Source organism: Halarchaeum nitratireducens (assembly GCF_017874695.1).
Taxonomy (GTDB): domain Archaea; phylum Halobacteriota; class Halobacteria; order Halobacteriales; family Halobacteriaceae; genus Halarchaeum; species Halarchaeum nitratireducens.
This window is the reverse complement of the sequence record NZ_JAGIKY010000006.1, coordinates 54858-110315: the sequence shown is the minus strand read 5'-3', so window position 1 is coordinate 110315 and position 55458 is coordinate 54858. Positions and strand designations below refer to the sequence as shown.

At 68.1% G+C, this 55458-nt stretch carries 57 protein-coding genes and 1 tRNA gene (2 of these 58 running past the window's edge); 16 read left to right on the top strand and 42 right to left on the bottom strand.

Going from position 1 to position 55458, the window contains the following annotated elements; translation table 11 throughout:
- Both J2754_RS07670 and J2754_RS07665 read left to right on the top strand, forming a co-directional pair.
- A protein-coding gene (locus J2754_RS07670; protein ID WP_211087087.1) for a hypothetical protein crosses the window boundary here: on the top strand, positions 1–494 show its 3' portion. The gene continues 28 nt to the left of window position 1, outside the view; 494 of the gene's 522 nt are visible here — the last part of the coding sequence; the start codon falls outside the window, past its left edge; it ends in the stop codon at positions 492–494.
- Between the two features lie 98 nt (positions 495–592).
- Positions 593–976 carry a PD-(D/E)XK family putative nuclease gene (locus J2754_RS07665; protein ID WP_211087086.1) on the top strand — a complete coding sequence of 128 codons (384 nt, stop codon included), beginning with the start codon at positions 593–595 and terminating at the stop codon, positions 974–976.
- A 172-nt stretch (positions 977–1148) separates the two neighbouring features.
- On the opposite strand, the gene J2754_RS07660 is transcribed toward J2754_RS07665, so the two are convergent.
- From J2754_RS07660 to J2754_RS07605, 12 genes are all read right to left on the bottom strand, one after another.
- Complete coding sequence (locus tag J2754_RS07660; RefSeq protein ID WP_211087085.1) at positions 1149–2525, bottom strand: DUF5763 domain-containing protein; 1377 nt, start codon at positions 2523–2525, stop codon at positions 1149–1151.
- Positions 2522–3313: a hypothetical protein gene (locus J2754_RS07655; protein ID WP_211087084.1), complete on the bottom strand. Its 792-nt coding sequence runs from the start codon at positions 3311–3313 to the stop codon at positions 2522–2524. Before J2754_RS07655 ends, J2754_RS07660 begins: the two co-directional genes overlap by 4 nt.
- Before the next feature lies 1 nt (position 3314).
- Complete coding sequence (locus J2754_RS07650; RefSeq protein ID WP_211087083.1) at positions 3315–3953, bottom strand: DUF8063 family protein; 639 nt, start codon at positions 3951–3953, stop codon at positions 3315–3317.
- A gap of 50 nt (positions 3954–4003) precedes the next feature.
- Positions 4004–4228, bottom strand: a complete 225-nt coding sequence (locus tag J2754_RS07645; protein WP_211087082.1) for a hypothetical protein — start codon at positions 4226–4228, stop codon at positions 4004–4006.
- Positions 4229–4232: 4 nt separating this feature from the next.
- Positions 4233–6425, bottom strand: coding sequence for an Env/VP5 family phage fusion protein (locus J2754_RS07640; RefSeq protein ID WP_211087081.1), 2193 nt, complete (start codon positions 6423–6425; stop codon positions 4233–4235).
- Positions 6426–6453: 28 nt separating this feature from the next.
- Positions 6454–6657, bottom strand: coding sequence for a hypothetical protein (locus J2754_RS07635; RefSeq protein WP_211087080.1), 204 nt, complete (start codon positions 6655–6657; stop codon positions 6454–6456).
- 153 nt (positions 6658–6810) lie between these two features.
- The gene (locus J2754_RS07630) at positions 6811–9024 is read right to left on the bottom strand and encodes a carboxypeptidase regulatory-like domain-containing protein (RefSeq protein WP_211087079.1); all 2214 of its coding nucleotides are present in this window, start codon (positions 9022–9024) and stop codon (positions 6811–6813) included.
- 48 nt (positions 9025–9072) lie between these two features.
- Positions 9073–9552 (bottom strand): S24/S26 family peptidase, encoded by a 480-nt coding sequence (locus J2754_RS07625; RefSeq protein ID WP_211087078.1) that lies wholly within the window; start codon positions 9550–9552, stop codon positions 9073–9075.
- Positions 9553–9607: 55 nt separating this feature from the next.
- Positions 9608–10420, bottom strand: a complete 813-nt coding sequence (locus J2754_RS07620; RefSeq protein ID WP_211087077.1) for a hypothetical protein — start codon at positions 10418–10420, stop codon at positions 9608–9610.
- 230 nt (positions 10421–10650) lie between these two features.
- A tRNA-Pro gene (locus J2754_RS07615) sits at positions 10651–10723 on the bottom strand.
- 50 nt (positions 10724–10773) lie between these two features.
- Positions 10774–11370: a tRNA (pseudouridine(54)-N(1))-methyltransferase TrmY gene (trmY, locus tag J2754_RS07610; RefSeq protein WP_211087076.1), complete on the bottom strand. Its 597-nt coding sequence runs from the start codon at positions 11368–11370 to the stop codon at positions 10774–10776.
- 45 nt (positions 11371–11415) lie between these two features.
- A complete protein-coding gene (locus J2754_RS07605; RefSeq protein ID WP_211087075.1) occupies positions 11416–12390 on the bottom strand; it encodes a DUF7544 domain-containing protein in 975 nt (324 codons plus the stop codon).
- 96 nt (positions 12391–12486) lie between these two features.
- Here J2754_RS07605 and J2754_RS07600 point away from each other — a divergent pair, with 96 nt between their 5' ends.
- The 3 genes from J2754_RS07600 to nucS are packed head-to-tail and all read left to right on the top strand — an operon-like array spanning position 12487 to position 15243.
- Positions 12487–13794, top strand: coding sequence for a tRNA pseudouridine(54/55) synthase Pus10 (locus J2754_RS07600; RefSeq protein WP_211087074.1), 1308 nt, complete (start codon positions 12487–12489; stop codon positions 13792–13794).
- Positions 13791–14429: a ribonuclease HII gene (gene rnhB, locus J2754_RS07595; protein ID WP_211087073.1), complete on the top strand. Its 639-nt coding sequence runs from the start codon at positions 13791–13793 to the stop codon at positions 14427–14429. Before J2754_RS07600 ends, rnhB begins: the two co-directional genes overlap by 4 nt.
- A 34-nt stretch (positions 14430–14463) precedes the next feature.
- On the top strand, positions 14464–15243 hold the full coding sequence (gene nucS / locus J2754_RS07590; protein WP_211087072.1) for an endonuclease NucS: 780 nt from the start codon (positions 14464–14466) through the stop codon (positions 15241–15243).
- A gap of 100 nt (positions 15244–15343) precedes the next feature.
- Here the strand turns inward: nucS and J2754_RS07585 are convergent, their stop codons facing one another.
- From J2754_RS07585 to J2754_RS07570, 4 genes are all read right to left on the bottom strand, one after another.
- On the bottom strand, positions 15344–16933 hold the full coding sequence (locus tag J2754_RS07585; RefSeq protein ID WP_211087071.1) for a preprotein translocase subunit SecD: 1590 nt from the start codon (positions 16931–16933) through the stop codon (positions 15344–15346).
- Complete coding sequence (gene secF / locus J2754_RS07580; protein ID WP_211087070.1) at positions 16934–17809, bottom strand: protein translocase subunit SecF; 876 nt, start codon at positions 17807–17809, stop codon at positions 16934–16936.
- A 76-nt stretch (positions 17810–17885) separates the two neighbouring features.
- Entirely contained in the window at positions 17886–18497 is a 612-nt protein-coding gene (locus J2754_RS07575) for a metal-dependent hydrolase (RefSeq protein WP_188876599.1), read from the bottom strand.
- Positions 18498–18541: 44 nt separating this feature from the next.
- Positions 18542–19012, bottom strand: a complete 471-nt coding sequence (locus J2754_RS07570; RefSeq protein WP_211087069.1) for a DUF5812 family protein — start codon at positions 19010–19012, stop codon at positions 18542–18544.
- A gap of 101 nt (positions 19013–19113) precedes the next feature.
- Between J2754_RS07570 and J2754_RS07565 the strand changes: the two genes are divergently transcribed.
- Positions 19114–20397 (top strand): glucose-6-phosphate isomerase, encoded by a 1284-nt coding sequence (locus J2754_RS07565; RefSeq protein WP_211087068.1) that lies wholly within the window; start codon positions 19114–19116, stop codon positions 20395–20397.
- Positions 20394–21125: a CPBP family intramembrane glutamic endopeptidase gene (locus tag J2754_RS16580; RefSeq protein ID WP_211087067.1), complete on the top strand. Its 732-nt coding sequence runs from the start codon at positions 20394–20396 to the stop codon at positions 21123–21125. The genes J2754_RS07565 and J2754_RS16580 overlap by 4 nt, the downstream gene beginning before the upstream one ends.
- A 1-nt stretch (position 21126) precedes the next feature.
- Here the strand turns inward: J2754_RS16580 and J2754_RS07555 are convergent, their stop codons facing one another.
- From J2754_RS07555 to J2754_RS07545, 3 genes are all read right to left on the bottom strand, one after another.
- A complete protein-coding gene (locus J2754_RS07555; protein WP_211087066.1) occupies positions 21127–22998 on the bottom strand; it encodes a CocE/NonD family hydrolase in 1872 nt (623 codons plus the stop codon).
- 177 nt (positions 22999–23175) lie between these two features.
- Positions 23176–23634 carry an NOB1 family endonuclease gene (locus J2754_RS07550; RefSeq protein WP_188876589.1) on the bottom strand — a complete coding sequence of 153 codons (459 nt, stop codon included), beginning with the start codon at positions 23632–23634 and terminating at the stop codon, positions 23176–23178.
- Entirely contained in the window at positions 23634–23879 is a 246-nt protein-coding gene (locus tag J2754_RS07545) for a PRC-barrel domain-containing protein (protein ID WP_188876586.1), read from the bottom strand. Before J2754_RS07545 ends, J2754_RS07550 begins: the two co-directional genes overlap by 1 nt.
- A gap of 175 nt (positions 23880–24054) precedes the next feature.
- Here J2754_RS07545 and J2754_RS07540 point away from each other — a divergent pair, with 175 nt between their 5' ends.
- The 3 genes from J2754_RS07540 to J2754_RS07530 all read left to right on the top strand — a co-directional run bounded on the left by J2754_RS07540 (position 24055) and on the right by J2754_RS07530 (position 27112).
- Positions 24055–24939, top strand: coding sequence for an EamA family transporter (locus tag J2754_RS07540; protein ID WP_211087065.1), 885 nt, complete (start codon positions 24055–24057; stop codon positions 24937–24939).
- Between the two features lie 72 nt (positions 24940–25011).
- Complete coding sequence (gene infB / locus J2754_RS07535; RefSeq protein ID WP_211087064.1) at positions 25012–26808, top strand: translation initiation factor IF-2; 1797 nt, start codon at positions 25012–25014, stop codon at positions 26806–26808.
- A 61-nt stretch (positions 26809–26869) separates the two neighbouring features.
- Complete coding sequence (locus J2754_RS07530) at positions 26870–27112, top strand: DUF8015 family protein (protein ID WP_188876580.1); 243 nt, start codon at positions 26870–26872, stop codon at positions 27110–27112.
- Here J2754_RS07530 and J2754_RS07525 read toward each other — a convergent pair whose 3' ends face one another.
- From J2754_RS07525 to J2754_RS07480, 10 genes are all read right to left on the bottom strand, one after another.
- Positions 27113–27493, bottom strand: a complete 381-nt coding sequence (locus tag J2754_RS07525; protein ID WP_188876578.1) for a DUF5811 family protein — start codon at positions 27491–27493, stop codon at positions 27113–27115. It lies immediately after the preceding gene.
- Between the two features lie 41 nt (positions 27494–27534).
- A complete protein-coding gene (locus J2754_RS07520) occupies positions 27535–28011 on the bottom strand; it encodes a pyruvoyl-dependent arginine decarboxylase (protein WP_188876576.1) in 477 nt (158 codons plus the stop codon).
- A gap of 50 nt (positions 28012–28061) precedes the next feature.
- Entirely contained in the window at positions 28062–29288 is a 1227-nt protein-coding gene (gene pan2, locus J2754_RS07515; RefSeq protein ID WP_188876575.1) for a proteasome-activating nucleotidase Pan2, read from the bottom strand.
- A 72-nt stretch (positions 29289–29360) separates the two neighbouring features.
- On the bottom strand, positions 29361–31154 hold the full coding sequence (gene pepF, locus J2754_RS07510; RefSeq protein WP_188876573.1) for an oligoendopeptidase F: 1794 nt from the start codon (positions 31152–31154) through the stop codon (positions 29361–29363).
- Between the two features lie 37 nt (positions 31155–31191).
- A complete protein-coding gene (gene truA, locus J2754_RS07505) occupies positions 31192–32004 on the bottom strand; it encodes a tRNA pseudouridine(38-40) synthase TruA (RefSeq protein WP_188876571.1) in 813 nt (270 codons plus the stop codon).
- Between the two features lie 2 nt (positions 32005–32006).
- Complete coding sequence (hisS, locus tag J2754_RS07500) at positions 32007–33305, bottom strand: histidine--tRNA ligase (RefSeq protein WP_188876569.1); 1299 nt, start codon at positions 33303–33305, stop codon at positions 32007–32009.
- Between the two features lie 48 nt (positions 33306–33353).
- Complete coding sequence (locus J2754_RS07495) at positions 33354–34226, bottom strand: EamA family transporter (protein WP_188876567.1); 873 nt, start codon at positions 34224–34226, stop codon at positions 33354–33356.
- Positions 34227–34266: 40 nt separating this feature from the next.
- Positions 34267–34632, bottom strand: coding sequence for a DNA-binding protein (locus J2754_RS07490; protein WP_188876565.1), 366 nt, complete (start codon positions 34630–34632; stop codon positions 34267–34269).
- Positions 34633–35144: 512 nt separating this feature from the next.
- Positions 35145–35600: a 30S ribosomal protein S19e gene (locus J2754_RS07485; protein ID WP_188876563.1), complete on the bottom strand. Its 456-nt coding sequence runs from the start codon at positions 35598–35600 to the stop codon at positions 35145–35147.
- Positions 35601–35638: 38 nt separating this feature from the next.
- Complete coding sequence (locus J2754_RS07480; RefSeq protein ID WP_188876561.1) at positions 35639–36664, bottom strand: lysylphosphatidylglycerol synthase transmembrane domain-containing protein; 1026 nt, start codon at positions 36662–36664, stop codon at positions 35639–35641.
- A gap of 96 nt (positions 36665–36760) precedes the next feature.
- Between J2754_RS07480 and thiL the strand changes: the two genes are divergently transcribed.
- Positions 36761–37621: a thiamine-phosphate kinase gene (gene thiL / locus J2754_RS07475; protein WP_188876559.1), complete on the top strand. Its 861-nt coding sequence runs from the start codon at positions 36761–36763 to the stop codon at positions 37619–37621.
- Between the two features lie 39 nt (positions 37622–37660).
- Here thiL and J2754_RS07470 read toward each other — a convergent pair whose 3' ends face one another.
- From J2754_RS07470 to J2754_RS07460, 3 genes are all read right to left on the bottom strand, one after another.
- Positions 37661–38773, bottom strand: a complete 1113-nt coding sequence (locus J2754_RS07470) for a site-2 protease family protein (protein WP_188876557.1) — start codon at positions 38771–38773, stop codon at positions 37661–37663.
- A gap of 338 nt (positions 38774–39111) precedes the next feature.
- Complete coding sequence (locus J2754_RS07465) at positions 39112–39363, bottom strand: DUF7123 family protein (RefSeq protein ID WP_188876555.1); 252 nt, start codon at positions 39361–39363, stop codon at positions 39112–39114.
- Between the two features lie 262 nt (positions 39364–39625).
- On the bottom strand, positions 39626–40420 hold the full coding sequence (locus tag J2754_RS07460) for a molybdopterin synthase (RefSeq protein ID WP_188876553.1): 795 nt from the start codon (positions 40418–40420) through the stop codon (positions 39626–39628).
- A 99-nt stretch (positions 40421–40519) separates the two neighbouring features.
- Between J2754_RS07460 and pyrH the strand changes: the two genes are divergently transcribed.
- Together pyrH and lysS are read left to right on the top strand one after the other, a co-directional pair.
- Positions 40520–41242, top strand: a complete 723-nt coding sequence (gene pyrH / locus J2754_RS07455; protein ID WP_188876550.1) for a UMP kinase — start codon at positions 40520–40522, stop codon at positions 41240–41242.
- The gene (gene lysS / locus J2754_RS07450) at positions 41239–42891 is read left to right on the top strand and encodes a lysine--tRNA ligase (protein WP_188876549.1); all 1653 of its coding nucleotides are present in this window, start codon (positions 41239–41241) and stop codon (positions 42889–42891) included. Before pyrH ends, lysS begins: the two co-directional genes overlap by 4 nt.
- 427 nt (positions 42892–43318) lie before the next feature.
- On the opposite strand, the gene J2754_RS07445 is transcribed toward lysS, so the two are convergent.
- Genes J2754_RS07445 through twy1 form a run of 4 tightly spaced genes read right to left on the bottom strand, consistent with a single transcriptional unit; the run spans position 43319 to position 46727 of the window.
- Positions 43319–44263, bottom strand: a complete 945-nt coding sequence (locus J2754_RS07445) for a branched-chain amino acid transaminase (RefSeq protein ID WP_211087063.1) — start codon at positions 44261–44263, stop codon at positions 43319–43321.
- A 39-nt stretch (positions 44264–44302) separates the two neighbouring features.
- Positions 44303–45046: a 3,4-dihydroxy-2-butanone-4-phosphate synthase gene (gene ribB, locus J2754_RS07440; protein WP_188876547.1), complete on the bottom strand. Its 744-nt coding sequence runs from the start codon at positions 45044–45046 to the stop codon at positions 44303–44305.
- A complete protein-coding gene (locus J2754_RS07435) occupies positions 45033–45728 on the bottom strand; it encodes a DUF120 domain-containing protein (protein ID WP_188876545.1) in 696 nt (231 codons plus the stop codon). Before J2754_RS07435 ends, ribB begins: the two co-directional genes overlap by 14 nt.
- Before the next feature lie 57 nt (positions 45729–45785).
- A complete protein-coding gene (gene twy1 / locus J2754_RS07430; protein ID WP_188876543.1) occupies positions 45786–46727 on the bottom strand; it encodes a 4-demethylwyosine synthase TYW1 in 942 nt (313 codons plus the stop codon).
- A gap of 108 nt (positions 46728–46835) precedes the next feature.
- On the opposite strand from twy1, the gene J2754_RS07425 reads away from it, so the two are divergent.
- Entirely contained in the window at positions 46836–47549 is a 714-nt protein-coding gene (locus tag J2754_RS07425; RefSeq protein ID WP_211087062.1) for an MBL fold metallo-hydrolase, read from the top strand.
- A gap of 58 nt (positions 47550–47607) precedes the next feature.
- Positions 47608–49359 (top strand): arginine--tRNA ligase, encoded by a 1752-nt coding sequence (argS, locus tag J2754_RS07420; RefSeq protein ID WP_211087061.1) that lies wholly within the window; start codon positions 47608–47610, stop codon positions 49357–49359.
- Between the two features lie 476 nt (positions 49360–49835).
- Here the strand turns inward: argS and prf1 are convergent, their stop codons facing one another.
- The 5 genes from prf1 to J2754_RS07395 form a co-directional block, all read right to left on the bottom strand.
- Entirely contained in the window at positions 49836–51092 is a 1257-nt protein-coding gene (prf1, locus tag J2754_RS07415) for a peptide chain release factor aRF-1 (protein WP_211087060.1), read from the bottom strand.
- 94 nt (positions 51093–51186) lie between these two features.
- On the bottom strand, positions 51187–51567 hold the full coding sequence (locus J2754_RS07410) for a NifU family protein (protein WP_188876535.1): 381 nt from the start codon (positions 51565–51567) through the stop codon (positions 51187–51189).
- A 116-nt stretch (positions 51568–51683) separates the two neighbouring features.
- Positions 51684–52058, bottom strand: a complete 375-nt coding sequence (locus tag J2754_RS07405; RefSeq protein ID WP_229772763.1) for an AAA family ATPase — start codon at positions 52056–52058, stop codon at positions 51684–51686.
- 505 nt (positions 52059–52563) lie between these two features.
- Positions 52564–53535 (bottom strand): ROK family protein, encoded by a 972-nt coding sequence (locus tag J2754_RS07400; RefSeq protein ID WP_188876533.1) that lies wholly within the window; start codon positions 53533–53535, stop codon positions 52564–52566.
- Between the two features lie 145 nt (positions 53536–53680).
- A complete protein-coding gene (locus tag J2754_RS07395) occupies positions 53681–54130 on the bottom strand; it encodes a universal stress protein (protein WP_188876531.1) in 450 nt (149 codons plus the stop codon).
- Positions 54131–54191: 61 nt separating this feature from the next.
- Between J2754_RS07395 and J2754_RS07390 the strand changes: the two genes are divergently transcribed.
- Positions 54192–54932, top strand: coding sequence for an SDR family NAD(P)-dependent oxidoreductase (locus J2754_RS07390; protein ID WP_211087059.1), 741 nt, complete (start codon positions 54192–54194; stop codon positions 54930–54932).
- Here J2754_RS07390 and J2754_RS07385 read toward each other — a convergent pair whose 3' ends face one another.
- Positions 54933–55458, bottom strand: partial view of an LURP-one-related family protein gene (locus J2754_RS07385; protein WP_188876527.1) — the 3' portion only. 50 nt of this gene lie beyond the right edge of the window; only the last 526 of its 576 coding nucleotides appear in the window; its start codon lies beyond the right edge, outside the window; its stop codon occupies positions 54933–54935.

The following is a 55458-nucleotide window of genomic DNA, read 5'->3' as shown; positions in this document are numbered from 1 at the left end:
CGCTCCTCACTCTCGTCGGGATTGTCTTCGGCGCGGAGCGTGTTTATCACCGATACTTCCGAACCTCGACCTCGGACGTTTCGGTGATAATCCCCGATAGCGGGCAGATTGAAGACTTCAACCTCAACGATGAACGGTCGATTCTGACGTTGGAGATGAAGAACAGCGGCGGTTTGGACGCGAAGGTGCGGAACGTGACCGCGGAGTACGACCTCGGTCGCGTGTACAATCTATCTGAAACCTTCCTTGAGCCGCTGATGGACGACCACATCCACGTCACCGAGGTCAACGGCCCTGAAATCATCGAGGCCGGGAAGCCATCCACGACTACCTATGTCGAACTCGCGCTCACACATAGCGACTTCCTCGGCGATGTTGCGATTGGCCCGGGCGTAGTACCGGTGACGTTGACGCTGACAGTCGAGGACGCAGAACGGGAATACGAGCTGGAGGTTGAGGGTGAGATCGAGGTCAGCCAAGAGGACGTTCGTTGAGGATCGTGTGGGGTCAAGGCCGCACGGGGTCGCCGAGGGCGACACCCTTGACCCCGCCGCGCGAGCCGCCTAAACCGCCTCACCGCGGATCCACGACTGTGCCAAGCAGGAAGTCAGCACACTACGGACGACTCGCCGAGGAAGCCGCCCAGCGCAAGTATGCAGCTCGACCGAACCACTCGTCGTGGCATGACATCGAGTACCGCAACGGAACGAAGGCAGACGTGAAGAGTGCCGTTCACAACCGCGGAGGTCGCTACGGACGGTTCCGACTTTGGGAAGAAGCGCACGAGAAACTGCTGGAGAACGGCGGCGGCTACGTGTTCGCCATCCACGCCTCGGACAGCGGGAAGGTGTTGAAGCTGAAGCGAATGTCGGCGAGGGAAGTCCAACGCCAACTCGGCGGCATCGACTGGCGACACAGCGGTCACGAAGGCAAGGACTCGAAGCAGCTCAAAGTACCGTGGCCGAAGCTATTCTGACTGCAAGGGAAGGGGGAGGGGCACCCCACAATAGGCGAGCGCACGCGCGCATGCGACCCGGAACCCATCGCTCACCATACTGAAACAACCACAGAACAGAGAATCTGGTTCAGGGAAGGGGGTGTCTGAGGTCGCGCCCGCGTGCGAGCACGCTCGCGATCCCGCCCCGGGGCTACTCCTCGTCGCCGGCTTGGTCTTGATGCAGGTCGCAGTACCCATTCTGCCGGATGTGATGCCCGGTACGACTGCATCGCTCGCCCTCATCGGTTGTGCCCTTGCACTGCTGCTCGTCGTCGGCGGCGATCTCCTCGTCCTCGTTGTCTCCATCGTCTTCGTCGGGGTCGTGTTGGTCTTGGTGGTCGGGGCAGTACCCGTGGTCATCGAGTGGGGCGTGCGGCGGCATCATACACTCCGAGCCGTCATCGCACGTCCCGCGGCACCGCTCGTGTTCAGGGTCGTCGAGGATGTCGCGGTACTGCTGGTACTGCTCCTCGTGCGAGTCACAGAAGCCGTATTCGTCGAGGACGTGCGCGGGCTGGCGACAGGGTTCGCCGTTCGTTCTGATACCGCGGCACATCTCCCACTCAGGTTCCTCGTCGTCGGCGTCGTCGTACTCCTCGGCCTCCTCGTCCTCGAGATCCCACTCCCAGTCGCTCTCTTCCTCGGTGTCGAACGACCAGTTCGTCTGCGGGATGCCGCCGAGGTCGTTGAGTCGGTCGGTGTACCCACGGTCTTCGATGCCGTAGTAGATGGAGGCATTCTTCTTGCCGAACTTGTAGACCGACTGGGCGAGACGGCGGACGTCCGGGTGAATGTCGGCACCGCCTTTGGCGTGGCCGATGATGATGAGGTACCCGCCGTTCTTCCTGATCATCCGGGTGAACCGGCGGAGCTGGTCTTGCACCTCTTGTGCGTCGCCGGCGTATCCTGAGGCGTGGCTGGAAGCCTCGTCCCAGATCATCAGGAACTCCTCGTCCTCGTCGCGCTCGGCGAGTTCCTTCAGCCGGGACATCTTTGTGACGTTCGCGTCGGACTCCTCGAGGGTCGTGATGTTCGAGAAGACGGCGTGCTTCTCGCCGGCTTCCTCCATCACGTGCGACCAGACTTCGCCGAGAAGGAGGGCGAAGTCGGTCTTCCCCGCGCCCATATGACCCGAGATGATCGTGATTGCTGCGACGCGAGTGACCCAATCGCGGAGCCACTCTAGCGTGTGTAGGCCAGAGAGGTCGGTCTCCAGCTGCGGGAGGCCGACGATGTAGTTCAGAAGATCTTCGTGCCCGCTTTCGACGGCGCGTTGGGCCTGTTCCGTGCCGTACTTGCGGATAATCTTCTTCGCTGTATCCGTCTCCCAGAAGGTCGCGGGGAGTTCCTCGTGGTAATTCGGGTCGTAGATGCTGGCGAGATACGTGACGACTGCCCGCATCTCGTCGTCTTGGATCAGTCCTGCGTGCCTGTACACGTCACTGTGGTCGGCGTCGAGGTCATCGGTCGCGTACTCGCGCAGCATCGACGCGGGGTAGCGTTCCTCTGATTCGGTGTTGTCACTCATTGTTCGTTAGAGCGGTTGAGGGAGTCCATGTCCAGAGTCGTGTCTTCCTCGTAGTCCAGTTCCCCGGCGACATCGTCGATCGTCGCCATCTCGTCGATGCGCGCTTCCTCGGTCTTCTCGTTAATAATGTCCGTGACGAAGTTCTCGCCGGCGGGCACGTCGATGCCCTCCATGATGGTCAGCATCTCCATCGTGGAGTCCTTGACTGCTTCTCGGGTCGCGTGCTTGTGCCGCGCTCGGACTTCCACGAGATTGTCGACGACATCCGAGTACTGCTCGTCAAGTGCCTCGACGGTCTGTCGATTCCGACGGAGTTCGACGGCTTTGGTTTCCGCAGCGAAGGAGAGTTGTGCGACGTTGGTGGACGGGTTGTACCGCTTGACCTCGTATCCGACACCAAGCAGCGTGTTGATCGTGTGGAGCTGCGTCTTCTCGACCTCGCGGCCCTTGCTGTCCACGACGACTAGATCCTCCCACTTCTCCTCGCTGATGAGGTGGCCGGCGGCATCGCCGTCGACGGGATCGATCTCGTGCAGCGGGACTCCTTCAGGGGAGTACAGAACGACGACGATGAGGACAGCAGCAATGAGTCCGACCGGTGCAGCGGCTGCGCTGGAGGCGGCGAACACCCAGCCCCACAGCGGCACGTCGCTGACTCCAAAGCCGAGGTAGGCCGAGGACGCGACCGCGGCGAAGAGAACGCCGAAGACAACGGTCATCACCTTGAATTTGCGAGCCCAGAGCCACTCGCCGACAGCGACGAATGGCGCGAGTCGTGACCCGATCATATCAGAACACCCGCTGGTGGTTCCAGCGACCCGCGACTGCGATGATGACGGTCATTGCGGTCGGGATTCCCGAACCGAACAGGATCCCGGCAGCAGCGCCAGCCTGTACCTCGGCCCACGACGCAGAACCGGAGATGATACCGTAGCCGTCCTCAACGGCACCAATCATCGTCCCGTGCCCGGTGATGGCGATGGCCTTGACACCAGTTCCGCCAGCAACATCGAACTCGATTGTCCGCGTCTGACCGGAAGGAATCGTGTAGGTCTCGTAGTCAATCTCGCTGCTGGAACCCTCGCTGATGCCGACGAAGGCGCCGGCGTCGTTCACCGAGAGGGTCGTGTAGTCGTTCGCGTGGACGGTGATCTTGGCCGTACGGCCGTCCCACGTGATGTCCGTGATGACCGCACCGGGCTCGCTTTCACCGTCCTCTTTCAGCTCGTGTAGTACTGTTCTGTCCTCGTCGTTGGTAGCTTCTTCTTGTTCGTTGCTCTCACCGTCGTTTTCGTCGTCTGCGGCGTCCCCGTTTGCGTCGGAAGAGGGAGTCTCCTCTTGCGCAGCGGCGACGCCTACGCCCCCGGTGAGGGGTGCGAAGGAAGCAACTGCCAGTAGGACTGCCAGAATGACAGCAAACCGATACATCCATCAGTAGATCCACGCTCAACCGGGAAAAGACGCACCCGCGAAAGGGGTCACAGGGCGTCGCCGACCGCATCCTTCACCGCTTGCTCCACGAGGCCGACGAACCAGTCGTACGCGATACCGAGGGGGTCGATACCGACCGCGTAAAGCCCCATCACGACCGTTGCAATTGCTGACGCGATGATCGACAGCGTGAGGAGCAGACGGAGGATCCTCGGGAGCGCGAGAAGCGCCATCCCGGCTGGATTGCTCCGTAGCAGTAGTTCCTTCAGCATAGTATCACCGGCGGTTGTTGTCGCCGTCGACAAGTGACGCGAGGCCGCTGAGAACCGTTAGAACCCCCACGCCTCCAAGCACGTGCGTCAGTCCGATTCCATCGCCGAAGTTGATCCCGCCACCACCGGGGCCGTCGTCACCGATTGTGTCGTCACCGTCCGGCGTCTCCTCCTCAACATCCTGCTGCGACTCGAGAATGTTGTTCCACTGCTCCTGAACGTCATCCGTGTCGTCAAGCGTCACGAGCGTTTCGTCGCCGACGGTCAGGTAGTCGAGTGCGTTCCCGTTCGCATCCTTCGCGGACTCGATCCGGACGGCATCTCCACTCGGAATCGTGTGCATACCGTTCTTGTCGGCGATGTAAACGGTCGCTTTGCTCGGTACCGTGTACTCGGAACCGACCCGAAGGCGCGTCTCGACGAGAACCTTGATTTCGGTGGCGGTAACGGTCGTGCTGCTCCCGCCCCCGGTCGACGCCTCGACGGCGATCGTTACGGTGTCCCCGTGACTGACGCCGTGCTGGGACAGGGCGTCCTCCCACTCGACGCGCTTCGGGCTGATGTTTGAGGCGGACGTGGCCGCGACCGGGGTCGCGCTATCGCCCGTGCCCAGCTTCACGCCGATCGAGTCCATGGACTCGCTGCTGTGCGACGCGGAGAACTCCACCCCGCTCTCGGGCAGGCCGTCTAGGTGCAGGGTGGATCCCGAACCGATCGGGGCGTTGATCGTCCAGCTGCTCCCGCCGAGCGTCTCCGCCGACAGGCTGCCCAGATCGGGTGGGTTCCTCGAGTCCCACAGGAGGTTTGCCCCGCTGTAGGACTGGTTCTCGCCGTCCCCGTCGACGTGGACGTACGTGCCCTTCCGCTTGATGTCAGTCGAGTAGCCACCCATCCGGGCAGCCCCGATGGGGAAGCCCGTGCTGCCGGTCTCCAGCCAGTCGCCGGCGAGAAGTTCGGCGTACGCCTGCGGACTCATGACCTCCTCGACGTTCTCGATTTCGCCGCTGCTGAGCGCCGAGAACAGGTCACTGACGTACTGCTGCATGTCGCTCGTCAGCGTACTCGCCCGGTCGATGACATGCAGCTGGATGTAGTCAGACCACTGACCATCAGACTCGGCGCCGAAGTCCGGCAGGAGGTCTTGGATCCACCCATCAGTGCTGAACAGCCGCACGAGATCGTTGTTCTCGTCGTACTTCTTGCACGTGAGGCCGTGGTTCTCCCACTTGTCGTACGTGTCCCCGTTGGCGGAGAGCTGGGCCATCATGCCGTCAGCGTCGCTGCTGAGCTGGTCGTAGTTCGGCACCTTCCCCGACTTCGCGAAGATGGGGTGGACGTAGAGGATGTCGCCACTGCCGTCGGTCTTGGCCGCGACGAGCGCCTCGGTCGTGATGGTCTCGCCGTTGACGAGTTCGATGTCGAACGAACGCGTCCCGATGACTCGGTCAGGGTCTCCGTTGACGTTCCGGTGGTAGACGATCGACGGGTCGTAGTCGCTGTCGGCGTAGCCAGTCACTTCCTGCGCTCGCAGGTTCGCCGCCCGGACGATGACGGACTCCCAGATCCGGTAGACGTTCTCCTCGTGGACGGCCACCATGTCCTCGACGCGCGCCTGCGCGTCGGCAGCGACGTTTGCCTCGGACTCGCCGTCCTTAATCGCCTTCACGGCGGCGACTTCCCCGGCGATGAGGGCGTTGTTGTTCAGCATTTCGAAGTTGTTGAAGCTCTGCTTCATCAGGGACTGCATGTTGTCGCGTAGCGTCCTGCAATGGGCGTTCACGTCCAGTCGGAGCTGCTCGTTCTGCGCCTTGTCCGGGTCAGTCCCCCACTTCCCGGCGAGCCAGTGCGCCATATTTGTCACACCGTAGACGCCGCCGGCTGCGTAAAGGGGCGCCGAGATGGGCGTCGTCAACACCATCATCGACGCTTCCGTGGTCTTCGCCGCGGTCTGGAGCGCGTACTCCACGTCCACTTCGGCCCCATCTATCGAGTTTGGTGCCTCGTGCTTCCCGGTGCTGTCACTGCCGTCATCGGTGGACTCTGCGGTCGAGACCGAGGCTCCGCCAGTAGCGGCCGCGGCTGCGGCCCCGCCGCTTACCTTGAGCATCTGTCGGCGAGTCATTGTAGATCGGTTCTGCGACTGCTCGTCGTCGCGGGCTTCATGGTCGTCGTCAGTCTGTTCGTGTTCTGCGTTCATAATCACGTAAAAGCGGAAAGAGGACTGGTTAGCGTGGGCTCGAGAACTGTACAACCCCCGCGATCGTGGCGATGTAGACCATCGCAAGCACGAGGACGAGGAGCGCAACCGCGGCAGCAGCAGTACTGTTGCTGCCCGCGATTGTCGCGTGAAGCCCGTTACTGGTCAGAATCTGCAGCACAGAGTCAACACCGGCGTAGGACGAAACGCCTCCGCCGACAACCTTGGCCATCATGCCTTCGTTGGCTTGAGGTGCCATACAGCATCAGGAACTATACCTGTCAACTCGAATAAGTGTTAACCGAGCGACGGGTACCGGGGTCAAAACAGCACACGCTGCTGGGGGCGGTGAAAGAAACGAGGAAAGACTGGTTGGTTAACTGCGCTACTCCTCGAAGGCGATAGCCGCACCGCCAGCGAGGAGCAGGCCCGCGCCGACAACGACGACGGCGAACGGCACGCCACCATCGCTACCGGGCACACCACCACCGCCAGCGGTGTCCACGGCGACACCCGTGTTGGCGGGTTCGACGTCTTCGACGGTGACGCGGTACTGGTCGTAGTCCTCGCTGGCGTAGCCGTCAAGGTCGACCTCAACACCGTCGACGTCGTCCGCGGTTCCGTTGACGGTGTACTGCTTAGCGTCAACGACAGTCTCCCACTCGCCGCTGCTGGCGTTGTGGGCTTCGACGGTGATCACGGCGTCACCAGATGCCTCGAACTCGGCGAACACCATGCCCGGGGTGCCATCGCTGGGACGGTCGTGCGTCGCCGTCCAGACGGTCTGCGCGAGGCTGAAGTCCACGGTGGATGCGCCGGAGACGGTCACCGTCTTGCTGCCAGCCGCGTAGTCCGAGGCGGCGACTTCGACGGTGTAGTCACCGCTCTTCACACCAGAGAACGAGTACGTGCCATCGCTGGCCGTCGAGACCTCCTTCACGGTGTTCCCAGAGGAGTCGAGAAGCGTCACCGACGCATTCTCGATGGCCGTGCCGGCGCTATCAGTCACCGTACCGTCAAGCACGTACGTGCTCTCCGAGAGCGAGAACGTACCGGAGTCACCGCTGGTGGACAGGTCGGCGGAACCGCTCGCCGAATCGTAGCCGTCCGCGGAGACCTCAACCTCGTACGTCCCGCTCGGGGCGGACAGGCTGATCGTGCCGTCCGAAGCGGTCGTTCCGCTGGACACCACGTTGCCCGAGTTGTCGAGGAGTTCAACGGTCGCGCCCCCGATGGCCGTACCGCTAGCGTCCTCCACGGTCGCCGAGTAGGAGTACGACGCCGTGCTGAGGGACAGGTCAACCGTGGTCGCCGAGGACACGTCCACTGTCTGCGTCGAGGACGTATAACCGGACGCACTGGCCTCGACGGTGTAGTCCGTGCCACTCTGGATACCCGAGATGCTGTACGTACCGTCCGAAGCAGTCGTAGTCGTACCGACCTCCGAACCACTGGAGTTCGTGATGGTCACAGAAGCACCCTCGATAGCGTTGCCAGAGCTATCAGTCACGGTACCATCCACGGTGTAGGTGGTTGGCTCAAGCTGGTAGTCGTGCGCCCCGAACACACTCGTCATCGAGGAGACCATCTGGTCAGACACCGTGTACTCGGTGGTCACGCTACCATCCGAGAGACTCATCGTAGCCACATCGGCAGGCGGACTGCCGATAGCGCCGTACATCGACCCTGCCCCGTCAGTGGTGATCATCTCGGACATCGACCACTGCGCACTCGTGGAGTCGTGGATAGCTACTTCAGATCCGTCGCTAGCGTCCAGCACGTACACGACGTCACTGGACGTGCCGGTGGTCGACTCGGTCACGAGGGTGCCGTTAGCTGTCCACGAGAGATGGCCGGGTTCATACGAGGCGCCCGTCCCGCTGGTCTTCGTCCACTGCTCGTTGTAGCCGCTTGCGAAGTTGTCGAGCATCATCACACCACTAGATCCGGAAACTGCCACTCGACCGTCAGCGTGGGCTTTCAACGTATGGGTGCCGACAGAGCTGTTCTGTGACCAGAGGGTGCTACCATCGGTGGTATTCACGGCGTAGACTGTCCCGCCGCTCACAGCACCCAGTACGCCATCACCCGGTACGTACTCAATGTCCATCCCGGGGCCACTGAAGGTATTCACGCGTTCACCAGTACTGAGGTCGTACTTGTAGTATTCCGTGCCACTATCGGTGGACGCGGAAAGGTAAGCGTGATTGGGGCCCAGAGTGCCGTCAGACCCGGTAGAGGTCGCTGGAACACTGGTTTGCCATTTCACCGAACCATCGCTCGGTGACAGGGCAGACACAGTGGCGTTGCCGTTAGAATCCTTGTGATAGGCGATGATCTGATCGCGTTCCGTGTCGTACTCGGTGTAGGAAATGTCCCCACCGAGGCTAGTACTCATGATCTTCTGACTGCCGTCATAGACCGAGAGACTGCCGTAATTCCCGGCGACAATAACGGCGTCGTGTGGCAGCGTACCGTCGTGGCTGGCGCTCGCTGTCCCGACCAGCCCACCACCGATTACGGGGGCGAGTGGCGAAACAGCTAGCATCAGCACTACAACAGCAACGGTAAACGTCGAAGTGTGCTTGTCGAACTGCACACTTCCAGATCATCGTTCAAGTCGGAAAAGTGACACTCGACCGAGGGGTCAAAGCGAGACGGACACAGCGGGGGAACCCGTCACCCAGCCTCGCGGTACCACCGGCAACAGCCCACCTGCCTGATCGTACATCCGGTTGTTGTCCCCCTTCGTGATCCATCCATCGCGGGGCGCGGGGCAGTACCGCAACTCCGAGCACGAGTCCGCCTCGCCGACGTACTGCTCGTCAGCGCGGTCGTACCAGTTCTCGCCCTCCTCGACGTGGAACAGCGCACGGTGCAGCACGTGTGAGGGCTCATCGTCGTCTCGTGTCTCCCAGTCCGGCGGCGTGATCAGGATGATGTCGCCGGACTGCACGTCACCGGCTGACGTGAGGATGACCACATCATCACCGTCGTAGGTCGGGCGCATCGAGCCAGTATCCGTGGGTCGCGTCACGTCAACTGCGCCCGTAGTCAGGGCTGCGAAGACGATGGACTCGATTGTGATGATCACAAGTAGGGCGATGATGATACTGCGCGTCCGCATCACTCGCTGGTCAGTGACCCGTTGGTAAATGATGCAGCCGACGAGGGGCAGACACCTAATTGATCGAGCGGAACACCCTGACGGACGCGTCGAGGTAATCCGCGTAGAGGCACATATACCGATCTCCTTGGGGATCAACCGTTTCCCTCTTGTACCATTCTCTCTCCCTGTCCAATCGCACGATCTCAACTCCATCAATATCCATCGACGAATGGTATGTCACGATGCCCTGCATCCGGTGCGCGTCCGTGATCCGGCTCCCAGTCTTGATACAGACCGCAACGACCTCACCACTGTCGTACGCCAGTAAATCGGGCCGCAATCCCCACGCGACGTCATCCCACTGCGTGTGCTCCCTGAGCATCCCGTATTCCGCGCGAAAAGGCACCACCCAGCTGAACGCCGACCTCCATTCCTCCCACGCCGTCATCAACGCTCCTACGTCCTTCTCTGCTTGATGGACTAGATCCGACCTCACATTCGCGTCACGGTACCGGTACAGCTCGCCGATTACGTCAAGTTCCTCGACGTCCTCCGGCAATCCGTCTAGCCGGCGGATACGGCGCACAATGCCCTGTGTGTCCCGGTCGTACGTTTCATCGACCCGGGCTGCGATCCGGTCGTGTGCCAGTTCGCCGAGGCGTCGCGCGTACCAGAAAATCAACTCCGGGTTCTCTGCCCGTCGCTCGTAACCGTCCGTCCCGTAGATGGGCGGGTTGAGCTTGCCACGGCGCATCATCTGCTCGATGATGCTCGTCGCCGCGGGGCACAACCTGTCCCCATCGACGTACACGCCAATTCCGTGACGGTTAGTAACTGTCCAGTCCTCTCGCGGCCAGTCCTCACGGTATCGCTCGACTGTCCCCATACTGTCCGTAGATGGGGCTCCGACCCCTTATATGTCGATTACTTAATACTTTGGTTTTCTGATGGAGCTTGGCAGCCACCGGAACGCACGTCCGATCCACATAATCGCAAGAAGGCGGACGTGTGGTTGTCACTTGGAGTGGAATCACGGCGCAGAAAGCCACTGAAAGGTTCCGGAACCCCAACCCGTACTGCGGTTGAGGTCGAACCCCGTGTGGCTGCGGACTATAGTGGGCCGGCGCGAATTCGAATCGCGGTTACGGCCACCCGAAGGCCGAAGGATACCAAGCTACCCCACCGGCCCGCAGTTCCTCGAAAGCGTGCGTCGCCTTTAACGCTTCCGAAAGGGCGGGGTCAGTAACGCGTGTAGCCCCGGGTGTCGAGGTAGTTGTGCGCGACCGCGATGGTGTGGTCGGCGTGGAGGACCGCGGGACCGACGCGGACGCGTTCGTCACTCGCGTCGGCGAGGAGCGACGCCTCCGCGTCGGTGAAATCGCGGTGATCGGAGAGGACGAACACGGGGGTCTCCGGGGGTTCGACGTCGGCGAGCGGGCGGCCGTCCTCGTGGAGTTGGACGACGGTGCCGCCGCGGGCGGCGGCTTCGACGGTCGGCGCGAACCCGCGCTTCGAGACGTAGACGCCCGGCGACGGTTCGGCCTCGCGGTGGCCGATGGCTCGGTCCGTCGCTCCGATCGCCTTGCGAACCATGCCCGCGATGTTGCGCTCGTCAGGGTTGAGATAGCGGATCTCGCTCCCCTCGAAGCGGACGGTGAGTTCGTCGGCGAGGACGAGGCTGACGCGGACGTCCTCGCGGACGCCGTGCGAGAGGAAGAGCCCCGCGCCGACGCAGCGGCAGAGGACGTCGAGGCGGCCCGCGCCGCCGGCGAGATCGGAGAGGTCGAAGTCGGCCGTCATGGGGGCGTCGTGACCGTGGACGACGAAGTGGCGCATGTGGAGTCTGGCGGCGCTGTGGGCTTGAATCCCGCGGAGTGCGGGTCAGTCCTCGCGCGCGGCGCGGCGCTGGTCGGCGACGAGCGCCAGCTCGGGGGCGGTATCGCCGAGCAGGAGGAGGGCGTAGTAGCGCAGCGCGGCCTGTACGGGGGCGGTGACGAGACCGACGGCGAGGAGGAACGTGAGGCCGCCGAGCAGGAGCCCGACGGCGAGCCACGTCCACGCGAGCGCACCGCTCGCGCCGGCGAGGGCGAACGGGAGACCGAAGGCGAGGCCGAACGGGATCGCGACGACGACCGCGGCGATGGCCACGCCGATGCCGACGAGCATCCCGCCGGCGAGCGAGAGGACGAAGTTCAGGACGACGAAGACGCCGTACTCGCTCAGGCTCGCGCGGACGACGCCGAGGAGGCGGCGCCACGCGGCGAGGACGCCGACGTCGCCGTGGTACATGATCGGGACGACGAACGCGCGGGTGAAGCCCGTGACGACGGACGCGAGGAGCGCGACGAGGCCGGCGACGGGGAGCAGGAGGAGGAAGAGGGCGCCGACGGGGAGACCGACGAGCAGCGGACCGAGGGCGAGCGCGAACGCGAGGAGGACGACGAGGCCGATCGCGACTTCGAAGGCGAGGACGCGGACGCCGTCACGCCAGTGGGCGCCGAACGGTCGGCGGACGCTGACGTCGCGTTCGACGAGCGCGTCGACGAAGACGAACTGGAACGTCGCGGAGACGGCGCCGAGGAGGAGCGCGAGGACGACGAGGCCGGCGACCGCTGCGACGATCGTGGCGGCGTCGACCGCGGGGAGGCCGCCCGGCATCATCCCGGGCTCGGGCCCGCCGGTCGGTCCGGACCCGCCGAAGTCGAACGAGCCGGTGAACGAGGACGCCCCGGCGGTGCCGCCGGAGAGCAGGGCGATCAGGGCGAGTTTCAGCCACTCCCGCGGCGCGAGGCCGCGGCAGAAGGCGATCGTGACGGAGATCGCGTCGTCGATGTCGTCGACTGCGTGGAGGGACACATCCGGCTAGTCGGCGGCGGGGGAGTTAGCTGTTGTTCTGCGTCGCGCGTCCGGCGAAACCGAAGGCTTCGTCCCTGCGCGCGACGAGACGGCGGTATGAGCCTCCTTGAGGACGCGCGGGCCGTCGTCGAGAACGGCCCGGTCTGCGACGCCTGTCTCGGCCGGCAGTTCGCCGATCGGAGTTTCGGGCTGACGAACGCCGAGCGGGGCGCGGCCCTGCGGGTGAGCGTCGAGCTCGACGACGACGAACCACACGAGGACGTCGCGACCGACGACTGCTGGGTCTGCGAGGGCCTCTGCGCGACGTTCGACGAGTGGGCGGAACGCGCCGTCGCGGCCCTCAGCGGTGACGGGGAGAGCGACGTCGATTTCGCCACCTACCAGGTGGGAACGCGCGCCCCGCCGCTCGTCGAGGAGAACGAGGCGCTGTTGCGCGAGAGCGCCGGCCTCACGGAGGGCGGCGAGCCGTTCAAGTCCGAGTTCAACCGCGAGGTCGGCAAGCGCGTCGGCGAGCTGACCGGAACGGACGTCGACTTCGAACGACCGGACGTCCTCTTCGTCCTGGACATCGACGCGGGGGTCGTGGACGCGCAGGTGAACCCCGCGTTCGTCTACGGCCGCTACCGGAAGCGCTCGCGGGAGATCCCACAGACTGAGTGGCCGTGTCGGGAGTGCAACGGGACGGGGCGACGCGGCGGCGAGACCTGCATCCACTGCGACGGCACGGGCTACATGTACGAGGAGTCGGTCGAGCAACTCGTCTCGCCGCCGATCCTCGCGGCGATGGGCGGCGACGACTCGTCGTTCCACGGCGCGGGTCGCGAGGACATCGACGCGAAGATGCTCGGGACCGGGCGGCCGTTCGTCGTCGAGGTGAAACACCCCCGCGATCGCTTCCCGGACGTCGACGCGCTCGAAGCCGAGATCAACGAGTCCACGGAGAAAGTCGAGGTCGAGGGGTTGCGCCTCGCGACGTACGACATGGTCGAGCGCGTGAAGGAGCTCGACGCCTCGAAGACGTACCGCGCGCGCGTCGCGTTCGACGAACCGGTCGACGAAACAGAGTTCGAGGCGGCGCTCGCGGAACTCGACGGCGCGACGATCGAGCAGGACACGCCCAAGCGCGTCTCGCACCGGCGCGCGGCGAAGACCCGCGTCCGCGAAGCGTACGCGGTCTCGGGCGAGCTTGAGGACGAGACCCACGCGACGGTCGAGATCCACGGCGAGGGCGGGCTCTACATCAAGGAGCTCGTCTCCAGCGACGAGGGCTGGACGACGCCGTCGCTCGCCGGCCTGCTCGGGACCCCGTGTCACGTGACGGAGCTCGACGTGCTCGCCGTCGAGGGCGAGGCGGAGTCCTTCGAGGACCCGGACTACTTCCGGGAGGCGCCCGCGGAGCGATGACGCGGCGTTTCGGCGTCGACGAGGCCGGCAAGGGCCCCGTCCTCGGCTCGATGTTCGCGGCGGCGGTCGTCTGCGACCCCGCCGACCTCCCCGCGGGGGTACGGGACTCGAAGCGCCTCTCGCCCGCGCGCCGCGACGAGCTCGACGCCGCGATCCGCGACGTCGCCGACGTCGGGGTCGCCGAGGTCACGGTCGAGGAGATCGACGCCCCCGAGACGGACATGAACACGCTCACCGTGGCGGCACACGCGCGAGCGCTCGCGGCCGTCGACTACGACGGACTCGCGGGCGTCGTAGACGGCGGTGACGTGGACGCCGCGCGCTTCGGACGACGCGTGGCGTCGCGTCTCGACGGTGACGTCGACGTCGTCGCGGAGCACGGGGCGGACGACGCCCACGAGATCGTCGGCGCGGCGAGCATCGTCGCGAAGGTCGCGCGTGACGACCACGTCGCCGCGCTCGCCGAGGAGTACGGCGACGTCGGGAGCGGCTATCCGGGCGACGAGCGCACTATGGCGTTCCTCCGCGAGCACGTCAGCGAGCACGGAACGCTGCCCGATCCCGCGCGCGAGTCGTGGCGCACGTGCGACGACGTGCTCGCGGCCGCGTCGCAGTCCGCGCTCGACGACTTTTAACGGTTTTACGCGTGGGCCGCGTCCCTCGCGGCGAATGACAGTCGAACGGTATCCGTCGCCGGAAGCCGAGACGGTGGCGAGCATCGTCGGCGAGGCGCTCCACGAGGGCGCGATCGTCACCGCCGAGGTGCGCTGTGAGGTCGAGTACGACGGCCGGACGAGCGGCTACCTCGGGCCGGGCGATCGCCTGCTCGTCGCCAAGCCCGACGGCACCTTCCTCGTCCACAAGCCAACGAACCACAAGCCCGTAAACTGGATGCCGAGCGGTGGCACCGTCACGGCGTCGGTCGGGGAGGCCTCGGGCGACCCGGTGATCGTCGCGCGGCGGACGGACCCCCGCGAGCGCGTCGAGGTGCGCGTCCGCGAGACCTACGGGCTGACGCGCTTCGACGCGGAGGACGGGGTCGCCTACGAGGAGTCGGGCACCGAAGCGGAGATGCACGAGTACATCGCGGCGAACCCCGAGGAGCTGGAGTCGGGACTGCGGATCATCGAGCACGAGCGGGAGACGAAGTACGGCTTCCTCGACTTCTACGCGAAGGATGCCGAGGGGACGCCCGTCGTCGTCGAGGTGAAGCGCGTGCAGGCGACGCTGACGCACTTCGATCAGCTCAAGCGGTACGTGAACGTCTTCGCGGGCGACGAGGACGGCGTCGACGGGACGGCGCGCTCGGTCCGCGGACTGCTCGTCGCGCCCTCGGCGTCCGAACGCGTGAAGCGCGCGTGCCGCGACGCCGGCTTGGAGTTCGTCGCGCTCCCCGACTTCGAGACGGAGGCCGAGGGAGCGAACGCGTCGCTCGCTGACTTCGAATAGCGGGGCGGCGAGAAGGGAAGAGAGAGCGAAAGTCGAGAACGGAAAGCGAGAATGGCGTGCGAGTCGGTTCGACGCGGGTGGCTCGGCGCGGGTCGGTTCGTCAGTTGTCGTCGGTGAGCAGGTAGCGCAGGATGTCGCCGTAGGCGGGCCGCGTGAGCAGCACGCCCACGAGGACGCCGAGGATGGTGACGATGGCGAACCCGCGGAGGTCACCGAGCGAGAGGACGGCGAGCGGGCTCATGGCGACGATGGTCGTCGCGGCCGCGCCGCCGATGATCCAGAAGGCCTTGCGGAAGCGGCTCTGGAAGACGCGATCGGAGGAGACGGCCTCCGTCGTGACCTCGTCAGCGATGATGACGAGGTCGTCCACCCCCGTCCCGATCACCGCGATGAACCCCGCGATGTGCGAGAGGTTCAACGAGAGGCCGGCGAGCGAACTGAAGCCGAGGAGGATGACGACCTCGCTCAGCGCCGTGACGAGCATCGGGACGGCGATCTTCGCGCGCCCGTAGCGGAGGTAGACGACGAGGCTGACGGCGAGCGCGGCGATGAGCCCCGTGAGGAAGCTGAGGGGCTTGAAGCGCTCGGCGAGCGACGCGTCGATCTGGTAGACGTCACCGCTCTCGATATCGAGCGACGCGGGGAGCGCGCCGGCGCGGAGGTCGATGGCGATCTGACGGGCTTCGCTCATCGAGTTCGTCTGGAGGACGAAGGAGTTCGTCGTCTGGAAGTCGCCGCGCTCGATGGAGCTGGCGAGCGTCTCGCCCATCCCGTACGTCCCGACGACCTCGCTGTCGCGGGTCGTGATCAGGCAGTACTCGTCGCCGGGCGTGCCGTTCGGATACTGGCAGTTACTGATGCCGGCGCTGCTGGTGTAGCCGTAGCGCTGCATCGCCTCTGCGAACGACGCCCCGCCCTCCTCGGTGAGGGTGATCGGGACGACCGGCACCGAGCCGAAGGTGCCCTCTTGCATCCGCGCGTCGCTGACGCGCCGGATGTCGTCGTTCGTGAGGACGGTGTCGTTCCTCTGCGCGCTCGCGTTCACCGGGTGGTAGGCGAGGACGGCGACCTGCCCGCGGCTGTTCACGAGGTCGCGGACCTCGGAGAGGTCGGCGTTCGGTACCTCGACGACGACGTAGTGGGCGTCGCCGCCGACGGTGGACTGCACGGAGACCTGGGCTCCGGAGAAGCCGAGGGAGTTCACCTTGTTGGAGAGCGTCTCGACGATCTCGTCGCGCGTGGCGGCGGTGACGCCCTGACGGACCGTGGCGGAGTCGGCATCGAGGCCGGCGGCGTCGAGCGCGCCGCGGAACTGCGTGGGCGTGACGTTGGCGAACACCTCGACGGTGTCCGCGCTGGTGTTGCTGTCGGCGAGGCGGAGACGGACGTCGGCCGACGAGACGTTATCGAGGTCGTCGGCGATCGTCGTGGCGATCGTCGAGCGCTCGCTCGCGTCGCTCGGGAGCGTGACGTTCTCGGCGGTGAGACCGACGACGGGCGCGCGGACGCGCGTCCCACCGGAGAGCTGGAGGCCGTACTGGAGGTTCGTCGGGCCGCCGCCCGCGGTCGCGTTGTCCGCGGGAGCGCTCCCGACGACGGGGCCGGCGCCGGGGACGAAGAGCGCGCCGAGGCTCCCGACGACGAGGACGACGAGGAGGACGACTCGCCAGTTCGAGCGGATGTCGACCATCTACCGGCTCACCCCCTCGAACTTGTACCATCGAAGCAGGCTGAGGTTGAGCATGTACGTGTTCATGAGGTCGGTGGCGAGACCGAAGACGAGCACGAGCCCGATGCTCGTGAGGAGCTCGATTCCGAAGGCGTAGGCGACGACGGCCATGACGGCCATCGCCACGAGCGAGGTGACGGTCATCGTCACACCGGTCTTCATCGCCCGATCGACGCTCTCGTAGAAGCTCCCCGAACGCCTGAGGACGTGGTTGGTGAGGAGGATGTCGGAGTCGACCGAATACCCGATGAGCATCAGGAGCGCGGCGACGGTGCCGAGCGAGAGCTCGATTCCGAAGACGTTCATCAGCGCGACGGGGATGGCGATGTCGCCGAAGGCGGAGAGGACGACGGCGCCGCTCGGGACGGCCGTCCGGAAGAGGACGAAGACGATGATCGCCATTCCGACGAAGGAGCCGAGCAGGCCGAGGAGGGCGAAGCGCTGGGACTGCGCGCCGAAGGTCGCGGACGTGCTGGTCGTGGAGGCGACCTCGTAGCCCGCCGAGCGCGCCTGGCTCTGGAGCGCGCTCGCGTCGGCCCCGGAGCTGAACGTCGCGACGTAGGTGTCGGGGCGCGAGGGGATCGACCGAACCGCCGAGGCCGGCGTCGAGAACGCCTGACGGACCGCGTCCTGCGAGGCCGCCTGTGCGGACGTGGCGTGGATCGTGAGTTCCGTCCCGCCCGTGAACTCGAGGCCGAGCGAGACCGGCGTACCGTTGAGGACGTACCACGCGGCGAGCACCAGCAACGCGAGGGCGAGCACGGCGAGCGGCACGCCCGCGAGCTGCCGGTTCGAGTACCGGGTGAAGTCCACCTCCGGAACGTCGAACGAGGGCATATGCGTTCGAGTAGCGGCGGCGTTTGGGATAAGGCTTCGCTTATGCCGTCGGCCGCGCCCCGGTTCTCCCCAAGGATCACCGCATGTCGCCGACGAAGCGATCGGGGACGTGCTCGATGATCTCGTCGGGGGTCGCCGCGACGAGCCGTTCCGCGAGCGCCACCATCGGCTTGCGGGCCGCCGCGTACCCGACGGAGACGACGGCAGCGGCGACGACGAGCGAGCGGAACGTCCCCGCCGTGACGAGGTAGCCCGGCACCGCGAGAACGAGGCCGACTAGGGCGTCTTCGGGCGCGCCGTCGTAGCGGATCAGCCGCCGCGGGCGCCACCAGCGCCCCCGGTAGTGATCGTACACCGCCCGCTCGCTCGTCCCCTCCCACGGCCGGAGTTCGAGGCCACCGCCGAGGGCGTCGCTGGCGGCGTGGAGCGCCGCCGCGAGCAGGAAGACCGCGGCGGCGAGCGCGAGCGTGGTCCCGAGGAGGGCGTACGCGCCGACCCCGAGTAGCGCCGCGAGCGACCCGTAGACCGGGAAGTGAAGCGTCTTCCGGTGGCCGGCGTAGAGGTCGAGATCGGGGAAGAGCCCGCCGAACGCGCCGGCGGCGAGGACGAGCGGCGCGGCGTCGCCCGTGAGCGCGCTGGCGGTCGCTCCGACGAGGAGCCCCGCGAGCGCGTGCGTCGTCGCCATCATGACGGTGTCGCTTACGGGAGGTCAGAACAAAAGCGCGTCGCCGTTCAGGGGAGGTAACGGACGTTGATCAGACCGGGTTCGGAGCGGACCTCGACGCGTCTCGCGCCGACGCGGGCCGCGCGTTCGACGGTGGACTGATCGTCGACGACGTCCGCGACGGCGTCCTCGGTGTCCGCCTCGGGGACGGCGAGGACGTGGATCTCCCCGTCGCCCGCGCGCTCCGCGGTGGCGAGGTCGCCCTCGGGGAGCCCCTCGGCCATGTCGCGGGCCTGCTGGGTGGGCGCTTCCTCGCTGGCGAAGACCTCGACGGTGTAGCGCTCGGCCACCTCGACGAGCGAGTACGTCACCTCCATCGGCGGATCGGGCGAGACGGTCGCCTCCACGACCTCGCCGGCTTCGACGCCGGGGTTGTCCGAGAGGGTGTGGACCTGCCCGCCGTGGACGTCGGTGAGCATCGCCGACGCGTCCTCGGCGTGCGTCACGAGGTACGTGCTCGACTTCTCCTGTTCGCTCATACGGCCGTTAGCGTACTCGGCCTTTTCCGGGTTTCGCCGCGCGACAGCGGCGCACGCCACCGATGGACAACCCTCTTGGCGGCGGCGCGCCGTGTGCGCGTATGGACATCGACATCGGCAACGCGCTCGACGCGGTCGCCGGGCCCGGGGTCCCCCAGGACTCCCTCGACCGACTGGACGGACGCGTCGCCGAGGCGCACGAGCGGATCGACCGCGGCATGGCCGACGACGAGTTCGGGTACGCCGCCCTGAACCTCCCGGAACGCGTCGACACGGCCGCGATCCGCGATGCCGTCGCGCCGCTCACCGACGCCGAGGCCGTGCTCACGATCGGTATCGGAGGGAGCGCGCTCGGCGCGGCGACGCTCACCGACGCCCTCGAAACGGACGGCGACGCGTACTACCTCGACAACGTGGATCCGGCGCAGGCGTCGGCGCTCCTCGCCGACCTCGATCTCGAATCGACCGCGCTGAACGTCGTCTCGCGCTCCGGCACGACGGCGGAGACGCTGGCGAACTTCCTCGTCGTCCGCGAGGCCTACGAGAACCGGGGAGTCGACTGGACCGAGCGCACCCTCGTCACGACCGGCGAGTCCGGAAACCTCCGCGACCTCGCCGACGAGCACGACCTCCCCGTGCTCCCCGTCCCCGACGGGGTCCCCGGGCGCTTCTCCGCGCTCTCCACGGTCGGCCTCGCGTCCGCCGCGATCCTCGGCGTCGACGTCGAGTCCGTCGTCACCGGCGCACGCGCCGAGCGCGAGTCCCTCAGCGGGTCGCTCTACGAGACGCCCGCGTACGCCTACGGCGCGATCACGTACGCCCTAAACGCGCGCGGCGCGAGCGCGAACGTCGTGATGCCCTACCACGAGTCCCTCGAAACGTACGCCGAGTGGTACGCTCAACTGAGCGCCGAGAGCCTCGGGAAGGCCGGACTCGGGCAGACGCCGGTGAGAGCGCTCGGCGCGACCGACCAGCACAGCCAGCTCCAACTCTATCGCGCCGGCCCGAACGACAAGCTGGTCACGTTCGTTCACGCGCGCGACGGCCCCGACGTCGACATTCCGGACGCGGAGCTGGAGGGTCTCGACTACCTCGACGGCGCGTCGCTCGGCGAGCTCCGCGACGCCGAGTTCGAGGCGACGGAGGCCAGCCTCGCCGACGTCGGCCTCCCGAACGTCCGCGTGGAGATCGAGCGCGTCGACGCCGCCGCCGTCGGCGGACTCCTCTACGGGATGGAGGCCGCGACCGTCCTCGCCGGTGAGCTCTACGGCGTCGAGACGTTCACCCAGCCGGCGGTCGAGTGGGGCAAGGAGGTCGCCCGCGACCTGCTGCACGGCGGGGACCCGCTCGACGAGACGACGAGCCTCCGCGTCACCCGCGAGTGAGCGCCACCGCCTCGGACGCGCGGCGCGCGCGCTTCGGCGCGCTCTGCGTCGTCGTCGCCCTCGCCGTGACGGGACTGCTCGCGGGGACGCTCGTCCAACTCGTCGTGACGTCGATACTGGGCGCGTTCTCCCCGCCGACGGCACTCGGACTCGCCGTCGCGCAGTCCGGGTTCGCGCTCGCGCTCGCGTTCACCGCGTTCGGCTACGTCGTCGTCACGCGTCGGCCCCTGACGTACTTCGACGTCCGCTTCGACCGGCGCGACGCGCTCTGGGCCGGCGGCGGCCTCCTCGCCATGTTCGCCGTCCTCGCCGCGACCGGCGTCCTCGCGGGCGCGCTCGGGATCGAGAACGCGACGCACGGAACGGTCACCGCGATCCGCGAGACGCCGTGGCTCGGACTCCTTCTCGTCCCCGTCTCGCTGCTGTTCGTCGGACCGGGCGAGGAGCTGTTGATGCGAAACGTCGTCCAGAAGCGCCTCTACGGGGCCTTCTCGCGGCGCGACGCGATCGTCCTCGCCAGCGTCGTCTTCACGCTCGTCCACCTCCCCGCGTACGCGACGCCCGGGGCGAGTGCGCTCGCGCTCTGTGTCACGCTGGCTCGGCTCTGCTGCGTCGCGCTCGTGTTGGGCGTCGTCTACGAGCGCACCGACAGCGTCGTCGCGGCCGCGCTCGCCCACAGCGGCTACGACGCGATCCAGTTCGGCGCGCTGTTCGTCACCGCGCTCTGACTCAGAGTGTCCCCTCGGTCACCGGGAGCGCGATCCGCGAGGGGCGATCCTCGTCGTGGTAGACACGCTGGTCCGCCGTCGTGAGGTCGCTCTCGTTCGCCGTCGCCGGCACCACGCCCGTGTTCGGGTTCCGGTCGAAGCGCGGGAAGTTACTGCTCGTGACGTCCAGCCGGATACGGTGGCCCGCGTCGAAGGTGTGGGCCGTGTGGCGGATGCGGATCGAGAGCTCCTGCACCGACCCGGGCTCCATGAGTTCGGGCTCGGCGAGCGAGTCGCGAAAGCGCGTCCGTACGCCGCCCTCGGCGACGTTTAGTGCCGTGCCGTCCGGATGGACGTCAACGAGTTTCGCCGTGAAGTCCGTGTCGGGCGCGGAGCTGGAGACGAACAGCGTCAACTCGCTCCGGCCGGCGACGGAGACCGGGCCGTCGAGGGCCGGCGTGCTGTAGACGAGGACGTCCGAGCGCCCCTCGACCTCGGACTGGTCGCTGATCCCCGGCGAGTCCGCCTGCAGGAGGACGGCAGTCCCGCCCTTCGTCGGCACGGGATCGCGGGGGTCGTAGGTGTACGCGTCGGCAGGCTGGCGTTCGAGGGGCATGTCCCGTTCGAGCGTCCCGTCGTCGGCGCTCGCGCCCGCGTCGCCCCCGCTGTTGAGGTAGAGGTCGGTGCGGGTGGGCGACGGGGGCCACTCGTCGGCCTCGTGCCACTCGTTCTCGCCCATCTGGAAGTAGCGCACCTTCGGGAGCGACGCGACGCGCTCGCTCGTCGAGTCGGTGAGCCAGTGGTCGAACCAGTCGAGCGCGAGGCCGGCGACGGCCGCCTGCGAGGAACTCCCCTCGCCGAACTCGTGTCCGCCGATGGCCGTCGCGTCCGTCCCGTACGTGAGGTGCGTCCACGGCCCCATGATCATGTGGTGGTTCTCGCGGACATCCTCGTCCGCCTCGGACTCGATGGCGTCGTAGACATCGCTCATCCCGCCCTTGAACGCGTCGTACCAGCCGCCGACGTGCAGGATCGGGACGGAAACGGAGCCGATCTGCTGGGGGATGCTCACGCGGTTCCAGTACTCGTCCTTCGTGTAGTGGTGGAGGTAGCGCTTCCAGAACGGGACGACGTCGTTTATCTGGGGGATGTCAGTGAGCGGTAGCTGTTCGTACCCCTCCTCATGGACGTTTGCCACGAGGTCGTCGAGGCCGTTCCGGAGGGACTCCTTCTCCGCGGCGGAGACGTCGAGTCGAGCCACGGTGTCCGCGGAGTTCGTCGCCAGCCACGAGAGGAGGTTCCCCATTTCGAGGAGGCCGCCGGACTGGTAGCCGAGTTGGTCGTAGTCGTACCACGAGGGGATCTGGGGGAGGATTGCCTCCAGCGACGGCGGGTCTTCGACGGCCGCGAGCCACGTCGTCATCCCCATGTAGGAGAGTCCGAGCATCCCGACGGAGCCCGTACTCCACGGTTGGGCGGCCGCCCACTCGATCGTGTCGTAGCCATCCGGTCCCTCCTCGAAAACGGGTTCCCAGTCCGCGCCCCCCTCGGAGGCGAAACGGCCCCGAACGTCCTGTACGACGACCGCGAAGCCACGTTCGACGGCGGGCTGGATGCCGGTGACCGGGGCCGAGGCGTCCTTCCCGTAGGGGGTCCGGTAAACGAGTGTCGGATACGAGCCGTCGCCGCTCGGCCGATAGACGTCGGTCGCCAGCCGGACGCCATCGCGCATCTCGACCATGACGCTCTCGCGCGGCTCGGGGCGGTCGGACGCGGCCGCCGCACCGCCGGTCAACACGTTGCCGAACGCCGTCCCACCGACCGCGGCCGCTCCGGCACCGACGCCGAGGAACTGGAGGAACCGTCGACGATCCATCGACAGCCTATCTGTCATGAACTATTTGGGTTATCCTACCATGATAAGTGTTCGCCCGCGACGTGTCGCGGCACCGGTCGCGCGACGGCGCAATGCGGTGTGAGGGGGAGCGTGACGACGCGGACGGGGGTCCGCGGTAACGGTGAGCGCCGTCGAGACGAGCGCGGGAGAACGGGCGCGTCAACAGTGGAGAGGTCAGTTCGGGTTCTTCCGAGCGAGGTCGGAGCCACAGACGGGACAGCGCTCGCGATCCTCGTCGAACTCGCGGCCGCAGCCCTGACACTGGAAGTTCCAGTCGCGGCGTTCGGTGATCCCGTCCTTGGAGACGCCCTCGACGGTGAGGTCCAACGCGCCGGCGACGTTCTGCATCGCGTAGTCGTCCGTGACGAGGACGGCGTCGAGTTCGAGGGCCGCGGCGAGGACGCGGACGTCCGTCTCGGAGAGGACGTCCGCGTCGCCGGTGCGCGTCGCGGCGTCCTCGACGCGCCGGACGGCGGCCGCGTCGGGGACGTGCACGCGCATGCCCGACCCTTCGAGGGCGGTGAGCCGGTAGCTCGCGGCGTCCTTCAGTTCCTCGCGGACGCCCGGCACGGTCGCCGCCGGGCCGTCGACGTCGTACTCGTCGATGAACGCCGACGAATCGAGGACGTGCACTAGCGATCGATGACGATGTAGTCCTTGACCGCCTGCACGCGTCCGACGGGGATTCGATAGCGCCCGTGGTCGTCCGTCGGGAAGTCGAGGTCGATCTGGTTCGTCTCCTCCGTCTGCTCGACGAGCAGGTCCGCGAGCGCCCCGCTCTTGAGGTTCATCGTGATGTTGTACAGCATCCCGAGTTCGGTCCCGTCCGATCCCATGACTGCCTTCCCGGAGAGGTTCTCGGCGAGGATGTCGGCCATACCCGTGTCTGTCGCCGGGGTTCGTCTTAAAACCTCCACACCGGCGCGTCCGTCGCGTGCCGGGGACACCGGACCGGCGCGCGGCGTCTCGCATCGACGCCGGGACGACGCCGACTACCGCGCGGGCGTCCTCGTCCACGAGCGTTAAGCACCGCCACCACGGACGTCCGCCCGGATGTCCGACACCCTCATCGGCGCCGCGTTCGCGGTGCTGGGCGCGCTCTGCCTCGCCGTCCAGAGCCTCGCGGTCCGGCTCGGCACGAAGACGCACCGCGTCACGGACGTCGTCGCGGCGATGTTCGGCGTCAACCTCCTCGTCCTCGTCCCCGTCGCGGGCGTCGTCGCGTACCCGGACTACCGACTCACCCCGGGCGCCGTCGCGGCGTTCGCCGTCGCCGGCCTCCTCGGGTCGCTCATCGCGCGCTTCTGTTACTTCACCGGGATCGCGCGCCTCGGCGCCAGCCGCGCGGAACCGCTGAAGGCGCTCTTTCCGGTCTTCGCCGCCGGCGTCGCGGTGGTCGCGCTCGGCGAATCTCTCACGCTCGCCGCGGGCGTCGCACTCCTCGTCCTCGGCAGCGCGGTGGTCGCCTTCGACTCGCGGGCGACGGCGGCGACCGCATCGGGCAGTCGACTCCGAGCGGCTCTCGCCTATCCGCTCGCCGCCGCGCTCTTCCTCGGCATCGACCCGATCTTCACCAAGCTGGGACTGGCGACGGGGACGACGCCGCTCGTCGGCCTCACCGTGCGCGTCGTCGCTGCGTCGCTCGGCTACGTGGCGTACGTCGCATGGCGACGGTGGCGCGACGGGACCGCGTGGCGACCGCGCGCGAACCGCTGGCTTCTCGCGGCGAGCGTCGCCAACACCGCCTATCTCGGGGCGTATTACGCGGCGCTCGGTCGGGCGCCCGTCGCCGTCGTCACGCCGCTCCTCGGCGTCAGCACGCTGTTCGTCGTCGCGGGCGCGGCGCTCTTCCTCCAGCGCGAGGAGCGCGTGACGCCCCGACTCGGCGTCGCGGCGGTCCTCGTCGTCGCCGGGGCCGCACTCGTCGTGCGCGGGTGACGGGACCGATCGGGGGATTTACCTGTCCCTATCTGCTGATTTCGGATAACAGCCGTTCTGGCGTGGGTTTCAATGTCGGGAGATACACAACAGCACGGGGGACTCAGAACCCCCATCGTCGCCGTTCTCGGGCACGTCGATCACGGGAAGACCAGCCTGCTGGACAAGATTCGAGGGTCCACCGTCATCGAGGGGGAGGCGGGCGCCATCACGCAGCACATCGGCGCGACCGCCGTCCCGCTCGACGTCGTGAGCGAGGTCGCGGGCAGCCTGGTCGACCCCACGGAGTTCGACCTCCCCGGACTGCTCTTCATCGACACGCCGGGCCACCACTCGTTCACCACGCTGCGCTCGCGCGGCGGCGCGCTCGCGGACATCGCCATCCTCGTCGTCGACGTGAACGACGGGTTCCAACCCCAAACGGAAGAAGCGATCAAGATCCTCGCGGACTCGCAGACGCCGTTCGTCGTCGCCGCGAACAAGGTCGACACGATCCCGGGCTGGCAGGTCCACGAGGACGCCCCAATCCAACAGAGCCTCGACGCCCAGAGCGACCGCGTCGAACAGCAGTTCAACGAGAAGCTCTACGAGATCATCGGCGAGCTCTCCGACGCCGGGTTCACCTCCGACTTCTACTGGCGCGTTCAAGACTTCCGCTCGAACGTCGGCGTCGTGCCCGTCTCGGCGATGACCGGCGAGGGCATCCCGGACCTGCTCACTGTCCTCATGGGCCTCGCTCAGCGCTACATGAAAGAGGACATGGAGATCGACGTGCAGGGGCCGGGCGCCGGGACCGTCCTCGAAGTCAAGGACGAACAGGGCTTCGGGACGACGCTCGACGTCATCCTCTACGACGGCACCGTTCGGGCTGACGACACGGTCGTCGTCGGCGGGGTCAACGGACCCATCGTCACGGACGTCCGGGCGCTCCTCAAACCCCGGCCGCTCGCGGAGATCCGCACGGAGAGCCGCTTCGAGAAGGTGGACGAGATCGCGGCCGCCGCCGGCGTGAAGATCGCCGCCCCGGACCTCGACGACGCCATCGCGGGCGCGCCGATCCGCGCCGTCCGCGGGCGCGACCTCGACGACGTCATCGCGGAGGTCCAAGCGGAGCTCGCCGAAGTCGCCGTCGACACCGGCGAGGAGGGCGTCGTCGTGAAGGCCGACACCCTCGGGAGCTTAGAGGCGATGGCGAACGCCCTGGAGGAGGCCGAGATCCCGATCATGCGCGCCGAGGTCGGCGACATCGCCCCGCGCGACGTGGCGATGGCGACCACCGTCGAGGAGGAGGAGTACCGCGCCATCCTCGGCTTCAACGTCGACACGCTCGGCGACGCCGCCGACCGCGCCGAACAGGACGACGTCGAGGTGTTCCGCAGCGACGTCATCTACCAGCTCGTCGAGGAGTACGAGGCGTTCGTCGAGGACATCGAACGCCGGCAGAAGGAGGCCGTCTTCGAGAACGTGATGCGCCCCGCGCGCTTCCGTATTCTCTCGGATCACGTCTTTCGTCAGTCCGACCCAGCCGTCGTCGGCGTCGAAGTCCTCTCGGGCACCCTCAAGCGCAACACGCCCGTGGGCTATTTCGACGGCAACGAGATCGAGCGCGTCGGCGTCGTGAAGGGCATCCAAGACCAGGGCGAGGACGTCGACGAGGTCCGCGCCGGCAACGAGGTCGCCGTCAGCATCGACGGTCCGACCGTCGGCCGCGGCATCGACGAGGGCGACGAGCTCTGGGTCGACCTCCCCGAGAAGCACGCGAAGGTCCTCGAACAGGAGCTCTTAGAGGAGATTCCGGCGGACGAACGCGAAGCGCTCCACCAGTACCTCGAAACGCAGCGCAAACGCGACCCCTTCTGGGGGAAGTAAGTGACCGGACAGCCGCCGTAACGTTTTCGAACGCGGCGGCCGTACGATTCTCCGGATAGGTATGCCGAGCGACGAACCACGCCCCATCGAGCGCACCGCGAGCGAACCGATGGCGACGCGCTACGATCTCGTTCTGGCCGCGATCCCGCTCGCATTCCTCGCGGGATCGGTCGCCGCGTTGGCTACCGGGATCGACGCCTCGACCGGCGTGACGGCCGGGAGCGTCGGCGCGCTCTGTGCGCTCGGCTACGCGATCTTCGGCGATCCCCCGATCGAGCGCGGGGGCGGTGGGCGGCCGAGCTGATTACTTCGCGATCGGATCGTCCGAGCGCTTGCGGAACGCCTGTTTCACCTGGAGCGCGGCGGACGCGGCGAGGCCCCGTGCGACCTCCGCGCGTTCCTCCGCGGGCACGAGGTCGGAGTCGCCGTCGCCGAACTCGGGCGTGAACCCGGCGCTGACGGGGTTCCCGGCGGGCGGCCGGACGGCGACCGTCGCGCGCGTGCCCTGTTGGCTCTGCCCGATCTCCGCTCCGACGACGTACTCGTCGGGGAGGTACTGCCGGGTCTCGGCGGCGATCCGCGCGAGGCTGTCGCGGAGCGCCCGGCGCTGCTCCGGCGTCAACGCCGCCTCGTCGTCGTCCGTCGGGTTCCCGCCCGGTCCGGCGTACGGCGTGTTGCCGTTCATACCCACGACCAGGGGCTACGCGGTTGAAAGGCCTTCGCCCCTCAGAGGATGGGGTCGCTCGCGCCGTAGCAGGCGACGACGACCGCCGCGGCGTACTCGCCCGCGTCGGCCCTGACCGTCGCCGTCTCGACGTGCTCGCCCTCGAACTCCCAGTCGCGCAGTTCGCGCCCCGCCTCGAGGCCGGCGCGCACCCGCGTCGCGACGTCGTCGGGGTCGGTCTCGTCCGCGACTTCGTAGAAAAGCCCCGGACCGCCCGGTTCGCGCGACCACCCGAGCCCCGCGGAGACGTGACGCGGGCCCGCGGCGTTCGCGTGCGCCTCCACGACCGTCAGGCGTTCGCCCGGCGGCCCGAGGTCGGGCGCGGTACCGACGGCCGCCACGGTCGCGGTGGCCGGAATCACGGAAGAGACGGCGACGAGGTTGTAGTTGTGGACGTTCGCGTCGGCGAGCGCCGCGTCGTAGGCGGCCATCGCCGTGGGAGCCGTGCCCGTCCCCCAGACGACGCGTATCGTAGCCATGAGGTATCTACCGAGCGAGGCGGGTGAAGAAGTGTCGATCCGAGGGCGCGTTACTGGACGTACGCGGCGTACCCCGGCGTCCCGTTCTCCTCCTCGCGCTGGATCTTCGCCAGGGCGTCCTCGAAGTCCGCCATCGTGACGGTCTCGCGGCCGTCGCGGATGGCGAACATGCCGGCCTCGGTGGTGAGGGATTCGAGCTCCGCGCCGCTGAAGCCCTCGGTGTCGCGCGCGAGCGCCGCGTAGTCGACGGCCTCCGCGAGGTTCATCCCGCGGGTGTGGATGTCGAGGATGCGTTCGCGGGCCGCGAGGTCGGGCTCGGGCACCTCGATGAGGCGATCGAAGCGGCCCGGGCGGAGGATGGCCGAGTCGAGCATGTCGAAGCGGTTGGTGGCGGCGATGATGCGGACGTCGCCGCGTTCGTCGAAGCCGTCCATCTCGTTGAGGAGCTGCATCATCGTCCGCTGGACCTCTGCGTCCCCGGAGGTCTTCGAGTCCGTGCGCTCGGCGGCGACGGCGTCGATCTCGTCGATGAAGAGGATCGCGGGCTCCTCCTGCTCCGCGAGGTCGAAGAGGTCGCGGACCAGCCGAGAGCCCTCGCCGATGAACTTCTGGACGAGCTCGCTGCCGGCCATCTTGATGAACGTCGCGTCCGTCTCGTTGGCGACGGCCTTCGCCATCATCGTCTTCCCCGTACCCGGCGGGCCGTGGAGGAGGACGCCGCTTGGCGGCTCGACGCCGACGACGTCGAACTGCTCGGGGTTGACGAGCGGGTCCTCGACGGCTTCGCGTACTTCGCGGAGCTCCTCGTCGAGACCCCCGATGTCCGCGTACTCGACGGAGGGCGACTGATCGACCTCCATCGCCTGCGCGCGGGCGTCCGTCTCGTCGTCGAGGACGTCCTGAATGCTGAACGAGTCGTTGATCGTGACGCGGTCGCCGACCTCGACGCGCTCGCGGGTCCGATCGGAGACGTCCGTCAGGACCTCCTGGTTGTTCCCGTGCTGTTTCACCACGGCGCCGTCCTCGGAGAGGTCCTCGACGGTGGCGAGGTAGAGCGACGCCGTCTTCAGCGTCTCGTTCTCGCGCTGGAGGTCGTCGACCTCCTCACGGAGGTCGGCGCGGTGGTCTCGGACCGCAGACAGCTGCTCTTCGAGCTGGTCGTTGACGTCGACCAGCTGGCGGAGGTGGTCTCTGAGCGCCGCCAACCGCTCTTCCGGGCTCGATTCGGGATCGAGCTCGAGCGTCGGCCGGTCGGGGAGAGTAGGGCTACGAGACATCCGTTGGCCGCGATAAGCACCGCATAAAGAAGTCCCTTTGGGTCACGGGCACACCCGCGGCGTCCCTGTCCCTCAGAGCAGGAGGTCCTCCGCGCGGTCGAGATAGTCGCGGTAGACGTCGATGGCGGACTCGATGGGGGCCGGCGAGGACATGTCGACGCCGGCGTCCTGCAGCAGTTCGAGCGGATACGCCGTCGAGCCGCGGGTGAGGAAGTCGACGTACGCCTCCGCGGCGTCCCCGTCGTCCGCGAGGATGTCCCGCGTGAGCGCGACCGCGGCGCTGATCCCCGTGCTGTACTGGTAGACGTAGTAGCTGTAGTAGAAGTGGGGGATGCGCATCCACTCGCGGGCGATGCGGTCGTCAACGTGCGCCGGCTCGTAGAACTCGCGTTTCAGGTCGCCGTAGGCCTCGTCGAGGGCGTCCGGCGTCAGCGGCTCGCCGCGCTCCTCCATCGCGTGGATGGTGTGCTCGAAGTCCGCGAACAGCGTCTGTCGGAACAGCGTCGAGCGGAAGCGTTCGAGGTACTGATCGAGCACGTGCGCGCGCAGCGCCGGATCGTCGGTGTGTTCCAGCAGGTAGTGCGTCAGCAGGCTCTCGTTGACGGTGGAGGCGACCTCGGCGACGAAGATCTCGTAGTCGTTGTAGACGTACGGCTGGTGCTCGCTCGACAGCTGGCTGTGGAGCGAGTGGCCGAGTTCGTGCGCGAGCGTGTACACGGAGTCGAGATCGCCCTGGTAGTTCATGAGGATGAACGGCTGGGTGTCGTACGTCCCGCCGGAGTACGCCCCCGAGCGCTTCCCCTTGTTCTCGTAGACGTCCACCCACCCCGAGTCGAGGCCGTCGGCGACGCGCTCCTGGTAGTCCTCGCCGAGCGGCGCGACGGCGTCGACGACGTAGTCGCAGGCCGTCTCGTAGTCGATTTCGGGCTCCTCGGCGTCCGTCAGCGGCATGTAGAGGTCCCACATCTCCAGTTCGTCGACGTCGAGCGCCCGGCGTTTCAACTCCGCGTGGCGGTGGAGCGCGTCGCGGTTCTCCCGCACCGTCTCCACGAGGTTGTCGTACACCTCGACGGGGATGTTCGGGCCGTCGAGCGCCGCCTCGCGGGCCGTGTCGTACCCGCGCACCTGCGCGCGTTTGACGTCCGCCTTCGTCGAGTACTGCAGCGAGGAACCGATCGTGTTGCGCACCTCCGAGATCCGGTCGTAGAACGACTCGTGGACCGTTCGCCTGAACGCCCGATCGCGTTCCTGGAGGAGCGTCGTGAGGTTCGCCTGCGTGATCGTCACGTCCTCGCCGTCGGGCCCTTCGACCGTCGGGAACTCCAAGTCGGCGTTCGTGAGCATCCCGTACACTTCGCCGGGCGCGCCGAGCACCTCGCCGAACTCCGAGATGACCGCCTCGACCTCCGCCGAGCGCGTGTGCGCCTTCATCCGGAAGACGTCGTCGAGGTAGTGCTCGTAGAGTTCGAGGCCGTCGGTCGCGTCGACCATCCGGTCGAGTTCGTCCCGATCGAGCGACTGCAGTTCGGGTTCGAGAAAGGACGTGGCCGAGGAGAGTTTCGAAGCGAGCGCGGAGCCGCGGGACTTCAGCGCTTGGGCCTCCTGATCGCGCGTGTCCTCGTCGGCGCGCATCCGGGCGTACGCCGAGAGCGTCGAGACGGTCCGCGCGACGTCCTCGTAGGCCTCCAGGAACTCGAGGAGCGTCTCGCCGTCCCCGGCGACGCGCCCCTCGTACTCGCGTAGCTCCTCGATGCCCGCCTTCGCCGCCTCGAAGTCGTCCTCCCACGCCTCGACCGAGTCGTAGACGCTCTCCAGATCCCACTTGTCCGCCGCGTCGATCTCCTCGCGCTCAGGGACGGTACTCATTGACGAACACAGGTACCGCGGCGCTGTTAAGCGTTCCTCACCGCCCCGCGACGCCGTCGACGACGGTACCCGCGACGCGGGCGAGCGCGCGGCGTGTGGCGCGCTCGTCGGCGAAGAACGCGCGCGTGTCGCGGGCCGCGCGCTCGTCGCGCTCGAAGCTCGGTCCGTCGTAGTCGACGCCCGCGAGGACGAGGGGCTCGGGCGGCGCTTCGGGGACGCCCTCCGGGCCCGGGAGGGGGGCGGCGGCGAGGACGCGCTCGACTTTCGATGGCGAGGCCGCGCCCGTCGCCACGCCCCTGACGAGCGACGCGACGCGGCGGACGAACCCCCGAGGGAAGCCGCCGGCGCGCGCCCGCAGGACCACGAAGTCCCCGTCGGGGGCGACCGACAGCGTGAGGTCGCGCTCCGTTCCGGTGTCGTCGCTCGTCAGGTTGTGGAAGTCGTGCGCGCCGGAGAGTCGTCGGGCGGCGTCACGGGCGCGTTCGAGCGCGGCGTCCGGCGCGTGGAGGTGATAGACGTACTCGCGCGCGACGGCGTCGTGCGTCGCGTGGAAGCCGTCGGGGACGTCGGCGTGCGCCCACGCCCACACGGCGTCGTGGAGTTCGGCGTTCAGCGCGCGCGGCGTCAGCCACGCCGGACAGTCGAACGCGACCGTCTGTGCGAGCGCGGAGACGCCCGCGTCCGTCCGCCCCGCGGCCGCGTAACCGGGGGGCGTGGCCGCGGTCGCGTCGAGGACACCGTGCGCTCGGAGAGCGTCCAAGAGCGCGTCCGCCACCGTCGGGACGTCCGGTTGGCGCTGGAAGCCGTGGAAGGGCCGGCCGTCGTAGGCGAGTCGGAACGCGCGGCGCATCCCTACGCGACGTCGTCGTACCGCGGTTCGTCGCGCTCGCCGGGGAACTCCTCGATGGGGACCTGGGTCTGGTCGCCCGAGGCCATGTCTTTCACCGTGACGTTGCCCTCGGCGAGGTCGCGCTCGCCGACGATGACGACCGTCTCGGCGTTGATCGAGTCCGCGTAGTTCATCTGCGAGCCGAAAGAGCGCCCCGAGACGTCGGTCTCGACGACGTGGCCGCGCGCGCGGAGGTCGCGGGCGACGCGCGAGGCCTCCGCGCGGACGTCGCCGACCTGCAGGACGTAGTAGTCCGTGCGGACCTCCTCGGCGGGCCAGACGCCCGCGCGCTCCAAGAGCAGCGGGAGCGTGGAGTAGCCCGTCGCGAACCCGACGGCGGGCGTGGGTTGGCCGCCGAAGGACTCGATGAGGTCGTCGTAGCGCCCGCCGCCGAAGACGGAGCGACCGACCGCGCCCGTGGCGTCGAAGCACTCGAAGACGACGCCCGTGTAGTAATCGAGGCCGCGCGCCGTCGTCAGCGAGACGTCGACGTAGTCGCGGACCCCGTAGTCCTCGGTCGCGGCGAGCACCGCGCGGAGGTTCTCGACGGCTGCCGTCACGCGCTCCGTGTCCGCGAAGGCCACCAGCTCGTCGAGGTCGTTCGACGCGATCACGTCGTCGAAGGCCTCCGCCTGCGAGACGGAGAGACCCGTGCCCGCGAGCCGATCGACGTAGTCGTCGTAGTCGAGCTTCGCGCGCTTGTCCACGACCCGGATCGCGTCTCGGGTCTGAACGTCCGCGTCGAAGCTGTTCAGCACGCCGCCGAGGACGTCGCGGTGGCTCACGCGGAACTCAAAGTCGTCGCCCGTCAGCCCGAGGGCGGTGAGCGCGTCCGCCGCCGTCGCCAACACCTCAGCGTCCGCCTCCGGCTCCGAGGACCCGAAGAGGTCGACGTTCGTCTGGTAGAACTCCCGGTTCCGACCCGATTGGGGCTCCTCGTAGCGCCAGAAGTCGCGCGTCGAGTACCACTTGATCGGCTTACTGAGCGCCTGCTGTTTCGCCACCACCATCCGCGCCACCGTCGGCGTCAGCTCGGGCGTCAGCGTGACGTGTCGACCGCCCTGGTCCTCGAAGTCGTAGAGTTCGGTGACGATGTCGCCGCCCGACTTGTCCGTCCACATCTCCGCGCGTTCGAGCGCCGGCGTCCCGATCTCGCGGAAGCCGTAGCGACGGGCCGCGTCCTCGACGGCGTCCATCGCCTGCCGCCGAGCGCGCATCTCGCCGGGGTAGAAGTCCCGGAAGCCCTTGAGTCGGTCGTACATACGCCCGAGTTGGCCCGGGGCGCGCTTGAAGCCTGTCCTTCGACGCCGTCACTGCGCGAGCAGCGCGATCCCGCCGACGGCGAGCGCCGAGGCCGCCAGGCGCGTCCGGAACCCCTCCTCGGCGAGGAGGACGCCGCCGAGAACGACCGCGACGATCGACTGGGCGTTGATCACCGTCGCCGCCACGCTCGCCGACGCCACCGAGAACGACAGCGTCGTCGCCACGCGGGCAAGCGCGACGACGGCCGCGATCCCGACGAACGTCGGGAGGTCCGTTCGGATCCCCGTCTCCGGCCAGTCACGGACCGCGATCGGCGCGAGGAACAGGGCCGGTCCGAGCAGGCTCACGACCACCCAAGACGCCGCCGGGACGCCGACGTCCTGGAGCGCGACGCGTTTCGCCACGTCACTCACTCCGTAACACGCCGCCGAGAGCAACGCGAGTTGCACCGCGCGCGAGTCCGTGAGCCGCCGGAGCGGGTCGAACAACCGACCGCCCTCGTAGTTGGCGAGGTAGACCGCCGCCGTCACGACGCCGATCCCCACCACTTGGAGCGGTCCGAGCGCCACCGGGAGGAGGAGGACTTCGAGCGGGAGGACGAACGCGGGAACGATCTTCGCCACCGGGGCGACGAGCGTCACGTCGCCCGCCGCGAGCGCGCGCGTCACCGTCAGGAACCCGAGCGCCGCGAACCCGACCGTGACGAGGACGACCGCGATCCCGATCGGGGGGAGCGACGGCACGATCGGGAACCCGCCGAGGTAGGCGTACGCGCCCGGGAGGTACCACGCGGTCGCGGCCGTGTTGACCACGACGGCGATGACCGCGCCCGAGTAACCCGAGAAATAGCGTTTCAGCGAGTAGAGATAGCCGCCCCACAGGAGCGCGGCCGCGACGGCGGGAAGGAGACCGGGGACCATACTGGCCCGACCCCGCCGAGCGCGGAAAACGTTCCGCCTCCTATCGACGCGAGATGTCGAAGGACTTCGAATCCGGCTTCAGCTCGCGCAGCAGCTCCTTCATCTGCTCCTCGTCGAGTTGATCCTGCAGGCGTCCGGAGCGACCGAGGGCGACGACCTGCTGTTCAACGCGCTCCGCGAGGTCGGGCTTACTCATCTTCACCGAGTTCAGCCGACGGCGCGCGCCGTCCGAGAGGTACTGACGGAGGATCGCCTGCTTTTGCTCCTCGGCCTGCTGTTGGGCCTGCTGCTGAGACTCCGCGTTCGCGGCCGCGCTGCCGCCACCGCCCTGCTGTTGTTGTTTCAACTGCTCTCGTTTCTGCTGGCGAAGCTCCTCCAATCGGTCGTCGTCGGGGTTCTCGCTCATACGTCACCGTAGGCGTTCGAGCGGGAAAAAGGCTTAGGACCCCCACCTTTTCCCTCGTCGGGGTCGCTCCGCGACCCGCTCCTCGAAAAAGCTGGACCAAAAATGCGCGAGCGTGGAGCGCTCGCGGACGAGAGAAGGACAACCGCCGCGGCCCGAGAACCGCCGCCGCGACCACTCCTGGCAAAACTCTGCACGGAAAAATCCGCGAGCCGGCGGCTCGCGGAACGCAGAACGGTGAGACGAAAACGGAAACTCCCTCTACGAGCGGGGTGCCGCGACACGCGTCGTGTCGCGGTCCGACGCACGCGGGCTGACGAGGCCTCGCGTCGGGAGCGGTCAGGGGGCGATCACGGCTCGAACCGGCGAACCACGCGGGCCAATCGTCCGCGACCCGAGCGGTCCGTTAGGACCCAGTGGGGTCGGGTTCACTCGCGCGTCAGCGCCAGGCCGTCTCTCGAACCAACCCCCGAAGGGGGTCTGACGGGCTTTTGGCCGAGCGCGGCAAAGGCTCGTTATGCGTAGCGTTCGAGTTCGGGGCGGTCGAGGTCTTCGAGGACGTCACCGGCGGTGTCGTCGAGGAGACTGCGACCCTCGCCGGTGACGATCCGGCCCTCGGATCCCTGCTGCTGTACGAGGTCGGCGTCCTCGAGCTGCTGGAGGATGGTCCGGATGATGTTCTTGGAGCCGTCGGTCTTCTGTCGGGGGGCGACGCGATAGCGCGTCGAGCCCTTCGTGAGCGAGCCGTACTCGGTGCTGAGTCGCTCGACGCCGACGGGACCGTCGACGGCGACCTTTCGCAGGATGCTGGCGGCGCGGCGCGCCCAGAAGTCGTCCTGTTGCGGGGGCATCTCGCGGTCGTGGCCGGTCTTGGCGAACGCGGCCCACTCGGGGGCCTCGACGACGTTGTCGAGTTCCTCGGTCAGCGCGTCGATGAGCTCGTCCGTCGGGGCATCGTAGAGGGTTGCCATTACGCTGTTTTGGTCGGCGGCGAGGGTTAAAGCCATCGTTAGCGCCTCGCGCGGAGTTCGAGCCACGCGGCCGCGCCGCCGCCCGCAACGGTGGGCGCCCAGTAGACGGCGGCGCGGAAGACGATCGCGGCGGACGTGGCGGTAGCGGCCGTGACGCCGGTCGTGGGGACGAGCAGGAGGACGAGCGCGGCCTCGACGCCGCCGGCGCCGCCGGGGAGCGGGGTGACGCTCGCGATAGTAGCGACGGGGACGGCGATGAAGACGATGGCGGCGTTGATGTCGGTCGCGGGCGTGAGCGTCCACAGCGAGAGGTAGAGCGCGAGACAGAGACAGCACCAGCCGAGCGCGGACCACGTGACGGCGATGGCGAGGTCGCGGCGACTGGTGGCGACGCGCTCGATGGAGCGCACGAAGCCGTCGACGCGCGCGCGGATCGCGTCGCGCCCGGGCGCGGAGACGCGCGGGAGGTGGCGGCCGAGGCGCGCCCAGACGGGGTGAACGACGCCGACGAGGCGGCGTTTCGTCGCCGCCCGATAGCGCCACGCCAGCGCGGCGACGGCCGGGACAGTGATGGCGAGGGCGACGACGACGCCGAAGACGAACCGGACGCTGTCGCCGGCGGCGTAGCGAGCGACGTAGTAGGTGAGGCCGACGAGCGCGAGGACGATCGAGGGGACGAAGTTGAGGGTGTCGACGCTGGCGATGGCGGCGAGCCCGGTCTCGTACTCGCTGTCGGTTGCGCGCGAGATGAGGAGGGCGCTGAAGGGTTCGCCGCCGGCCTGTCCGAAGGGCGTGATGTTGTTGGCGAAGGCCGCGGCGGCGTAGAGGAGGACGGCGTCCCACGCGCTCGCGGCGACCCCGAGCGCGTCGAGGACGCGACGGAGGGCGAGCGCCCACGCGACGAGCCACGCGAGGCCGACGGCGAGGATGACGGCGAACGTCCGGGGTTCGAGGAGCGAGAGGGTGCGGGCGATGTCGTCGACGCCGACGACCCAGACGAGCAGGGCGAGGACGGCGACGACGGCGGCGAACCCGACGCCGATCGCGCGAGAGTCGAACTCCATTCACGCGACCCGACAGCGGGCGTGCGCCTAAAGGCACCGACCGCTCGGCGGCGTGCGAAGCGGTGACGTTTTGCCGGCGGCCGCCGCGGTGTCGGTATGGACGAACGGGTCGCGCTCGGCCTCGTCGACGACCTCGTGGACGCGGCGGGCGACGACGCGGCGGTGCTCGGGGAGACGGTCGTGACGATCGACATGCTCCACGAGACGACGGACTTCCCCGCGGGGACGACCCGCTACACGGCCGGATGGCGCGCGGTCGGGGCGTCGCTGTCGGACGTCGCGGCGATGGGCGCGAGCGCGACGGGCGCGGTCGGCGTCTACGGTGCGCCGTCGTTCGACACGGACGACGTCGAGGCGTTCGTGCGCGGGGCGCTCGACGTCTGCGAGCGCGTCAGCGCGGAGTACGTCGGCGGGGACCTCGACGGCCACGACGAGTTCACGGTGGCGACGGCGGCGCTCGGCGAGACGCCCACGCCGGTGTCGCGCGACGGTGCGAGCGGGGGCGAGGTCGTCGCGGTGACGGGCGCGCTCGGGCGGAGCGCGGCCGCGCTCGACGCCTTCGAGGCGGGCGACACCGAGCGGGCGAACGAGCTCTTCCGATTCACGCCGCGCGTCGGGGCGGGCGTCGCGCTGAACGGACGCGCGAGCGCGATGATGGATTCGAGCGACGGACTGGCGCGCTCGCTCCACCAGCTCTCGGAGACGTCGGGCGTCGGATTCGACGTCGAGGGCGCGGCGATCCCGATTCACGACGCGCTCCGCGGGGAGGATCGGCTGGCGCGGGCGACCACGTTCGGCGAGGACTTCGAGTTGGTGTGTACGCTCCCGTCGGAGGGGGTCGCGCCCGCGCGGGCGGCGCTCGACGTGCCGCTGACCGTCGTCGGCGACGTCACCGAAGCGGGCGTGACGATGGACGGCGAGGCGCTCGCGGATCGGGGCTACACGCACGGCGAGTGACGACCGCTCTGCCTTCGCCGCGAGTGAGGCGTGCCCGACTCAGCCGACGAGACGGATCGGGACCGGCATGAAGCAGAGCAGTCCCGCGAGGAGGGTGATCGCGGCGACGGCGAGACGCCGCGTGTCGAGGGCGTTCTCCTCCAGCGGGCGGGCAGCTCCCTGGAAGGCGAGGAAGGACGTGATGAGCCCCCACATCACCCAGACGACGGCGGCGTTGGTGGCGTCGCGGACGACGTAGACGTACGCGGCGAGGCCGAAGAGCGCGGCGGGGACGAGTGGGGCGGCGCGCTCGTAGGCGGGGCCGAAGACGGCGCGCATCACGTGGCCGCCGTCGAGCTGACCGGCCGGGAGGAGGTTGAGGAAGGTGACGAACATCCCGACCCACCCGCCGAAGACGACGGGGTTCACGGCGAGCCCCGCGCCGTACGAGAGCGGCTGGCCGAGCGCCCACGCGATGAGGCGAAGGAGCGGCGGGTCGCCGAATCCGATGGCGACGCCGCCCGTCTGGGCCGCGGGAACGCTGATCGGCGGGAGGAGCAGGCCGACCGCGGTCACGACGACCGTGGCGACGAGGCCGGCGAGCGGGCCGGCGACCCCGATGTCGAAGAGCGCGTCGCGGTCCGGCATGATACCCCGCATCCGGATGACCGCGCCGAGCGTGCCGATCGGCGAGAACGGGATGGGGATGAAGTAGGGGAGGGTGGCGTCGACGCCGTGGTACCGCGTCATGGCGTAGTGGCCGAGTTCGTGGACGCCGAGCACGCCCATCACGGCGAGGACGAACGGGACCGCGCGGAGGACGTCGAGGGAGAGGAAGTCGTCGACGTAGTACCACTGCGCGCCCGCGTAGAGCGTCGTGAGCATCGTGAGCCCCGCGAGGACGACGTTCGTCCACGGGAATCCCGCGCCCGAACCGGCGTCGTCGCTCGCGGGCGTCGCCGCGAGAGTGACTTCGCCCGGACGCTCCTCGATTCGGACGTCGTAGCCGTAGTCGCGGAAGATAGGGAGGGCGGTGCGCTGGAGGGTGCGGCGGTCGACGAGCGGCTCACCGTAGTAGACGACCGTCTCGCCGTCGCGCGCGACCTCGTAGACGGAGAACACCGACGAGAGCGCGCCGGAGGGAGGCGCGTCGTCGGGCGGGTCGGCGAGCATATCGGGCGAACGGGACGCGGCGGTTTAAATCCAGAGAAGCCCCCGCGGAGTGCCCAGATCAGCGCGGCGAAGTCGGCGGCGCTCCGTCGGATGGGGCTGAACGCGAAGCACGCGATCGAGACGTCGTGGTCGCCGGCGGTCGGGAACGTCGAGCCGAGGACGAACGCCCCGGATACGGTGCGGTCGACTCCGCGCACGCGGACGTCAATACCGGGACGAGCGACGCGACTCGACGTGTAGCGAACGCGAAGAAGGGAACTTCGAATCGACGACCGGAGCGGCCGGCGTGGAGGGCGATCGGGCGGCGGCGGTGCGCGGCGGCGGGTACGGGCGCGGGTCTACGCGCGCTGGACGCGCCACGTGGTCGCGGAGGTGTACGACCACTTCTCGATGTCGAGGTCGATGTCCTCGGTCGAGTCGCTCAGCTTCGCCATCAGGGCGCCGATCTCCTTCGTCGAGAGCTCGACGTCGTCGGCGATGAACTTGCTCTTGAAGTAGAGCTCGCCGTCTGCCGCCTTCTCGCGCAGGTACGAGAGGAGTCGAGTTTGCTTGTCGTCCGACTCGGTCGGGGACTGCGCGGTTGCGCTCATGGCTATCCCACCCTTGGGACCGGACGACGGTATAAGGGGGGGAACGTTAGTGTGGTTTCGCGCTCTTTCCGGGGGCAAAATCGGTGCCGACGTCGTTTCACGTACCGTTCACGGATCGCTGAGATAGTTCGAGACGTTTCACGAAGCGCTTAGAATTTTTGTACTGCTTATTTCATCTCAGAAATTATATCCCCGATCACTCACCCCGCGACCGCTTCGGGGGATCGTTCGGCGGTCGTGCACCCGGTGCGGCCGACGCGCGTCAGGCGTCGCGCTCGTGTCGCCAGAACTCCTCGTCGATCGTGACCTCCTTCTTGAAGATCGGCACTTCGTCCTTGAGGCGGTCGATGCCGTCCTCGACGGCGCGGAAGGCCTCTCGGCGGTGGCCGGCGAGCACGACGACGAAGACGATGTCCTCGCTGGCCTCGATCCGGCCCGTCCGGTGATGAAGCAGCACGTCGTGGACGCCCTCGCGGGCTTCGAGGGCCGCGCGGATGTCGTCGAGTCGGGCGGCGGCGACCTCGGCGTACGTCTCGAACGACAGGGCCTCCGTCGGGGCGTCGTCGGCGTTCTCCTGCGCGCGGACGCGACCCGTGAACGTCGCGATCGCGCCGGCGAACCGTTCGTCGGCGCTACGCTTCGCGGCCGCGACGAGTGACGACAGAGACTCGTGGGGTTCGGTTTCGCGGAGGGCGGCCAGCACCGAGTCGGGATCGAGAGTCGCGGCCTCGGTGACGCGAGCGAGCGGGTCGGCGACGGACGCGTCGCCGACGGCGAGTCGGGGGAGCGCGGCGTCGGCGAAGCCGACCGTGAGCGCGAAGTCGTGATCGCGGGCGAGGTCGTCGAGGACCGCCGTGAGCGACGCGCGGGAGTCAGCGGTGGTGCGGCGGCGCCCCCCGCCGAGGCGGACGGTCGTGTGGGCGCCGTCGGCATCGCCGAGCGTCGGATCGCGACGGACGACGGCGACGGCGCCCTCGTCGGCGAACCGATCGCGGAGCGCGTCGACGACGGCCGCCGGATCGCCGCCGGACGGTGCCGCGACGTCGAGAACGTACATACGACACGGGAGGGTTGCACGCGGTTTGTCCGTTTCGACGCCCCGCCCGATCGCCGCTTGGCAACCCTTAAGGCCGCGACAGGGTTATCCGGCGATAGTATGAGAGTCGTCGTTTCCGTCGGCGGGAGCGTGCTCGCGCCCGACTTGGCGCACGAACGGGTCGAGCAGTACGCCGACGTCATCGACCAGTTGGTCGATGCGGGGTGTTCGGTCGGCGTCGTCGTCGGTGGCGGCGGCGTCGCGCGCGACTACATCAAGACCGCGCGCGACCTCGGGGCGAACGAGATCGAGCTCGACGACATCGGGATCTCGGTGACGCGGCTGAACGCGCAGCTCCTCATCGCCGCGCTCGGCGACGACGCCGCGCCCAGCCCGGCGGAGAGCTACGAGGAGGCCGGCGAGGCGATTCGGCGCGGCGACGTCGCCATCATGGGCGGCGTCACGGCCGGACAAACGACCGATGCCGTGAGCGCCGCGCTCGCCGAGTACACGAACGCCGACCTGCTCGTCTACGCGACGAGCGTCCCCGGCGTCTTCAGCGCCGACCCGAAGACCGACGACTCGGCGGAGCGTTACGATCGCATCACGCCGGGCGAGCTCGTCGACGCCATCGCCGACATCGAGATGAGCGCGGGGAGCTCCGCGCCGGTCGACCTGCTCGCCGCGAAGCTCATCGAGCGCTCGCGCGTCCGCGCGATCGTTCTCGACGGCACGGAGCCGACGGCCGTCCTCGACGCCGTCCTCCGCGGTGAACACGACGGCACCGACATCGTCCCCGACGGGAGCGAGGCGGGAATGGACTACTGGGCCGAGGGCGAATGAGCGACGACGAGTACGACCCGCACGCGACGCTCACCGGCGACGCCGTCTTCTGGGCCGACGAGGCCGCCGACGCCGTCGAGGCGCGGGGTGGAGACGACCCGCTCGTCGTCAAGGGCGGGATATCGCCCTCGGGCGTCCCGCACCTCGGGAACATGAACGAGATCATGCGGGGATACTACGTCGCCGAGGTCCTCCGCGAGCGTGGCCACGAGGTCCGCCAGCTCTTCACCGCCGACGACCGTGACCCGCTCCGCGGACTCCCCCGGAAGCTCGCCGACCTCGACGGCAAAATCGTCGACCTCGGTGACGTGAACGCGGGCGCGCTCGGACGGAACCTCGGGCATCCGTACACCGACATCCCGGACCCCTTCGGCTGCTGTGACTCTTACGGCGCGCACTTCTCGAACCTCATCGAGCGCTCCGCCGATCGCCTCGGCGTCGACGTCGAGACCGTCTCGAACACCGAACTCTACGAGAGTGGGGAGTTCGAGGCCGTCACACGCGATCTCCTCGCGAGCGCCGACGAAGCACGGGACGTCCTCGGGAAGTATCAGGACAAGGTCGACGAGTCGTACGTCCCGTTCAACCCCATCTGTGAGAACTGCGGGAAGGTGACGGAGACCGTCACCGCCATCGACGCCGAGGCGGGCACCGTCGACTACGAGTGCACGGACATGGACGCGGGCGACCAGACCATCGAGGGCTGTGGGCACGCGGGAACCGCGACCCTCCGCGAGGGCAAGCTCCCGTGGCGCTTCGAGTGGCCGGCGCAGTGGCAGGTGCTCGGCGTCGACTTCGAGCCGTTCGGGAAGGACCACGCCGAGGGGTCGTGGCCCTCCGGCTCCGACATCGCCGCGACCCTCCTCGGGATCGAGCCCCCGACGCCGATGGTCTACGAGTGGTTCACGCTCGATGGCGACCCCTTCAGTTCCTCGGCCGGGAACGTCGTCCTCGTCTCCGACGTCCTCGAGCTCGTCGAGCGGGACGTCCTGCGCTACTTCTTCACGAAGGACCCGAAGCGCGCGCGGGACTTCTCCATCGAACGTATCGACCTCCTCGTCGACGAGTTCGACCGCTTCGAGCGGCTCTACTACGGCGACGTCGAGGACGCGAGCGAGCGGGAGATCGAGCGCGCCGAGCGGATCTACCCGTTCGTCGTCGGGGACGTGCCCGACGAGCGGCCGATCCGCCTCCCGTACACGTTCGCGGCCGTCCTCGGGATGACCGAGGACCCCGCGCTCCGCGAGGAGATCGCGCGCCGCGAGGGCCACATCCCCGAGGGTGCGAGCGAGGAGGCGGTCGCGGCGGCCCTCGAACGCGTCGAACGCGCCCGCGAGTGGGCCGAGCGCACGGACAACCAGTACAACTACCGCATCGAACGCCGGACGATGCCGGCGGTCGACGTGGACGAGGAGACGGCGGCGGCGCTCGACGACCTCGCGGCCTTCATCGAGGACGAAGAACCCGACGGCGAGACCCTTCAGGGAGAGGTCTACGAGACCGCGAAGCGCCACGACATCGACATCGGCGACTTCTTCGCGACGGGCTACCGGCTCTTCTTCGACGAGGAGCAGGGCCCGAAGCTCGGGCAGTTCCTCGCTGACCTTGACCGGGAGTTCGTCGTGACGCGCCTGCGCCGCGAGAAGTAGGCGTCCCTCGGGTAGCCGGGTCCGTCGAGGCGGCGAGAGCCGCGAGACTCGGAGTGAAAAGGCGAACAGGCGACGCGCTGGCGCGCTCGCGGCTTCACCGCTCGCTCGTTCGGCGACTCCCGCTAGTCGTCGCCGCGTCCACGGAACGGCGCGTCGCCGATTTCGCTGGGCGTCCCGTAGTAGTCGTCAGATCACGGGACGACGTGGTGTCGGCTTCCGGTTTGAACGTTCGCACAGCGGTAGCTGAACGAACTACGGGGCTAGCGTCCGCGAACCGAGTGGTTCGAAGAACCCGGTAGGTTCGCAGCTCCCCGAACGCGCAGCGTTCGGGCCGACGAGCGACTAACGCGAACGTAGTGAGCGACAGGAGCGAGGAAGGCTTTTGGTGAAGCTTTTGCAGCGCGCGAGAAGCGCGCTTGCAAAAGCTTCAGATGTAGGTGAACCAGTCGTCGTGCTCGTCGGTTTTGCGGTCGACGAGGTCGAAGAACGCGGACTGGAGCTCCTCGGTGACGGGACCCCGCGTGCCCTCGCCGATGACGACGTTGTCGACCTTGCGGATGGGGGTGACTTCGGCGGCGCTGCCGGTGAAGAAGAGTTCGTCCGCGGTGTTGAGTTCGCCGCGCGAGATCGCGGTCTCGTGGACCGGGATTCCGCGCTCCTCGGCGAGGGTGATGACGGTGTCGCGGGTGATCCCGTCGAGGATGCTCTCGGAGAGCGAGGGGGTGTACAGTTCGCCGTCGCGGACCATGAAGACGTTCTCGCCGGGACCCTCGGCGACGTTCCCCTCCTTGTTGAGGACGATGGCCTCCTCGTAGCCGTTCCGGCGGGCCTCCTCGCCGGCGAGGAGGCTGTTGACGTAGAGGCCGTTCGTCTTGGCGTTCGTCGGGATCTGACTGGAGGCGTGTTTGCGCCACGAGGAGATCATGACGTCGATGCCGTTCCGGAGGGCCTCCTCGCCGAGATAGGCGCCCCACGGCCAGGCGGCGATGGCGACGTCGGTCGGACAGTCACCCGGGGAGACGCCGAGTTGGTGGTAGCCGTAGTAGGCGACGGGGCGGATGTAACAGGATTCGAGGTCGTTGCGGCGGATGACTTCGAGGGTGGCCTCGGTGAGTTCGTCCTTGGAGAAGGGGATCTCCATGTCGTAGGGCTTCGCGGAGTCGAAGAGCCGTTCGACGTGCGCGTCCCAGCGGAAGATCGCGGGGCCGTTCTCGGTGTCGTAACACCGCGCGCCCTCGAAGACGCCGGTGCCGTAGTGGAGGCCGTGCGTGAGGACGTGCGTCGTCGCGTCCTCCCAGTCGGTAAACTCGCCGTTCATCCAGATGGTGTCGAGAGAGTCGCGCTCGGCGCGCATCTGTTCGAAGCCAGGCATGGCGAAACGATGTTCGGCCGACGTAATGAACGTTCCTCGTTAGCGACGAAGCGCGTCGAGGACGTCGCGCCCCTCGACGTAGACGAACCCGTGCTCCTCGGCGTAGTCGCGGGCGTCCGCGGGCGTCCGCGCGCCGCCGGTCTCCGCGTCGAGCATCTCGCAGACGACGACGGCGGGCGGGCGCTCGGCGGCGGCCGCGAGCGCGAGGCCGAGTTCGGTGTGACCCTCGCGGTCGGCGAGCCCGTCGGGCGCACCGCGGAGGAGGTGGACGTGCCCGGGCGCGCGGAAGGTCCCGGGGAAGTCCGTGTCGTCGGGGTTCGCGGCGGCCTCGGCGAGCGCCGTGATCGTCAGCGAGCGATCGTCGTCGGTGATCCCGGTGTAGGTGTCGCGGTGATTGACGGTGAGGCTGAACGACGCGCGCTCGTCGTACGCCAGGTCCTCGTCGGTCACCGCGGGATGGTCGAGCGCGTCCGCGAGGAACGGCAGCTCGAAGGCCTCACAGACGTCGTGCGAGAGGGCGGTGCAGATCAGCCCACCGGCGTCGGTGCGCATGCGGGCGACCGCCTCGGACGCGACGTCGGCGGCGTGATAGATCAGATCGACTTCCCCTTCGCGGTCGGCGGCGTCGTGGACGAGCACCGGCTCACCGCGTGCGAGCGCGTCGACGGCGGCATCGACGGCGTCCGACGCGCCGACCGCGTTCGAGGCGTCGCCGGTCCGGGCGTCCGCCGATCGGCTTTCGGCACCCGTCTCCGGATCGCTCACGCCGTCACTGTGCGACACGGACGATCACCTCGTCACCGTCGTCGAGGCCGAGTTCGTCGCGGAGTTTGTCCGCGGCGATGAGTTCGACCTTCGTCTCGTCGTGGTGGGTTCGGTCGGGGACGATGACGTGGACGGGGTCGTAGGAGGCCCCGTCGGCTTCGAGGGTGGCCGGGTAGCACGTCGCGGAGCCGTACGTCCGCTCGTCGTCCTCCCACGCGTCGATATCGATCCCGCCGAGCGACTCCATGGCGGAGCGAGCGCGCCGTGAGGGTTCGTCGAGTTCGACGTTGAGCGTTCCCGCGAACGGCTCGTATCCGAGGCGTTCCTCGAACTGTCGGTTGTAGCCGGGGAGCGAGATGTAGTGGCGGCCCTCGCCCATCCCGCTCGTAACGCGCCCGCTGAGCGCGAGCTCGGCGGGGTCCTCGAAGACCCGTCGGTAATCCTCGTACTCGCGCTGGAGGACCCGCTCGCCGTCGTCGGTGATGGCGACCCACTGACCGTCGCTGACGACGTCTCGATCGACGTAGCCGGCCTCCTCCAGCGCTTGGAGGCGTCGGGAGGCGGTCTGCGTCGAGGCGTCGAGCCGATCGGCGAGGTCGCCACAGGAGGCCTTCACCTCGCCGTGGCGCGCGCCGTCGAGCGCGAGGAGCTTCAGCGCGGCGAGCTCGTCGTACCCGACCGCGAGCGTTGCCCGTGACATGACCCGAACTACGGGCGGCCGGAGCATAATGGTTGTGGGACGCGTCTCAGAACTGAGTTAATCGTAGAAGCCACCGCCCGGGGCGAGCGCGGGCACCCACGTCTCCTCGTCGCGTGCGAGCAGCGCGACCGACGAGGCCTCCTGGACTTTGACGACCGGGTGCTCGGGCATGTGCTCTCCGACCCGCCGCGCGAAGGACTCGACCGTCTCGGGGGACGGCATCGAGTCCCGGTCGAGGCGGCCGCGCGAGTGTCCGACGTGCATGTACGCCTTCAGCTCGACGAAGTCGGGGTCCGCGCGCCGGTAGAGCCCCGCGTACCAATCCGGGTTCGTCATGTTCTCCCCGTTCACGAGCGTCGTCCGCAGGACGGTTCGCGTCGCCTCCTTCTCGGCGAGCACGTCGAGCGTGTCGATCAGCGACTCCCACGCGTCGTCCTCCGTCGCGCCCACGACGTCGTCGAACGTCGCGCGCTCGGGGGCGTCGACCGAGACGTACAGTTGCGTGGGGTCGCACTCGCGCAGGACCTCGGGGCGCGTCCCGTTGGAGACGAGGAACGTCGTGAGCCCCCGGTCGTGAAACGCCTCTAAGAGTTCGGGGAGGTACGGATACAGGGTGGGTTCGCCGTCGAGGCTGATGGCGACGTGCTTGGGGTCGAGGGCCTCCTCGAAGCGCTCGCGGGGGACGTTCTCGTTCCCGCCGAAACCCGAGAGGAGGCGCTTCTGGAGGTCGATAGAGGCGTCGACGACCGCCTCCGGGTCGTCCCACTCGACGCCGTCGAGTTCGTACGCGTGGCCGTTGTGGTCGCGCCAGCAGAAGACGCACCGCTCGTTACAGCGTACGACGGGCGTCATCTGGATACAGCGATGGGAGCGGATGCCGTACCACGCGTGCTTGTAGCAGGTGCCCTCGCCGCGGAGGGCGTTCGCCGTCCACCCGCAGGTCTGGGCGGCCGTGTGGTTCTCGTGGTGGTAGCTCGGCGAATCCACCTGCTCGGGCATACCCACAAGCGGGTCGCGCGCGGGCAAAAGCGCGGCGGAACGCGCACCGTGCCGGCGACCGTCACCGCCTCGCGTACCTTCAACCCGCTCGCGTCCGTCACACGGGGCATGGACGTGACTCTCGCGCGCCACGCGACGCTCGTCGTCGACCTCGACGGAACGCGCTTCCTCGTCGATCCGATGCTCTCCGAGGCCGGCGAGAACCCGCCGGTCGAGAACACACCACGCCAGCGGCGCAATCCCCTCGTCGACCTCCCGGACGTCGATCTCGGCCACGACGCGGTGCTCGTCACGCACCGCCACCAGGACCACTGGGACGCGTGGACGACGGCCGTCGACCCCGACACGCCGCTCTTTTGCAACCCAGCCGAGACCGAGGCCTTCCGGGCGGACGGGCTCACCGACGTCCGGCCGGTCGAGGACGCACAAGAGTTCGCGGGCGTCTCGATCGAGCGAACGCCCGCGCGCCACGGCCACGGGGAGGTGGCGCGAGCGATGGCCCCCGTCTGCGGGTTCGTTCTCGACGGGTCGGAGTCGCTCTACCTCACGGGCGACACCGTCTGGTACGATCCGGTCGCCGAGGTCCTCGAAGCGCGCGATCTGGACGCGGTCGTCGTGAACGCCGGCGCCGCGCAGTTCGTCGACAGCGAACCCATCACGATGGACGCGGCGGGCGTCCGGCGGGTAGTCGAGCGCGCCGACTGCCCCGTCGTCGCCGTCCACATGGGGGCGATCAACCACTGCCTGCTCGAACGCGACGACCTCCGTGAGGCGGTCCCGGAGGCCGTGATCCCTGACGACGGCGAAACCGTCTCGATCTGAGCACGGGGACGCACGGCGTTTCAGAACGCCTTTGAGCGCGCGCGCCGCAGGCCGTAGCATGTTCCTCGCACTCCGTGCGGAGGTCGAGTCCGCCCTCACCGGGGCGCTCGAGACCCTCGACCTGCCGACGGACGACCTCGGTATCGAAGAACCCCCGGAAGGCGTGGACGCCGTCGTCGCCTCCAGCGTCGCGTTCCGACTCGCGGGCGAGCTGGGCGCGCCCCCGGCGGAAGTCGCCGCTCGGATCGCCGACGCCGTCGACGCCGACGAGTACGAGTACGTCCGTGAAGTCCGCGCGCAGGGCCCCTACGTGAACGTCCTTCCGACGCCGTCATACTACGCGGACACCCTCGACGCCGGGCGCGACGACGACTACGGCGAGCTCCCCGCGACGGGGGAGGACGTCCTCGTCGAACACACCTCCGCGAACCCGACCGGGCCGGTCCACGTCGGGCGGGCGCGAAATCCCATCGTCGGCGACGCCGTCGCGCGCCTCCTCGACTACGCCGGCCACGACGTCACCACCGAGTACTACGTGAACGACGCCGGGCGCCAGATGGCGGTCTTCACGTGGGCCTACGAGACGTTCGACGAGGACGACCTCGACTCGGAACCGGAGCGCGGACGCGTCGAGTACGACCTCGTGCGATACTACCGGAAGGGCAACGCCTACCTCGAAGAGGCCCACCCCGACGCCGTCGAGGCGGCCGAGGACGAGATCCAATCGATCCTCCAAGGGCTCGAAGAGGGCGACGAGGAGACCTACGAGCGCGTCCAGCGCGTCGTCGATCAGGTCCTCGGCGGGATGCGAGAGTGTCTGCTCCGGCTCCCCGCCGAGTTCGACGAGTTCGTAAAGGAGACGTCGTTCATGCGCGACGGCGGTACGAAAGAACTCGCCGAGCGCCTGCAGGAGACCGACGAGGCCGTCATCGAGGACGGCGCGTGGCAGCTCGACCTCTCCGAGTGGGGATACGAGAAGAAGCTCGTCTTCCTCCGTTCGGACGGGACGAGCCTCTACACGACGCGCGACCTCGCCCACCACGAGTGGAAGTTCGACGCGTACGACCGCTCGGTCACCGTCCTCGGCGAGGACCACAAGCTCCAGGCCGGCCAGCTGCAGGCCGCTCTCGAGCTCCTCGGGAACGACACCGACCAGCTGGAGAACGTCATTTACTCCTACGTCAACCTCCCCGAGGGGAAGATGAGCACCCGCCGCGGCACCGGGATCGACCTCGACGACCTGCTCGACGAGGCCATCCAGCGCGCTCGGGAGGAGGTCGAGAAACGCCTCGACGACCGCATCCGGGAGGACGACATCGACGCCGACGACGTCGAGCGGATCGCCGAGCAGGTGGGCGTCGGCGCCGTCCGGTACGACATCGTCTCCAAACAACCCCAGAAGGCCATCACGTTCGAGTGGGACGAGGCGCTCGACTTCGAAGCGCAGAGCGCGCCCTATATCCAGTACGCGCACGCACGTAGTTGCGGGATCCTCGACGACACCGAGACGCCCGACGAGGCGGACGCGAGCCTCCTCGAAGCCGACGCCGAGATCGAACTGCTCCGCGAGACCGCGCGCTTCCCCGGCGTCGTCGACGCCGCCGCCGCGGACTTAGAACCCCACCAGATCGCCACCTTCGCCCGCGAGTACGCCGACGCGTTCAACACCTTCTACCGCGAGTGCCCCGTGCTCGCCGACGACGTCGATCCCGCCGTTCGGAGCGCGCGCCTCGCGCTCGTGGCGAGCGCCCGCAACACGCTCGCCAACGCGCTCGACGTCCTCGGGATCGAGGCACCGCGCTCCATGTAGACCATCTTTTTCCCGCTCGAGTTCGCGCGAGGTGCGAACTGCTCATGGCAAAAACATGGGTGAAAAAGCCCGCGAGCCTCCGGCTCGCGGCGAATCACGCTCACTACCGGGTCCTTCGGACCGCTCGTTCGCGCGAATACTGGCGTTCAGTACGCACACGCACCTAACAGATGTTCGACGCCGACAGCCGTCGAACGGAACGCCAGGGCTAGCGTCCGGCGACCGAGCGTTAACGAGACGACTCCGTCGTCTCGTTCGCCAACCAGAAATCCTCGATTTCTGGTGACGGCTCGAAGTCCGCGCGAACGAAGTAAGTGCGGGCAAGCGGGACCTTTGGTCTCGCCCAGAGCCCGGTCGGTCGCCGGTTCACTCGCGCCGACAGGCGCGAGGCCGAGGTACCCCCAAAGGAGGTGACGATGGCTTTTGGCCGAGCTTTTGCCAGCGTCGGCGAAGCCGACGCGCAGCAAAAGGTCGTTTTACACGCCGGTGGAGTAGCGCAGCAGGCCGGCGATCCCGCCGAAAGCGTTGAGGAGCTGATCACCCTTCTCGAAGTCCGTGCTGATGAACGTCGTCTCGGTACCGCGCTGGTCGGCGATGTTCATCAGGTGATCGATGATGTCCTCGCGCTCGCCGTCTTCCACCGTCACACCGCACTCGGAACAGTCGTGGACGGGGATCTCCTCCGTTCGGCGATCGATGACCTCGCGTTCCTCGTGGCCGTTCTCACACTCGTAGGTGACGACGTCCTGCCGGAGGTCCTCGCTCAGGAGGAGTTCGTCGACGGACCCCATCACGAGGTTGCGACGGGTCGCCTCGAAGCCGTAGGTGGCGAGATCGCCGTCGTGGAGTTCCTTGAAGAACGATTCCATCGCGTTCTTGTCCTCCATGAGCGCCGCCTCGGCGAGCGCGGCCGAGCCCGCGTCGACGAGGTCGTAGAGGCCGGACTCGTCGGTGTACGAGACGTCGAACTTCCCGAGGACCTTGTCCTGAATCTCGTGATGGAGGTAGTCGCCGTCGAGGAACTCGTCCTTCGTCGGGGAGGGGCCGCCGACGAGGACGCCGTCGAGTTCGTGGCGCCGGTCGACGAAGAGGTCGTTCGCCATCTCGGCGACCTCCTGATAGAAGTTGTCGATGGCCTCGAGGCGGAGGCGGGCGAAACGCTGGGCGGACTGCCCCCCTTTGCGCTGCTTACCGGGGACGAGCGAGGAGGCGGACTTCACGGGCTCGACCCGTTTCCCCTTCAGCCACCCGACGTTCGCCTCGCGGCGATCGAGGACGATGAGCCCGTAGAGGCCCTTGTCCGCGAACATGTTCTCGAGGGGCTCCGTCAGAAAGGCGCTGTCGCAGTGGTAGCGGAAGGACTGGACGGGTTCGGGCGGCGATTCGAGGACTTCGGTCACCATGTCCGTCTGGCCGCCCCCGACGTCGATCGACCCCGAGAAGAGCACCATCCCGTTCTCCGGGGGGAACGTATCGTAGTAGCGCAGGCGGTCCTTGATGGATGTCAGGGCGTCCTGCACCGCCGTACGCGTCTGCTTCGACTTGATGTTCGACGCCTCCGAGTGCTCTTGGGTGACGTGGGCGACCACGTCCGAGACCTGCTTGTCCTCGGGGACGTAGATGGAGACGAGTTGCGTCCCGCTCCCGGAGTAGTCCTGGAGCTTCTCGATGACCTTCCGGAACTCGTACTTCCGGCGGTCCTCGGACGCTTGCTCGCCCTGCTGCTCGCTCATTACGCGGTACTAGGGGAACGTATCGGTAAGTACCCTGCGACCCGCGACTTTTTGCCGCGGGCGCGTTCCGCGCACCCGGGAACGCCGTCCGGATCTAGAAGTGCATGCCGTCGGAGTTCGGGCTTCCTTCACCGCGGCCGCCGCGTCCGCCCTCGTTCCGGTCGACGCCCATGTAGCTCTCGGCCTGACCGGTCGTCCAGTCCGAACCGGAGTCGTCGGAGAAACGGACGGTGACGTCGGTGACGGCCTCGAAGTCGGCGGCGAGGTCGGTCTTGATCCGGTGGGCGGTCCGGGGGCTGATACCGCACCCGGAGCACGCGCCCCCGAGTTCGATGACGACTTCGCCGGACTCCCGATCGGCCTTCCGGACGGCGGACTCGCCGCCGTGCATCTGGATGATCGGCATCTGGGCCGCGAGCCACCGCTCGACGCGCCCGTGAAAGCCCTCGCCGTCCGTTTCGCTGGCCTCGCTCATAGTATGAGTTACGTCCGCACGCGTGAAAGCGTTCGGGTTCCGGTGCGCGCGCCGCGTCGTACCCACCCACACCTCGCGTCGTCTGTTCTCGGCGACGGCGAGATGAGTTCGCGCAGTCACGTGCGGCTCAGCGCGGCATCGACGCCGGGAGATCGAGACCCGCGTCGGACGAGGAGACCGTCGTCGCCCCCGATGGCGTCGATTTCGTCGAGCGCAATGAGGACGGTCCCACCGAGCTGGTCGAGCTCGCGCCAGCGCATGTTGTAAAGGTCCTGTGGCGCGTGTCCGGTCGCGGATACCTGATCGTGCGGGCCACGAAGCGCGTTCAACAGCGCGATGAGCGCTTGGTACGACGTCGTCGAGTACTGGCGGTTGACGAGGAGCGTCGTGACCTCCGAGTCGACGCTCGGATCCTCGTCGACTTCGGTTTCGAGGACTTCGAGGAGGTATTTCGTGACGGCGGTCTTCCCGACGCCGGTCTTCCCGTAGATGAAGACGTCGTCCGGGTGTGCACCGTGGCGGGTGGGGTTGAGCGCGCGCGTACGCTTGGATCTCGTCGTCCCGTTCGAGGATCTCGTCGGGTTCGTAATCCTCCTTCAGGACGTCCCGATTCCGGAAGATAGTCTGTGTCGTGAGACACACCAAAAGTCGTTAGTTGTCGGTGGTGGGCGAACAGCACACGGTGGGCGGCGTCGTGACATCTCGACTGAGAGCTTACGACGCCCCGTGTGTGGGTGCCCCGGTCAGCCGTCGAAGAGTAGCGACGACGGCAAACCGCGTCGACGACGGTGGCACGGCCACGACACCGTCGAACAGACGACGGAGGGTGTGTCTCACGCCGCACGGTCCGCATCGGGTGATCCACACCGGACGGACCGCGTCGTCTCGCCCATCTCGTGGGGTTCCGAGACGCGTCGGCCGACCCGTTGGGTATCGCGCACGGGTGACCTCGGGCTTTCGAAGCGCCGAGAACAGGCGACGCGAGGTGTGTGGGGATTAGTGGATCTGCGAGCGATCGCCGGTACCGCCGGTGATTGCGGAGGCGATCGCGCCGTCGAGGACGACGTCGTCACCGAGGTTCGTGAGGCGGAGGTCGGGAACGTTGTTGAACACCGTCTCGTCGAGACGCTCGCGGACGGGTTCGAGGACGAGGCCGGGGTTGTTGAGCGCGACGGCGCCGCCGACGTAGACGACGAGCGGCGCGTACGCCTGCGCGAGGTTCGTGATGCCCAGCGTGTTCCAGTCCGCGATCCGACCGACGACGTCGTTCGCGAAGTCGTCGCTCTCGGCGTGTTCGAAGACGTCCTTCGCGGAGAACGAGTCGGATTCGACCGGCAGCGCGGTGTCGGCGTCGCGTTCCTCGGCGAGTTGTTTCGCGTAGCGCGGGATGTTGTTCCCGGAGCAGTAGGCCTCCCAGTGGCCGTCGCGTCCGCAACCACAGGTGCGGCGTCCGTCGGGGTCGACCGCCATGTGGCCGACCTCGCCGGCGTTGCCGTCCCAGCCGGTGAGGACGTTGCCGTCGACGGCGACGCCCGCGCCGATCCCCGAGGAGATGGTGAGGTAGACCATGTCGTCGGGGTTGCGGTCGCTGTGGAAGCGCTCGCCGATGACGCCGGCGATGGTGTCGTTGTGGAGGTAGACGCGCTCCGAGTCGACGAGCTCGCGGACGGGGCCGACGAGGGGGATACGGCCGATCCCCTCGGGGAGGTTCGCCGGGTTGTCTATCGCGCCGTCGGCGAGGTCGAGCGGGCCGATGCTCCCGATCCCGGCCGCGGCCACCTGCGTCGGATCGACGCCGGCGTTCGCGCACGCGGTCCGGATCGCGGCGAGGACGGCCTCGGTGACGGCGATGCCGGACGGGCCGCGCGGGGTCCCGCGGCGGTCGGTGCCGAGCACGACTGCCTCCTCGTCCGCGACCGCGGCGCGGAGGTTCGTCGCGCCGAGATCGACGCCCACGTAGTACGCCATCTGCCCGGTAGTGGCCGCCCCGGCGACTTAACTGCACAGATTTCACTACGGAGTGACGAGCGGGGCCGACGTATCGCGGAAGGAACGAAGGAAAAACGGAGGGAGGTCGGCGGGCGCGCTCGCCGTTCGGGTCGACGCGACGCCGCTACTCGCCGCGGACGAAGGTGACGGGACAGGGCGCGGAGAGCATGACCTCCTGGGCCGTCGAGCCGAAGACCGCCTTCCCGGTCGGCGAGCGCTTCCGGCCGCCGACGATGACGAGGTCGGCGTCCTCGGTCTCGGCGAGGTCGACGATGCGTTCGCCGTGAGTCCCGATCTCGCCGCGGATGGTGTAGTCGACCTCGGCCTCGTCGAGGGCCGCCGAGAGCTGTCGGATCGTCGCGTGGCGCCGCGAGACCTCGTCCACGGAGACGTCACCGCCGGCCTCGACGCCGAGGTTGTCGAGCGTCGACTCGTACTCCTCCTCGGTGAAGACGTGCGCCAACACGACCTCGGCGTCGGTCGGGACGGCGATGTCGATGAGCGTTTCGGCGAGGGCCTCGGCGCGGTCGGCGTCGCCGGGTCCGACGGCGAGCAGGATCTTCTCGATAGCCATGTCCGTCACAAGCCGCGGGGGGCCCTTAAAATATATACTCGCGGGAGGCGATCGACGGCGTATGTCGGCACTCGACCTGACCGGGCGGACCGCGCTCGTCACGGGGAGCGCGACAGGCGTCGGCCGCGGGATCGCGCTCTCGCTCGCCGAGGCGGGCGCGGCCGTCGCGGTCCACTACCACAGCAGCGAGGCGGAAGCGACGGCGACCGCCGCGGAGGCCCGTGAGCGCGGCGCACCCGACGCGACGGCCGTGCGGGCGGACGTCACCGACCGCGACAGCGTCGACGCGGCCGTCGAGGCGGTCGAGGCCGACCTCGGGACGGTCGACGTCCTCGTGAACAACGTCGGGGACTTCGAGCCGACGCACTGGGCCGAGCAGTCGGTCGACGACTGGCGGCGCGTCCACGAGACGAACCTCGTCGGGACGATGCTCTGCGCGCGCCGCGCGCTCCCCGGGATGTGCGAGCAGGAGTGGGGCCGGATCGTCAACGTCGGCTACGCCTCGGCCGACAGGGGGCTCGTCGCCGCGAAGAACTTCCCGTACTTCGCCGCGAAGGCCGGCGTCTTGATGTTCACGCGGATGCTCGCCGCCGAGACGCAGGACGACGGCGTGACGGTGAACGCCGTCTCGCCCTACGTCGTCGAGACGAGCGACGAGTTCCCGGCGGACGCCCCGCGGGGTCGCTGGGCGACGGTCGACGACATCGCGCACGTCGTCCGCTTTTTCTGCGCGGCGGAGAGCGGGTACGTCTCCGGGGAGAACGTGGAGGTGGACGGCGGCTGGCTCCCCGAGGACGTCTAATCAGCTCCCCTCCAGCGCGTCGAGCACGCACGCGGCGGCGACGACGGCCTCCTTCGGAACGTCGCTCGCGTCGCCGATCGTGACGGTGTACGCATCGCGGAGGGAGAACTGCCCCGAGATGTCGCCGACGTGATTCCCCTCGGGGTCCGCGATCTCGTACTTGTGGGGGATGAGGCCGGCCGCGCCGACGAAGTGGCGCAGGACTTCGAGGAGTTTGTTCTTCGAGGAGATGGTGGCGAGCGCCGCGCCCGTGTCGGGGTCGCGGACGGTCCAGTTCTCGGCGAACCACGACCAGTCCTCGTCGAGGACGACGACCTCCGCCCCGGTGGCGTCGTCGACGATGGCGTAGTTGCCCGCGACGTCGAGGATCCCGCCGGCCTTCACGGTGAAGGCGTCCTCGCCGTCGCCGTTCACGAACGGGAACTGCTCTTTGAGTTTGAACAGCTTCTGCTTGCCGCGGAGGACGACCTCGCCCGCGGAGTCGCGGACCGCGTACTTGTTCCGGACGAGCGACTGGACGACCTCG

Excerpts from the sequence above, each read along its gene's own strand:
- truA (WP_188876571.1), bottom strand. The coding sequence starts at position 32,004 with ATGCGCCGCGCGTTCCGACTCGCCTACGACGGCCGGCCCTTCCACGGC.
- J2754_RS07650 (WP_211087083.1), bottom strand. The coding sequence starts at position 3,953 with ATGTATCGGTTTGCTGTCATTCTGGCAGTCCTACTGGCAGTTGCTTCC.
- thiL (WP_188876559.1), top strand. The coding sequence starts at position 36,761 with ATGGACGAACGGGTCGCGCTCGGCCTCGTCGACGACCTCGTGGACGCG.
- J2754_RS07400 (WP_188876533.1), bottom strand. The coding sequence starts at position 53,535 with ATGGCGTACTACGTGGGCGTCGATCTCGGCGCGACGAACCTCCGCGCC.
- J2754_RS07470 (WP_188876557.1), bottom strand. The coding sequence starts at position 38,773 with ATGCTCGCCGACCCGCCCGACGACGCGCCTCCCTCCGGCGCGCTCTCG.
- J2754_RS07490 (WP_188876565.1), bottom strand. The coding sequence starts at position 34,632 with ATGAGCGAGAACCCCGACGACGACCGATTGGAGGAGCTTCGCCAGCAG.
- J2754_RS07565 (WP_211087068.1), top strand. The coding sequence starts at position 19,114 with ATGGACATCGACATCGGCAACGCGCTCGACGCGGTCGCCGGGCCCGGG.
- J2754_RS07445 (WP_211087063.1), bottom strand. The coding sequence starts at position 44,263 with ATGCCTGGCTTCGAACAGATGCGCGCCGAGCGCGACTCTCTCGACACC.
- J2754_RS07495 (WP_188876567.1), bottom strand. The coding sequence starts at position 34,226 with ATGGTCCCCGGTCTCCTTCCCGCCGTCGCGGCCGCGCTCCTGTGGGGC.
- J2754_RS07635 (WP_211087080.1), bottom strand. The coding sequence starts at position 6,657 with ATGGCCAAGGTTGTCGGCGGAGGCGTTTCGTCCTACGCCGGTGTTGAC.
- pyrH (WP_188876550.1), top strand. The coding sequence starts at position 40,520 with ATGAGAGTCGTCGTTTCCGTCGGCGGGAGCGTGCTCGCGCCCGACTTG.
- J2754_RS07640 (WP_211087081.1), bottom strand. The coding sequence starts at position 6,425 with ATGAACGCAGAACACGAACAGACTGACGACGACCATGAAGCCCGCGAC.
- J2754_RS07530 (WP_188876580.1), top strand. The coding sequence starts at position 26,870 with ATGCCGAGCGACGAACCACGCCCCATCGAGCGCACCGCGAGCGAACCG.
- J2754_RS07460 (WP_188876553.1), bottom strand. The coding sequence starts at position 40,420 with ATGTACGTTCTCGACGTCGCGGCACCGTCCGGCGGCGATCCGGCGGCC.
- trmY (WP_211087076.1), bottom strand. The coding sequence starts at position 11,370 with ATGCGCCACTTCGTCGTCCACGGTCACGACGCCCCCATGACGGCCGAC.
- J2754_RS07625 (WP_211087078.1), bottom strand. The coding sequence starts at position 9,552 with ATGCGGACGCGCAGTATCATCATCGCCCTACTTGTGATCATCACAATC.
- infB (WP_211087064.1), top strand. The coding sequence starts at position 25,012 with ATGTCGGGAGATACACAACAGCACGGGGGACTCAGAACCCCCATCGTC.
- J2754_RS07585 (WP_211087071.1), bottom strand. The coding sequence starts at position 16,933 with ATGGTCGACATCCGCTCGAACTGGCGAGTCGTCCTCCTCGTCGTCCTC.
- J2754_RS07390 (WP_211087059.1), top strand. The coding sequence starts at position 54,192 with ATGTCGGCACTCGACCTGACCGGGCGGACCGCGCTCGTCACGGGGAGC.
- hisS (WP_188876569.1), bottom strand. The coding sequence starts at position 33,305 with ATGTACGACCGACTCAAGGGCTTCCGGGACTTCTACCCCGGCGAGATG.
- J2754_RS07465 (WP_188876555.1), bottom strand. The coding sequence starts at position 39,363 with ATGAGCGCAACCGCGCAGTCCCCGACCGAGTCGGACGACAAGCAAACT.
- J2754_RS07620 (WP_211087077.1), bottom strand. The coding sequence starts at position 10,420 with ATGGGGACAGTCGAGCGATACCGTGAGGACTGGCCGCGAGAGGACTGG.
- J2754_RS07555 (WP_211087066.1), bottom strand. The coding sequence starts at position 22,998 with ATGACAGATAGGCTGTCGATGGATCGTCGACGGTTCCTCCAGTTCCTC.
- J2754_RS07425 (WP_211087062.1), top strand. The coding sequence starts at position 46,836 with ATGGACGTGACTCTCGCGCGCCACGCGACGCTCGTCGTCGACCTCGAC.
- J2754_RS07645 (WP_211087082.1), bottom strand. The coding sequence starts at position 4,228 with ATGCTGAAGGAACTACTGCTACGGAGCAATCCAGCCGGGATGGCGCTT.
- J2754_RS07435 (WP_188876545.1), bottom strand. The coding sequence starts at position 45,728 with ATGTCACGGGCAACGCTCGCGGTCGGGTACGACGAGCTCGCCGCGCTG.
- lysS (WP_188876549.1), top strand. The coding sequence starts at position 41,239 with ATGAGCGACGACGAGTACGACCCGCACGCGACGCTCACCGGCGACGCC.
- pepF (WP_188876573.1), bottom strand. The coding sequence starts at position 31,154 with ATGAGTACCGTCCCTGAGCGCGAGGAGATCGACGCGGCGGACAAGTGG.
- J2754_RS07655 (WP_211087084.1), bottom strand. The coding sequence starts at position 3,313 with ATGATCGGGTCACGACTCGCGCCATTCGTCGCTGTCGGCGAGTGGCTC.
- J2754_RS07525 (WP_188876578.1), bottom strand. The coding sequence starts at position 27,493 with ATGAACGGCAACACGCCGTACGCCGGACCGGGCGGGAACCCGACGGAC.
- J2754_RS07600 (WP_211087074.1), top strand. The coding sequence starts at position 12,487 with ATGAGCCTCCTTGAGGACGCGCGGGCCGTCGTCGAGAACGGCCCGGTC.
- prf1 (WP_211087060.1), bottom strand. The coding sequence starts at position 51,092 with ATGAGCGAGCAGCAGGGCGAGCAAGCGTCCGAGGACCGCCGGAAGTAC.
- J2754_RS07410 (WP_188876535.1), bottom strand. The coding sequence starts at position 51,567 with ATGAGCGAGGCCAGCGAAACGGACGGCGAGGGCTTTCACGGGCGCGTC.
- J2754_RS07570 (WP_211087069.1), bottom strand. The coding sequence starts at position 19,012 with ATGAGCGAACAGGAGAAGTCGAGCACGTACCTCGTGACGCACGCCGAG.
- pan2 (WP_188876575.1), bottom strand. The coding sequence starts at position 29,288 with ATGTCTCGTAGCCCTACTCTCCCCGACCGGCCGACGCTCGAGCTCGAT.
- twy1 (WP_188876543.1), bottom strand. The coding sequence starts at position 46,727 with ATGCCCGAGCAGGTGGATTCGCCGAGCTACCACCACGAGAACCACACG.
- J2754_RS07480 (WP_188876561.1), bottom strand. The coding sequence starts at position 36,664 with ATGGAGTTCGACTCTCGCGCGATCGGCGTCGGGTTCGCCGCCGTCGTC.
- J2754_RS07660 (WP_211087085.1), bottom strand. The coding sequence starts at position 2,525 with ATGAGTGACAACACCGAATCAGAGGAACGCTACCCCGCGTCGATGCTG.
- rnhB (WP_211087073.1), top strand. The coding sequence starts at position 13,791 with ATGACGCGGCGTTTCGGCGTCGACGAGGCCGGCAAGGGCCCCGTCCTC.
- J2754_RS07395 (WP_188876531.1), bottom strand. The coding sequence starts at position 54,130 with ATGGCTATCGAGAAGATCCTGCTCGCCGTCGGACCCGGCGACGCCGAC.
- secF (WP_211087070.1), bottom strand. The coding sequence starts at position 17,809 with ATGCCCTCGTTCGACGTTCCGGAGGTGGACTTCACCCGGTACTCGAAC.
- J2754_RS07520 (WP_188876576.1), bottom strand. The coding sequence starts at position 28,011 with ATGGCTACGATACGCGTCGTCTGGGGGACGGGCACGGCTCCCACGGCG.
- nucS (WP_211087072.1), top strand. The coding sequence starts at position 14,464 with ATGACAGTCGAACGGTATCCGTCGCCGGAAGCCGAGACGGTGGCGAGC.
- J2754_RS07540 (WP_211087065.1), top strand. The coding sequence starts at position 24,055 with ATGTCCGACACCCTCATCGGCGCCGCGTTCGCGGTGCTGGGCGCGCTC.
- argS (WP_211087061.1), top strand. The coding sequence starts at position 47,608 with ATGTTCCTCGCACTCCGTGCGGAGGTCGAGTCCGCCCTCACCGGGGCG.
- J2754_RS07575 (WP_188876599.1), bottom strand. The coding sequence starts at position 18,497 with ATGATGGCGACGACGCACGCGCTCGCGGGGCTCCTCGTCGGAGCGACC.
- J2754_RS07545 (WP_188876586.1), bottom strand. The coding sequence starts at position 23,879 with ATGGCCGACATCCTCGCCGAGAACCTCTCCGGGAAGGCAGTCATGGGA.
- J2754_RS07485 (WP_188876563.1), bottom strand. The coding sequence starts at position 35,600 with ATGGCAACCCTCTACGATGCCCCGACGGACGAGCTCATCGACGCGCTG.